This is a genomic window from Ralstonia sp. ASV6 (genome assembly GCF_016429285.1).
Classification (GTDB): Bacteria; Pseudomonadota; Gammaproteobacteria; order Burkholderiales; family Burkholderiaceae; genus Ralstonia; species Ralstonia flaminis.
In genome coordinates this window covers 1-56805 of record NZ_JAELUI010000011.1, presented here as the reverse complement: position 1 = coordinate 56805, position 56805 = coordinate 1, and the positions used below count along the sequence as shown (strand labels likewise).

Here is a 56805-nt window from a genome sequence, read left to right as displayed (position 1 = left end):
GCGCAGCGCCACTCCGGCCTTTGGAGGAAAGGGGGCGATTGTACCCCAGGGGATTAGATAAGTCCCTGATTTTCGACATCTTTCGGCTGTCAGTCAGAGGGTTGTCAGCCAGGTGCCTCCCCTGCGCATGGCTGCAAACCGCTGTCCGGCGCCTTGCGCAATGTGCGCAGAACGCACGCGGAATTGCCGTAAAATGCCGGATTGTCCTTTTCTGATTCACAACTGGCATGCCCCGTGCCCCAGGCGTTGCTTCGAGCGACGCGTCCGCCTCCCCATCCGCCGCGCCGGCTTCCTATGAAGCAGCCATGGCCGAACTCGAAACCCTCGTTGCCAGCATGGAATCGGGCGAACTGCCACTGGAGGCCTCGCTTGCGGCGTATCGCCGCGGGGCCGAACTGGTCAAGTATTGCCAGCAGGTGCTGGAGCGCGTTGAGCAGCAGGTCCGTGTGCTCGACGGCGACGCCCTGAAACCGCTGGCCGACGACAGCAACACGAACGAACAGGGCGGTGCATGAGCGCGCAGGTCCAATCCGAGTTCGTCCAATGGATGACGTCCGTGGTCGCACGGACGGAAACCGCACTGGAGCGCGCTTTGCCGGCCGAAACCGTGGTGCCGCAACGCCTGCATGCTGCCATGCGCTACGCCACGCTAGGTGCCGGCAAGCGCGTGCGCCCGCTGCTGGCGCATGCTGCCGGCGCATTGGGCGAGGCGTCGCCCGAAGCACTCGATGGCGTGAGCTGTGCGGTGGAGATGATCCACGCCTATTCGCTGGTCCATGATGACATGCCCTGCATGGACGACGACGACCTGCGCCGCGGCCGTCCGACCGTGCATCGCGCCTATGATGAAGCGACGGCGTTGCTGGTGGGGGATGCGCTGCAGACACAGGGCTTTATCGTGCTGGCTGAGCTGGGCGCAGTAAACCCCGCGACCCGTGCGGTGCTGGTGGGCGAATTGGCGCGTGCGTCGGGTTCGCTGGGTATGGCGGGTGGTCAGGCAATCGATCTGCAGAGCGTAGGCATTGCGCTGTCGCAAGAAGCACTGGAGGCAATGCACCGCATGAAGACCGGTGCACTGCTGCGTGCCAGTCTGCGCATGGGGGCGCTGTGTGCCGGCGCGAATGCCGCGGCGCTGGAGCAGGTGGATGCTTACGCGGGTGCCGTCGGCCTGGCGTTCCAAGTGGTCGACGATATCCTCGACGTGACGGCCGATACCGCGACGCTGGGCAAGACTGCCGGCAAGGACGAGGCCAACGACAAACCGACCTATGTGTCCATCCTCGGGTTGGACAAGGCCCGGGCACTGGCCGATGAGCTGCACGCTGCTGCGGGTGCGGCGGTTACACAGCTCGCCCGAGAATTGGGCGAGGCACGTACCGTTCGGTTGGCCGAGATGGCCGACTTGATCGTGCGGCGTGGCCACTGAACAACATTGCGTTGGGGGTAGAGCCCAACGCCAAAACGCCTGAGCGGCGGTCCCACATGACGTACGAACTTCTGAAAACCATCGACGATCCGGCCGACCTGCGCCGACTGGACCGCCGCCAGCTCGGCCCCCTGGCCGGCGAGCTGCGAGCCTTCGTGCTCGATTCCGTCTCGCAGACGGGCGGCCATTTGTCGTCGAACCTGGGCACGGTCGAGCTGACCATCGCGCTGCACTACGTCTTCAACACGCCGGAAGACCGCATCGTGTGGGATGTTGGCCACCAGAGCTATCCGCACAAGATCCTGACTGGTCGCCGCGAGCAGATGGGGTCGTTGCGTCAGCTCGATGGTATTTCCGGCTTCCCGCGCCGCAGCGAGAGTCCGTACGACACGTTCGGCACGGCGCACTCGTCTACGTCGATCTCCGCTGCGCTGGGCATGGCCCTGGGCGCCAAGACCAACGGCGAAGACCGCGTCGCCATTGCCGTGATTGGCGACGGCGCCATGACCGCCGGCATGGCCTTCGAGGCCATGAACAATGCGGGCATCTACAAGAACCTGCCGTTGGTTGTGGTGCTCAACGACAACGACATGTCGATCTCGCCGCCGGTGGGGGCGCTCAACCGTTACCTTGCGCGTCTCATGAGCGGCCAGTTCTACGCCGCCACCAAGAAGGGCGTGGAGAAGCTGCTGTCGGTGGCGCCGCCGGTGCTCGAATTTGCCAAGCGCTTCGAGGAACACACCAAGGGCATGTTTGTGCCGGCCACGATGTTCGAGGAGTTCGGCTTCAACTACATCGGCCCGATTGACGGACACGATCTCGAGTCACTCGTGCCGACGCTGCAGAATATCCGCAAGCGCGCGCTGGAAGGCGGCGGGCCGCAGTTCCTGCACGTGGTCACCAAGAAAGGCCAGGGCTACAAGCTGGCCGAGGCCGACCCGATCCTCTATCACGGCCCGGGCAAGTTCAATCCGCAAGAGGGCATCAAGCCGGCCACGCGCCCGGCCAAGGTGACGTACACGCAGGTGTTCGGCAACTGGCTGTGCGACATGGCTGCCGCTGACAAGCGCCTTGTCGGTATCACGCCCGCCATGCGCGAGGGCTCCGGCATGGTGGAGTTCGAGCGGCGTTTTCCGGATCGTTACTACGACGTTGGCATTGCCGAGCAGCACGCCGTGACGTTTGCCGGTGGCCTCGCGTGCGAAGGCCTAAAGCCTGTCGTTGCCATCTATTCGACGTTCCTGCAGCGCGGCTATGACCAGTTGATCCACGATGTGGCGCTGCAGAACCTGCCGGTGGTGTTTGCGCTGGATCGCGCCGGCCTGGTCGGTGCGGATGGCGCCACGCATGCCGGTGCCTATGACATCGCCTACCTGCGTTGCATCCCCAATATGATGGTGATGACGCCGGCGGACGAGAACGAATGTCGCCAACTGCTGAGCACAGCGTTTGCGCAGGACTGCCCGACGGCGGTGCGCTATCCGCGCGGTGCAGGCACGGGTGTCACGGTGCAGCCAACGCTCGAACCGCTGCCGCTGGGCAAGGCCGAGGTGCGCCGCGCATCAACGGCTCCGGCAGGGCAGCGCGTCGCGATCCTGGCATTCGGTTCGATGGTTGCGCCGGCTTCTGCTGCAGCGGAGCGTCTGGATGCGAGCGTCGTCAACATGCGCTTCGTCAAGCCGCTCGACGTGGCCTGCGTGCTGGAAATGGCGCGCACGCACGATTACATCGTCACGGTGGAAGAGGGCTGCGTGATGGGCGGCGCCGGCAGCGCCTGCGTGGAAGCACTGGCTGCCGCCGGTGTGGCAACGCCCGTGCTGCAACTGGGCCTGCCCGACCGCTTTGTCGACCACGGAGACCACGCGGCGCTGCTGGCGCAATGCGGGTTGGATGCCAACGGCATCCTTGCTTCCATTCGTGAGCGCTTTGATGTGCAGCCGCGGGCAGCGGCACCGCGTGTCGCCTGAGTCACCTTGCGTTTGCGTGATAGGCAGATTCAATCACCCGCATAGCGCTTGCGGGTTTGAGTAGTTGACTGCAGAGGTAGGAAATTTCCCTTACACTCCGCCAGTCCAATTTGTAAATTGTGTGCGCAGTCGCGGGATGGGTTGATCAGATCACTTGAGGAGTGGTCACCGTCAGCCAGATTCCGCGGTTTCACACTCGTTGCGTTCCGGCCGACTGCGATGGCCGGGCGACCGTAAAGGAAACCGATCATGAACGATATGAACCCGGCTTTTGCGATGCCGGATGTGCAGTCCAGCCACGACACCCGCCAGATCCCGATTCAACGCGTGGGCGTGCGTGGCGTGCGTTACCCGATGTCGCTGCAGACCCCGTCGGGCGTGCAGAACACCGTCGGCACGTACAACCTGGATGTGCATCTGCCTGCCGACCAGAAGGGCACGCACATGTCGCGCTTCGTCGCGCTGCTTGAAGAAGAGCGCGAGCCGCTGAATCTGGCCCAATTCCAGCTCCTGCTGGAAAAGATGCTGGAAAAGCTCGAAGCCGACGCCGGCCGCATCGAAGTCCATTTCCCGTATTTCGTCAGCAAGACAGCCCCGGTGTCGGGCGTGCAGTCGCTGATGGACTATGAAGTGACGATGATCGGCGAAGTGCGCGACGGTCACACCAAGGTCCGCGTCAAGGCGCTGGTGCCGGTGACGAGCCTGTGCCCGTGCTCGAAGAAGATCTCGCAGTACGGCGCGCACAACCAGCGCTCGCACATCACGATCGACGCCGAGCTGGCTGCCGATACGCCGGTTGAGTCGCTGATCCGCATGGCGGAAGAAGAAGCCTCGTGCGAACTGTGGGGCCTGCTCAAGCGTCCGGACGAGAAGTTCGTGACCGAGCGCGCGTATGAGAACCCGAAGTTCGTGGAAGACCTGGTGCGCGACATCGCCATGCGCTTGAACCAGGACGACCGCATCGTCGCGTACACGCTGGAAGCCGAGAACTTCGAGTCGATTCACAACCACAGCGCCTATGCGCTGATCGAGCGCGACAAGCGTCTCGACAAGTAATTGATGGCGCAGTAACGAAAAAAGCCGCTCAACCGAGCGGCTTTTTTCATGCGCGTGATGCGTGGGGGATGCGAATGTCTTCCAGATCCCAGCGCGGCGTGACGCCGTAGCCGTAGCCGTCCTGCACTTGCGAGGGATCGGCTTGGAGCCGCATCGCGCCGGCAAAGGCGATCATCGCGCCGTTGTCGGTGCAGAACTGCAGGTCGGGGTAGTAGACGCGCAGACCGCGCTTCTTGCCCTCGGCGTTCAGGCCTTCGCGCAACTGGCGGTTGGCGCCCACCCCACCGGCCACGACGATGCGCTTGAGCCCATGCTCGCGTGCGGCACGGAGTGTCTTCTTGACGAGCACTTCGACGATGGCGTCGACAAACGCGCGAGCCAGGTCGGCACGCGGCTGATGGCAGGCCTCGCTGTCGGTCAGGTTGAGCTTGCGCACCTGCGTGAGCACAGCGGTCTTCAGGCCTGCGAACGAGAAATCGAAATTGCCCGAATGCAGCATCGGCCGGGGCAGGTCGAACACGCCCGGATTGCCGAATTCAGCCAGGCGAGAGACAGCCGGACCACCGGGGTAACCAAGGCCGAGCAGCTTGGCGGTCTTGTCGAAGGCTTCACCAGCGGCATCGTCGAGCGTTTCGCCGAGCAGCGTGTACTGGCCAACAGCATCGACGCGCATCAGTTGCGTGTGCCCACCCGAGACGAGTAGCGCCAGGAACGGAAACTCGGGGCGCTCCGCCTCCAGCAGCGGCGAAAGCAAATGCCCCTCCAGGTGATGCACGCCCACCAGCGGCTTGCCCAGCGCAAACGCCAGCGCATTCGCCACCGAAGCGCCGACCAGCAGCGCACCGGCCAGCCCCGGGCCCTTCGTATAGGCGATGGCGTCGATGTCTGCGCGCGTGGCGCCGGCCTTGCCGAGCACTTCTTCCAGCAGCGGAATCACGCGACGGATGTGGTCGCGCGAAGCCAGCTCAGGCACGACGCCGCCGTATTCGCGGTGCATGGCGATCTGCGAATACAGCGCATGCGCGCGCAGGCCGTCGGCCGTGTCGTACAGGGCGACACCGGTTTCGTCACAGGAGGATTCGATGCCGAGGACCAGCATGGCAGGCGTGGGTGAGGAATGGGAAGGCCGCTGAAGATAGCACAAGTTAAAATGCGCGGTTTCCTCAAGAATAAGGCGGCGCGGCGATCATGATGCGGTGCGATGTAGCGGTGATCGGCGCGGGCGCGGCCGGGATGATGTGCGCGGCGGTGGCCGGGCAGCGCGGCGCGCGCGTAGTGCTGATCGACCACGCGACCAAGCTGGCCGAGAAGATTCGCATCTCCGGCGGCGGGCGCTGCAACTTCACCAACGTCAACGCGGGGCCAGCCAACTACCTGTCGAACAACCCGCATTTCTGCCGCTCGGCGCTGGCGCGGTACACGGCACAGGATTTCATCAGCCTCGTCTCCAGCTACCGCATCCCGTACCACGAGAAGCACAAAGGCCAGCTTTTCTGCGACGACAGCGCGGAAGACATCATCCGCATGCTCGAAGCCGAGTGCGAGAAGGGCAACGTCGTCTGGCGCACCGGCTGCTCGATCGCTGAAGTGAGCAAAGATGGCGATGCCTACCGCCTATCGACCAGCGCGGGCGAGATCATCGCCGACAAGCTGGTGATCGCCACGGGAGGCTTGTCCATCCCGAAGATTGGTGCGACAGATTTTGGCTATCGCATTGCGCGGCAGTTCGGGCTGAAGATTGTCGAGACGCACCCGGCGCTGGTGCCGCTCACGTTCAACGCCGAGCATTGGGCACCGTTTTCGGCGCTGTCTGGTGTGTCGATGGAGGTGGATGTGACGGTCGCGCAGCCCGCAGGCGCGGGCAAGGGGGGGAAGAAGGGCGCTGCCACGACGTTCCGCGAAGACTTGCTGCTCACGCATCGCGGCTTGTCTGGCCCGGCTGTGCTTCAAATCTCAAGCTTCTGGAATTCCGGCCAACCGCTGAACATTGACCTATTGCCGGACACCGACGCCGCGCAGTGGCTGTGCGATGAGAAATCCGGTTCGCGCAAGCAGCTCGGAACGGTGTTGGCGCAGCGCTTGCCAGAGCGCGTCGCGCAGGCATGGTGCGCCACGCATGGCGCGAATCCTCATGCGCAAATTGCCGACTTGCCTGACAAGCTGCTGCGTACGCTGGGCGGCGCGCTTAACCGCTGGCAGCTGACGCCTTCCGGCAGCGAGGGCTACCGCAAGGCTGAAGTTACACGCGGCGGCGTCGATACGCGTGCGCTGTCATCCGCCACCATGGAGGCACAATCTGCCCCCGGCCTGTACTTCATCGGCGAGGTGGTCGACGTGACGGGGTGGCTCGGCGGCTACAACTTCCAGTGGGCATGGGCATCGGCCGTGGCAGCTGGCGAGGCAGCGTCTGCGGGCTGATCCCCCTCCGATCGGTCCTAGAACTGTTTTGGTTCTGTGCTACGATCAATGATCCACTTTTCTCAGATTGCAACCCGCTGGGCCGCTGCCCAAGCGGGTTTTGCCGTTTATCGGAGTTTTTGAATGTCCTTGAAGGCACAGATCACGGAAGACATGAAGGCCGCCATGCGCGCCAAGGAAATGGATCGTCTGGGTACGATCCGCCTGCTGCAGGCCGCCATCAAGCAGCGCGAGGTGGACGAACGCATCGAACTGGATGATGCCGCCGTGCTGGCCGTGGTCGACAAGATGATCAAGCAGCGCAAGGACTCCATCACCGCGTTCCAGCAGGCCAACCGTGAGGATCTGGCTGCCAAGGAAGCTGCTGAGATTGCTGTGTTGCAGATCTACATGCCCGCGCAGCTGTCGGAAGACGAAGTTGACGCCGCTGTGCGTGACGCCGTGGCCAAGGCCGGTGCTGCCGGCCCGCAGGACATGGGCAAGGTCATGGGCATCCTCAAGCCGGCCCTGGCTGGCCGTGCCGATATGACGCAAGTCTCGGCCCGCGTGAAGGCCGCGCTGACCGGCGCTTGATTCCCCTCCACACCCGCAGCACCCCTGGGGCGCATCCCGCGTGATCCCGCAGCCGTTCATTGACGACCTGCTCAACCGCGTCGACATCGTCGACGTGGTGGGTCGCTACGTCCAATTGAAGAAGGGCGGCGCCAACTTCATGGGGCTGTGCCCGTTCCATAACGAGAAGTCGCCGTCGTTCTCGGTGTCGCCCACCAAGCAGTTCTATCACTGCTTTGGCTGCGGCGCGCACGGCTCGGCCATCGGCTTCCTGATGGAGTTTTCCGGATTGTCGTACGTCGAGGCCATCAAGGACCTCGCGCAGTCCGTGGGCATGGTGGTGCCCGAAGAGCGGGGCGGCTTGCCGCCCGCCGCCCGCGCCGAGCAGCAAGCCAAGACTGTCGCACTCGGTGATGTCATGGCCCGCGCCTGCGAGCACTATCGCAAGCAGCTGCGCAGCGCCCCTAACGCCATCCAGTACCTCAAGGGCCGCGGCCTGACCGGCGAGATCGCCGCGCACTTCGGCCTTGGCTACGCGCCCGACGACTGGCAGTCGCTCGAAAGCGTGTTCGGTCCGTACCGCGAAGACGCCACCGCCGCGCCGCTTATCGAAGCCGGCCTTGTCATCGAAAGCGAGAAGACCGCCGCCGACGGCTCGCACCGCCGCTACGACCGCTTCCGCGATCGCATCATGTTCCCCATCCGCAATACCAAGGGCGTGGTGATCGGCTTTGGCGGCCGGGTGCTGGGGCAGGGCGAACCGAAATACCTCAATTCCCCCGAGACGCCGCTGTTCAGCAAGGGTACCGAGCTGTATGGCCTGTTCGAGGCGCGTAACGCCATCCGCGAGTTCGACTACGTACTGGTCGTCGAAGGCTACATGGACGTCGTCGCACTGGCGCAGCTCGGGTTTGCCAATGCCGTGGCCACGCTGGGCACGGCCTGCACGCCGATCCACGTGCAGAAACTGCTGCGGCAGGTCGACACCGTCATCTTCTCGTTTGACGGCGATTCCGCCGGGCGCCGCGCCGCGCGTCGCGCGCTGGAAGCCTGCCTGCCGCACGCCACCGACAACAAGACGATCAAGTTCCTGTTCCTGCCATCCGAGCACGATCCGGACAGCTTCGTCCGCGAAGAAGGCACCGAAGCCTTCGCCCGCGAAGTGCACAACGCGATGCCGCTGTCGCGCTTCCTGCTGCAGGCCGTGACCGAAGACCTCGACCTGCGCCAGCCTGAAGGTCGTGCCCGCGCCCAGTACGAAGCCAAGCCGCTGCTCACGGCGATGCCGTCCGGCGGTCTGCGCTTGCAGATCGTGCGCGGCCTGGCCGATATGACCGGCACGACCCCTGCCGATATCGAAGCGCTGTGCGGCCTGCGCAGCGACCCCGCTCAGGTTGGCCGCATGACGCAAAAGCGCCCGCGTGTGGCGCGTACCGCACCAACTGCGCTGGAGCAAAAGCTGCTGCGCCTGCTGATGCGCTATCCGGCCCTGGCCGCTCGACTCGATGCCGATGCGCGTGCCCAGTTGACGGCGCCGGAATTGCCCCAAGGTGAGGTATTGGCGGGGTTGCTGGCCGAATGCGATGCCGCGAGCCCCGAGATGCACTTTGGTGCCTTTGTCGAGCGCCTGGGCCAGACGCCGTATGCCGAGGCTTTCGCCGGACTGCGCATGACCGTGCTCGAAGACGACATCGAACTGGAGCCGGCCACCATGGAGTTCGATAGCGCCGTGCAAAAGATGCTTCTTGCGTCGCACAAGCGCGAGCTTGAGATGTTGCTGCGCAAGGTGGAAAGCGGTCACGCCAGCGATGGCGATAAAGAGCGCATGCGCTGGCTGTTAAGCGAGACGAGCCGCCGGTAGCTTGTGTAGCGCACACGTCCCGGCATAAACCTAACTGGGGCGGGCAATTGCGGGTAGCCCCTTGATTTTTCAGGCGAAAACCCGATTTTCGTTTAGACCGGCTGGGTCTGGCGTGCTAGAATAGCCGGTTTGGATTGCAATACCTTTTTCCCATTTTTGGGGGAGTGAGCGTGCCCATGGTGAAGGTGAAGACCTCCGCGAAGGCCGGTTCCAAGGCCAGTCCTGCTTCTGTTTCTGCCACGCGATCCTCATCGGCGCACGGCGCCGGGGGAGGAAAGACCGCAGCGGGAACGGCGAAAGTCGCGAATGGTCGGAGCCATATGGGGCAGGCGGTAGTCAAGGCCACTGCGCCGGCAAAGACGGGGAAAGCCCAGCCGCGCCAGACCGCCGAGATTACTGTTGCCGCCAAGCCCGTCAAGGCAGCAGCGCGCGCAAAAGGCGCAATCCAGTCTTCAACTGCAGACAAGGTCTCGACGTCGATCAGCACGAGCGCCAGACCTGGCGGCAAAACAGCCGCTTCAGTCGCACTCAAGGGCAAGACAACCACCGTGGCGAAATCGAAAGCTACCGAAGTCGAGAGCAAGCAGACCCCTGCCAGCGCAAGCGCAACCAAAACGGGTACCGCTCGTACCAGCACCGCAGCCAAGCCAGCCAAGGCAACCGCGGAAGACACCAAGCGCACCGCCCAGGCAGAGGCCACCCCCACAACTCCTCCTGCGCCTCGCGCCGAAGCAGCAGCCGAGCCCAAAAAGCGCGGCCGCAAGCCCAAAGCAGAAACGCAGGCAGACGATGACAGCAGCACGGACGTGACTGAAGAATTTGACACCCCCGCCGCTCCGGCACCGAAAACCGACAAGCTGAAGGCCCGTGACCGCAAGGCCAAGGAAAAAGCCCTGCTCAAGGAATTTGCTGCTTCGCAGCAAGGTGGTTCGGAAGAAGAGCTCGAGGCTCGCCGCCAGAAGCTCAAGGCGCTGATCAAGCTGGGCAAATCGCGCGGCTACCTGACCTACGCCGAAATCAACGACCACCTCCCCGACGACATGGTCGACGTGGAGTCGCTGGAAACGTTGGTCGCCACGCTCAACGACATCGGCGTTGCCGTGTACGAGCAGGCGCCGGACGCTGAAACGCTGCTCCTGAACGACAACGCGCCTTCCGTCACCACGGAAGAAGAGGCTGAGGAAGAAGCCGAAGCCGCGCTGTCAACGGTTGACTCCGAATTCGGCCGCACGACCGACCCGGTGCGTATGTACATGCGCGAAATGGGCACGGTCGAGCTGCTGACGCGCGAAGGCGAAATTGTCATCGCCAAGCGCATCGAAGCCGGCCTGAAGGACATGGTCATGGCCATCTCGGCCTGCCCGGTCACCATCTCCGAGATCCTCGCCATGGGCGAGCGCGTCGCCAACGACGAAGCCAAGATCGACGAGTACATCGACGGTCTGATTGACCCGAACGCTGACGCCGAAGCTGCCGCCGCGGCCGCTGACGAAGAAGAAGACTTCGAGGACGAAGAGGCCGAAGAAGAGGGCGACGAAGAGGAAGACGAGGACGATGAAGGTGCTGGCGCTGCCGCAGCTTCGGCCCGTCAACTCGAAGAGCTCAAGCAGGCTGCGCTGGTCAAGTTTAGCGTGATCGCCGACCAGTTCGACAAGATGCGCCGCGCGTTCGAGAAGGAAGGCTACAAGTCCAAGCCGTACGTGAAGGCGCAGGAAGCCATCCAGGCTGAACTGATGAGCATCCGTTTCACCGCACGCAACGTTGAGCGTCTGTGCGACACGCTGCGTGGTCAGGTGGACGAAGTGCGCAAGCTGGAACGCGCCATCCTGAACATCGTGGTCGACAAGTGCGGCATGCCGCGTGGCGACTTCGTTTCGCGCTTCCCGGGCAACGAGACCAACCTGAAGTGGATCGAAACCGTGGTGGCCGATGGCAAGCCGTACAGCGCCATCGTCGAGCGTAACGTGCCGGCCGTGCATGAACTGCAGCAGAAGCTGATCGACCTGCAGGCACGCGTGGTGCTGCCGCTGACCGAGCTCAAGGACGTCAACCGCAAGATGTCGGAAGGCGAACGTCGCGCGCGTGAAGCCAAGCGCGAGATGACCGAGGCCAACCTGCGTCTGGTGATCTCGATTGCCAAGAAGTACACGAACCGCGGTCTGCAGTTCCTCGACCTGATCCAGGAAGGCAACATCGGCCTGATGAAGGCGGTGGACAAGTTCGAATACCGTCGCGGCTACAAGTTCTCGACGTACGCCACGTGGTGGATTCGTCAGGCCATCACGCGCTCGATCGCCGACCAGGCGCGCACCATCCGGATTCCGGTGCACATGATCGAGACGATCAACAAGATGAACCGCATCTCGCGTCAGATCCTGCAGGAAACCGGCAATGAGCCGGATCCGGCAACGCTGGCCGAGAAGATGGAGATGCCGGAAGACAAGATCCGCAAGATCATGAAGATCGCCAAGGAGCCGATCTCCATGGAAACGCCGATCGGTGACGACGACGACTCCCATCTGGGCGACTTTATCGAGGACACGAACACGTTGGCCCCGGCTGAAGCGGCGCTGCATGGCTCCATGCGCGGCGTGGTGAAGGACGTGCTCGACTCGCTGACGCCGCGCGAAGCCAAGGTGCTGCGCATGCGTTTCGGTATCGAGATGAGCACCGACCACACGCTGGAAGAAGTCGGCAAGCAGTTCGATGTGACACGTGAGCGTATTCGCCAGATCGAAGCCAAGGCGCTGCGCAAGCTGCGTCACCCGAGCCGCTCAGACAAGCTGAAGAGCTTCTTGGAAGGTAGCTGATCAATGCCGGAAGGTGGGCTGCGGCCCACTTTCAGGTAAAATTCACGATGTGGCCCGGCCTAATCCGCCGGGTCAATTTTTTGTCGGTTGTCCGTTCGGGCACCGCTCTTTGGGCCTCTAGCTCATGCTTGGTTAGAGCAGCGGACTCATAATCCGTTGGTGCCGGGTTCGACTCCCGGGGGGCCCACCATCCCTTTTTTTATTTGCGCAAATCTTTCTGTCGAACGGCTTTCTGCTATTTCATGCGGAACCGTATCGGGACTGATTTTTGCTGGCGCATATATCTCAAGAAATATATCCGTTTCGACATAATTCGGTTATGTCGCACTGCACGATATTCCCCCCTACGAGTGAGGGGGAGGGGTTTAAAACACTTCAAACGAAGCGAATTCATTCTCTCGTTTGAAATGCTGCCAAATGGCGCCGCGCCTGCTTGCGTGAGGCATTGCAGGCAATGTTTTGAATGAAATCTCTATTTACTTCACAGTCTGTGCAGACCATAGTGACACGCATAACGACAAGTAAATAGCCAGTAGCGTACCCTTCGGAGACACAGGATGTTACGCATTCAAAACGGGCCTTTCCAGCATTCCGCTTCTGCGCATGCCCACGCGCGTCACCGCCATCGTCATCATCGCAGCGAGCCGGGTTTCTCGGGTTAGCTGCAACACCCCGACTGGTTTTGGCATCGGCTCCCAACCGATTAGTGCGTTACACGCGTTAACGCGCGCGACAAAACACGTCCGTCGTTTTTGTTGATTTGCAGGATTGATCTGCCACCGGGGCAGGTCGTGCGCTGTCGGCTGTCGTACGCCGGCAGGCGGGGGTATTGGCTGGCATTTGCCGGCAAAAACACAACAAGTTTCAGAACGTGAGGAGACAACCATGGGTAGTCGACGTCATCTTTTTATTGTCATGGCAACCAGTTGCATAGTCGCGATGCCGTTCATCGGCGGGTGCGGTGGCGCGGACGATCCGGGCTCGTCGGCTGTCGCGCAGTGCTCGGGTAGCTCTTGCCCGCCCAGCGGGCCAAACACCACGCCAACCACGCCGACAAGCCTGTGCCCGGCCGCGCTGGACTACACGACCACCTACACCGGTGGTTCCGGCAGCGGTGAGTACATCAAGGTCAAGTTCGACACGAGCAAGAACACGTATCAGATGCAGTTCATCGAGTCATCGGTGCCGACCTCGGCCGGGCAGGTGAACAACACGCGCAAGGGCCTGACGATCAACGGCACGTTTGTTCATCCGACCAACCTGCCGACGCCTGAACAGAACCGCTGCGCCTTTGTACTGCAGTCGGGCAAGACGGCGGACAACAGCTACGCGATCACCGTCAACCCACAAGACCCGCCGACACTGTTTGTTGGTCAGGGCATCGTGGGCGGCGGCATTCCGGGTGCGACGATCCAGTTCGACGGCATTACGGTGGCCCCGGGTTTTCCTCCGCTCGCAGTGGTGCCGTCTCGCACGTTTGATTTCTACCCGTTCCTGGGCTTCTCACAAACGGTGACGGACTTCACGCAGGTGGCCGGGCACTACAACGAGGTGGGGGTGCATGTGACGCCCACGGGTTCGGCCAGCCAGACCACGGGGCCGGAAGGTTGGGCGCCTGACGCCGTCAACTGGACGCAAACGCTGAACGCGGACGGTACGTGTACGGCGGAGGGTATCGACTACTCGTGCCACACGACCGGCACACCGTGGAAGCTGCGCCAGAACGCTGATGGTTCTCAGGACAACGTGTTTGTCAGCAACCCTTTGGCGGCCAATTTATCGTATCCGTACGTCGGCCAGGTCTCGCCAATCATCTTGTTTACGCCGAGCCAAGCCAAGGGGATTCTGATTGCCGGCAAGCTCAACGGGCAGGTGATACCGGTCGTGATTCGCGTTGGCTTCTCGCATAGCGATCAGGTCAATCCGCTGGCTTCCGCAGGTGATGACCAGATCGGCATCTCGATCCTGACGCCTGTGGCGACTATCCCGACCAACGCGCTTGCGGGTGGCTATATCGGCGCGACCAGTGCATCCGCGTGTGGGGTGGTGACCAACAACGGCCCGAGCTCGTTACAGGCTGGCTTCAACGGCTTGAACGCCACGGTCAATCATCCTGAGCTGTCTGGCACGTATACGGGCGGCTTCTTCTATTCGAACGTCGGCAACTGCAGCGATGGCACCGCTGTCTCCACGCTGGCCGCCAACTACACATCAACGCTGTTCCAGAACGGCACAGCCGCTTTCATTAACCCGTTCAACTCGCGGGTGACGGCGCAGTTCTCGCTCGACTACACGCAAGCCTCGCCGGGCAAGTTGCTGGTCACCGCGCAGAACGACTTCAACGCGCAGGGCGCCAGCGGCAACGTCGCGTTGTTCAAGGCGGGCGACAAGGGCGTCGCAGTCAAGGTGGGCAACGTGTACGCAATGCTCATGAATAACAACAAGTACAACCCGTTCTTCACGGTCGGCGCGTTCGTCCAGTGAGGCACGCAGCACCGAAACCACATGCGGCGGCGCGTATGAAGTGCACGTGCCGCCGCAACTGAACAACAACATGGAGGAGACGCAAATGCAATGGCGTAAATGGCTGGTCGTATTGGCGTGTGCACCGATGGTGACCGCGTGCGGTGGCGGCGGGGATGATCCGCCGGCCCCGGTGATCCAGCGCCTGTGTCCGCAGGCCATCGACTACAGCACCGTTTTCACGGGCGGTTCCGGTTCTGGCGAGTTGGTAAAGGTACAGCTCGACACCACCAAGATGACGTACCAGATCACGTATCTGGCTTCGCCGATTCCGGTGACGACAGGCACGGTGGCGCCCACACGCGACACCGCACCCAACAACGTACAGACGGGCACGCTGACGCAGGAAACTGCACTGCCGACCGAGAAGCTCAATCAGTGCGCGTTCCGACTGAACAACGCAAGTCTTGATCCGAGCCGGCCGGCGCGTTTCTTCCTGGGTCAGGGCGTGCTGGGCGGCACGATTCCGGGCGCGACGATCCAGTTCAACGGCATCGTTGGCGTGGGCAAGATTGCGCAAACCACGTTCCCGTACTACCCGTTCATCAGCTTCTCGAACACCGAGACGGACCTGACCAAGATCGCGGGCAACTACAACCAGCTCGGCTACCACCAGGTGCCATCGCAGAGCTTCTCGCAGCAGGCGGTCGATGCGCGCTTCACTATCAACGCGGACGGCACCTACACCGAGTGCGACAACCTGGGCGTGAAGAACGGCGGCGCGTGCCTGACATCGAGCGCAACGGTCAACCAGAAGCTGACGCTGCGCGCGGACTCGTCTGCCTTCACCACGCTGAATTATCAGCCGCAGGTGCCGGCCACGCTGGCGTCGCTTGACCCAACCAAAGCTGGCAAGGGCGTACTGATCGTGGGCAAGCTGTACAACCAGCTCGTGCCGATCTTCATCCGCGTGGGGGCGGCCAACTCGGACCTGACTGCCGGCCCGCCGGTGGCTGATGACGAGTCCGGCATTTCGTTCCTGGCACCGACCACCAACATTGCGCAGGGTTCGCAAGACGGCGAGTACACGGGTGTGGACAGCACGTTCAACTACCGCGCGACCGCGCTGGTGGGCGCACAGGCCACGATGCTCGATCCGTTCAATGCGTCGCAGGTCGCGCTTACCCGTCCGCTGAATCTGGATTTCACGCAGACAGTACCCGGCGTGATCCGCACCACGCAGACGAGCGCTCCGGCCGGTTCGGCCCCGACCGGCAAGCTGATCTTCACCGGCAAGACCTTCGGCTTCCTGGATATGAGCGATACGAAGAACCCGTACTTCACCGTGGGCGCCTTCGTGCAGTGACGTTTCCGGAATAACACGCCACGGGGTGCGGCCAGCATGACCGAAAGTCGCGCCGCGCCCCGCTCAGAACAACAGGAGGAAGCATCATGAAGAAACTGACTGTCGCATTGGTGGCCGCCTGCGCATCCGCAGGTGCCATGGCGCAGCAGGCGGGTGACAACGTGGCAACGGTGGGCTGGTTCCACATCATGCCGCAGGATTCGAGCAACAACCTGACCACCAGCGTGATCAACGCGCCGATCAACGATCCGCTGCGCTTGCCAGGCAGCTTCACGTCGCCCAACAGCGGGCTGCGTGTGAGCAATGCCAACACGCTGGGCATCACGCTCACGCATTTCTTTACCGACAACATTGCATTGACCACGATTGCCGGTGTGCCACCCGAGTTCAAGCTCACCGGGCATGGGGTGATTCGTGCGCCCGGGCCAGCGGGAGCACTCGGCCACGTTGACCTGGATGACCCGTCCAACCAGCCCGCTGTGCGCAAGGCGCGCCAGTGGAGCCCCGGGATCATCCTGCAGTGGTACTTCGGGAACGCGCAGTCGAAGTTTCGGCCGTTTGTTGGCGCGGGGGTGGTCTACAGCTTCTTCACCAACATCGAGTTGAACCCGAACTTCTCGGCCGCGGTGAATCGTGAACTGGGCAGCGTGCTGGCGGCGGGGGCGGGCAAGCCGGGGCCGACGTATGTGGAGGGGAAATCGTCGGCATCCTGGTCGCCCATCTTCAACCTGGGCGCGAGCTACGCGATTAATGAGCGCTGGGCTCTGACGGCCACGGTGTCGTACCTGCCGCTCAAGACGGAGGCGGCCACCGTGATCAAGGCGGCGGACGGCACCACGCTGGCCACCACCAAGACCACGCTCAAGGCCAATCCGATCATCACGTTCATTGGGGTGTCGTACAAATTTTAGCCAGGCGTCGGCTGTCTGCGCCTGGCTAATTGGCGCGGCGTGAACCGAGCGGGAACCGGTTTGCGCCGCATTCTTAAGGCGGTTTCAACCGTCAGTTTTAGTGAGGCAATAAATGAGCACACGTAAAGTCGTATCTCTTGCAGTTGCACTCGCACTTGCCACCGTAGCAGCCACACCCGCATTTGCCGTGACCGTATCGCGCGCTGATGGTCAACCGATGAACCCGAGCGGCGAGCCGTTCTCGGTTACCGGTACGACCAATCTCTCAAAAGGATCGACCAACGCGCAATGCCAAGCCACGTTCAATGGCACCATCACGCCCGCCGGCATCGTCAACATCACGTCGACGACGTTCTCGGGCGGTACGCTATGCGGCTTTATCAGCGGCGTCACCCCTTGGACCGGGCAGGCCGATAGCACGACGCAGCTGACGATCAACAATGCCGCCGTCAATGTGTTCCTGTTGGGCAGTTGCGGGCCAAGCTCCGTTGCGACGACCTGGGACAATGTCGCGTCTTCGTTGACGTTCACCAACGCATCGATGAAACCGGACTGTACGGTGAGCGGTACCGTCTATTCATCACCGAAGTTTACGGTGGCGCCGTAAGCACGCCCCTGGTCGACCTGCGGATGCGCAGCCGCGGTTGATCGGTATGAGACAAAGGCCCGGCATGTCGGGCCTTTTTTCTTTTCGATAGCTCAACTCAACTGAGTATCAACAACATGGCGATGTCCGTCACGTTGTTGGGCTCGTGCGGCCCAAACAGGGTAGTCATGCAATGGAATAACGCCATGTCATCGATGACCGCTACGGATGCGACGCTTTTCCCAAATGGCACCATCTCTGGAGCGCTGCGAACGTCGCCGATGTTTGTCGTTCACTAGCGCCTTGCGTTTCGAAGTGAAGCAATACCCCCGTCGCCAATAGCGACAACGCATGTGCATCGGGAGTGTCATGATCCGGGCTCCCACCGCTGCAACGGGGCAGCGGCTTCTCCTTCGGAGCCAAGACATGCGTTTGCCTACCTCTGCCGCTGTGGCCATCACACTGGCCGCGTTCATCGGATTCGCCCACGCCCAGACTGCCGCCCCCGCGCCTGCCGCTACGCAGCAACGCACCCAGGTGCCCGGCTACTACCGCATGGCCCTGGGCGATGAGGTTGTTACCGCGCTCTATGACGGTTACATCGATCTGCCGGCCAAGACACTGGTGGGCATGAGCGCACAATCGGTGCAGAGCCTGCTGGCGCGGATGTTCGTGTCGAGTACGCCGGGCATGCAGACGGCCGTGAACGGTTACCTGATCGACACGGGCAGCCAGCGCATCCTGGTCGATACCGGCTCGGGCACGTGTTTTGGCCCGACTATGGGCAGCCTTGCCGGCAACGTGCGCGCGTCGGGCTATCAGCCAGAGCAGATCGACGTCGTGCTGCTGACCCATCTGCACCCGGATCACGCATGTGGCCTGCTGACACCGCAAGGGCAGCCGGCTTTCCCGAACGCGCAGGTCTACGTGGCGGCACCGGAAGCCGATTTCTGGCTGAGCGAGACGATTGCCGCTTCCAAGCCCAAGGACATGCAACCGTTCTTCAAGATGGCGCGCGATTCGGTGGCGCCGTATGCGGCAGCCGGCAAACTCAAGCAATTCAAGCCGGGCGATGCGGTGTTGCCGGGCGTGCGCTCGGTGGTCGCCAGCGGACATACGCCGGGCCATAGCGGCTACCTGTTTGCCTCCAAGGGGAAAAGCTTGCTGGTGTGGGGCGATATCGTGCACAGCCACGCCGTGCAGTTCCAGCACCCTGAGGTTGCGTTTGAATACGACGTTGACCAGAAGCAGGCCGTTGTCTCGCGCCGCAAACTGTTTGCCGAAGCGGCGCAAGACAAGCTCTGGGTGGCCGGCGCGCACCTGCCATTCCCGGGCCTGGGCCATGTGCGCCGTGACGGCAAGGCGTTTGTGTGGGTGCCGATCGAGTACGGTCCCTTGCGCACGGATCGCGCAGACTAAGCCGTCACACGCCTGCTGGCCGCTTCATCTTGCAAGTGGTTGGCAGGTCGAGGTCCTTGGCTGCGGTGGTGCTCTCCGTCTTGTGGCCCCACTGGGTGCCGTCGTAGCCAACTTTGACGGTCTTGCCATCCACCGGCGCGATGGTTGATACCACCTGCGGCAGCAGCAACTGGTGGTCGCTCTTGCGCATCGTGATGTCGCCCAGGAAGCTCTGCTTCTGCATGCCCTCCAGGGCCAGCGCAATCTTGAGCGGGTCGGTGGAGTTAGCCTTGCGGATGGCGTCGGTGACGAGTTCGACGGAAAGCACGGTGCGCGGCGCGAAGTGCTCGCCAGCGGGCGTCTGGCGCACGCGCGCATCCATCTGCATCAGTTGCGCGTTGCCGTTGCCCGGCGTCCACTCAGACACCCACGTCACCTTGCCAATCTTGGCTTGCGATACCGCCAGCACGGTGCCCGGCGCGCCCGCGCCGCTGTGGTTGAGATAACGCACGTCGTAGCCCATGTCGCCGTCGGCCTTGATGAGCAGGTTCAGGTCCTGCCCCCAGTTGCCCGTGAGGAGCGTATCCGCGCCGGTCGCCTTCGCCTTGGAGACGTAGGGCGCGAAATCCTTCACCTTGCCGATCGGGTGCAGTGTCTCTCCCGTGAACTGCACGTCTGGCCGCGCCGCTGAGATCATTTGCTTGCCCAGTGATGCCCACAGCCGCCCGTGCGCGTAATCCTGGTTCAGCGAGTAGACCTTGCGGATGTCGGGCTGTGTCTTCACGAAGTTGGCCAGCGCGCGCATCTTCATGGCCGTGTTGGCCTCGGTGGCGAAGTGCCAGAAGCTGCAGTGCGCGCCGGTCAGGTCGGGGTCGATCGAGGCGTAGTTGATGACCAGCACGCGCTTGTCTGGATTGCGTTCGTTGTGCTTGGTGGCCGCGTCCACCATGGCCGCCACCACGGACGAGCCCGACCCGCCGGTGAAGACGATCTTCGCGCCCGCATCGATAGCGCTCTGCAATGCCGACAGGCTGTCTTGCGCCGACAGCTTGTTGTCGTAGGTCGACAGTTCGTAGCGCGCGCCATTCAACACGCCTTGCGGTTGCGCGTTGGCATCGTCGATGCCGAGTTTCAGGTTGGCGAGGAATTGCTCACCCACATTCGACAGGGGCCCGCTCAACTGGTCGATGAACGCCACCTTGATCGGCGCAGGGTCTGCTGCATGTGCCAGCGGCGCACATAGCACCGCAGTCGCACAGGCCAACGCGGACAGCGGACGGGCAAAGCGGGTCGATGCAGACATGGCTCCTCCTTGTTATGTGGTGTGTGCTGTCTTCTCGTCTACCACGTATCGATGAAGCGGCGCGTGGCCGGGTCGCGTGTGTGGCGCGGTGGTGCGGGTGGCGCCGATTGCAGCCCGCGCAGTAGCCAGCGGCGCGTGTCGGCCGGGTCGATCACGGCGTCGATCTCCAGATAGCTGGCGATGTTGAGCGCCCGGCCTTCCTCATAAGCGGCATCGACCATCTTGCGGAACAGTGCTTCGCGCTCGGTGGGGTCTTCCACCGCTTCCAGCTCTTTGCGGTAGCCGAGGCGGATGGCGCCTTCGATGCCCATGCCGCCGAACTCACCGCTTGGCCACGACGCGGTAAAGAACGGCGCATGGAAGCCGCCGGCCGCCATGGCCATCGCCCCGAGGCCGTAGCCCTTGCGCAGCACGACGGTAAAAAAGGGCACCCGCAGATTGCCGGCCGTGACGAACATGCGGCTGACATGGCGCACGGTGGCCGTTTTCTCCGCTTCCGGGCCGACCATGAAGCCTGGCGTGTCGCACAGCGAGACGATGGGCAGGTCGAAGGCGTTGCACAACTGCATGAAACGCGACGCCTTGTCGGCCGCTGCCGAATCGATGGCGCCGCCTAAATGGCGCGGGTTGTTGGCGATGCAGCCGAACGCGCGGCCCTCAATGCGGATCAGCGCGGTGATGATGCCCACGCCAAAGGCCTGTCGCAGCTCCAGCACCGAGTCGGTATCGGCCAGCGCTTCGATCACGGCACGCATGTCGTAGCTGCGCATGCGGTTTTCGGGAATCACGTGGCGCAGGTGGCGTGCGTCGTCGGCATTCCAGTCTGCAAGCGGCCCCTGGAAGTAGCTCAGGTAGCGGCGCGCGGCGTCCACCGCTTCGGTTTCATCTTCGACCAGCACGTCGATCACCCCGTTGGGGGCCTGCATGCTGACCGGGCCGACTTCCTCGGGCGCGTACACGCCCAAGCCCCCGCCTTCAATCATGGCCGGACCGCCCATGCCGATGGTCGCGTCGCGCGTGGCGATGATCACGTCGGCGCAACCCAGCAGTGCGGCGTTGCCGGCAAAGCAGCGGCCGGACACGATGCCGACGGTCGGCACCAGTCCTGACAGACGTGCAAAGTGGATGAACGTCGGGCAGTCCAGGCCGCTCACGCCGCGCTTTTCGGTATCGCCCGGCCGGCCGCCGCCGCCTTCGGCAAACAGCACGACCGGCAGCTTCCATTGCTGCGCCAGTTCCAGCGCGCGGTCAGTCTTCTTGTGGTTGAAGGTGCCCTGTGTGCCGGCCAGCACGGTGTAGTCGTAGGCGAGCACCATGCAGCGTGCTTCCTGGTCGGGGAAGTGCGCGCCGTTGACGGTGCCGATGCCGGTGATGATGCCGTCGGCCGGCGTCGAGCGGATCAGGTCATCCAGCGCGCGCCGCTGGCGTTGTGCTGCGATGGCGAGCGCGCCATATTCGATGAACGAGTCGGCATCACACAGGTGCGCGATGTTCTCGCGTGCGGTGCGCTGGCCGGTCTTGCGGCGGCGGGCGACGGCATCCGGGCGGTTGGCGTCGAGGCCAAACGCATGGCGGTCGATGACGGTTTGCAGGTCGGGGCGGATGTGGTTCAGGTCGATCTCGGCGTCGACGGATTCGGTCTGGTGTTCTGCGTCGCTCAGGATCAGTGCGACCAGCGGCTGGCCTTCGCGCACCGTGGCGCCGGGCTGTGCGCACACCTGCAGCACCTGCCCGGAAGCGGGCGCGAGCACTACGTGCTCCATCTTCATCGCTTCGATCACAGCCAGTACTTGTCCGCGCGCTACGGTCTCGCCGGGTTGGGCGTTGAGCTGAATCAGTGCGCCGTCCATCGGCGCGGTCAGCAATTCGGCATCGTCTGGCAACGCATCCAGCAGCGATTCGCCAGAATCGGTCGGTCGATCGGCTGACACATCCGCTGATGCATAGAGCGCGGGATGCGCGCCGTCGCTGGCGGTCACCAGTTCGGCCAGGCGCGCGTCGAGAAATTGCGTGTGCACGGCGTTGGCTTGCACCTGTGCGTCGCTCAGCAGGTCCTGCAGCAGACGCTTGTTGGTCACTAACCCTTCGATGCGGAACTCGCACAGCGCGCGGTAGGTTTGCGCCAGGGTTTGCGCATAGGTGCCGCGTGGCGCGAGCACGATCAATTTGGCCAGCAGCGAATCGAAACGCGGGTTGGGGCGGTAGCCGGCGTAGCCGCAGGTATCGACGCGTACTCCCGGGCCATTGGGCGGTTCGAACGCGGTGAGTGTGCCGGTCGAAGGATGCGGCTGGCCAGACGCATCAAGTGTCTCGGCATTGATGCGCACCTGCACGGCATGGCCGCGTGGCGTGATCGGCTGGTCGAGCCCCAACTCCGCGAGCGATGCACCTTGCGCCAGCGCCAGTTGCGTCACCACCAGATCGACGCCGGTCACCATCTCCGTGACGGTGTGCTCGACCTGCACGCGCGGGTTGGCTTCCATGAAGTGGAACGTGGCATGCGGTGTGCCTGCGCCTTCCACGAGGAATTCGAACGTGCCAATGCCGCTGTAGCCTGCTGCTTTGGCAAGCGCCACAGCTGCATCGGCAATGCGCGCGCGCAGCGCATCGTCCAACGCGGGGCTGGGCGCAATCTCGATCAGCTTCTGGTGACGGCGCTGCAGGCTGCATTCGCGCTCGCCGAGGTGCGCGACATTGCCATGCGCATCGGCGACGATCTGGATCTCGATATGGCGCGGCGTGGGTACCAACGCTTCGACATACACATCGCCACTGCCGAAGGCGGCGGTGGCTTCCGATACGCAGCGCGCGTAGGCCTCGGGAATCGCCAGTGCATCGTGCACGGCACGCATGCCGCGCCCGCCGCCACCGGCCACGGCCTTGATCATCATGCCGTGCGAGGGCGGCAGCGCGGCGAAGAAGGCTTGCGCATCTTCGAGCGACGTCGCCCCGCGCGTGCCGTTGACAATGGGGATGCCTGCTTCATGCGCGAGCGCCCGTGCGCGCGCCTTGTCGCCAAAGAGGTCGAGCACCCGTGGCGCTGGCCCGATGAACTGCACACCCTCCTCAGCGCACCGGCGGGCAAAGGCGGCGTTCTCACTCAGGAAGCCGTAGCCTGGGTGGATGGCGGTGGCGCCCACGGCGCGTGCGGCGGCGAGGATGGCCTCTCCATCGAGATAGGCGCGTGGGCCGGTGCCGGGTAATGGGACGGCTTCATCTGCGCGCAGCGCGTGCAGTGCATTACCGTCGTCTTCGGAATAGATGGCGACGGAGGGCAGCCCGGCTGCAGCGGCTGCGCGGGCAATGCGAATGGCGATCTCGCCGCGATTGGCGATCAGCAGTTTGCGAAACGTCATGGAGCAAGCGTGGGTTGAAGCTGTTCTGCGATCGGTGCGAGATCCTGCTTGCGCACCTTGCCGGTGGCGGTGAGCGGTAGCGCGTCGACGATGCGCACGATGGGCACCTTGTAGACGGCCATGTTCTCGCGGCACCAATGGGTGAGTGTGGCGTCGTCCAGCGTGCCGATGGCCTCAGGGCGCAGCATCACGAAGGCGACCGGGAGTTGACCGCGCTGTTCATCGGCGCGACCCACCACGGCAGAACCGAGCACCGCAGGGTGTTTGCCGAGCATGGCTTCGATTTCGGCCGGGAACACGCTCATGCCGTTGACCTTGAGCATCTCCTTGCGGCGGCCGAGGTAGTGGATGTAGCCGTGTGCGTCGATGCAGCCGATGTCGCCGGTGTGGAACCAGCCGTTGCGCAAGGTCTGCGCGGTGGCCTCGGGCTTGTTCCAGTAACCCTTGAGCAGCGTGGGTGTACGTACGCACAGTTCGCCTTCTGCACCAATGGGCAACAGTTCGTGTGTGTCGAAATCGCAGATCTTGAAGTCGGTGCCCGGCACCGGCAGGCCCACGAAGATCGGTTGCGAGCGCAGATCGAAATCGTCTTCCTGCATGCCGACCGTGAAGCTGTTGCAGGTCTGCGTTTCGGTCATGCCCCAGGCGCTCTCGGCCATCATCGAGCCGGTGAGTGCGCGCCATGCGCTGCGGTACTCTGGGTTCAGCTTCTTCACGAAGGACGACACACCGGTATGCCGCAGTGAGCGCAGGTTGTATTCGTGCACACGCGGATGCGCCATGACTTCGGCCGCGCTGTCGACCAACATCGAGCCGCTGGTCACGCGGTAGCGCTGCACGCCGGCCATGAATGCCTCCGCATCCCAGCGCGCGAGCAGTACCAGCGGCACACCGAGGAACGCGGGGAAGATCAACCCGGTGTTCTCGCCAGCAATCCAGAACTGCGGGTAGAAGCTGAGCATGACCGTGTCGGCATCGGCGCGCAGTGACACGGCTGAGAATGCGGCCGCCATGTCCACCATGTCGCCCTGAGTGTGGATACAGCCCTTGGGCAGGCCGGTTGTGCCGCCGGTGTAGTTGAGTGCGGCGGCGGTATCGAGCGAGGCGGGCGGCAGGGTGATCGGCACGGTTTTCGTCAACGCCGGCAGCAAGTCGACCGCATCGTCGCAAGCCAGTGGCGGCTCCGTAAGCATTGCCGGGAGCGGCAGCGTCGGCTGGGCGGGGAGCACATCCGCATAGCGCGTGACGAAGATGTGTTCGAGCGATGTTTCGGCCCGCACATCACGCACCAGCGGCATCAGGCGGTCCAGCGCGACAATGGCACACGGTGTTGCATCGGTCAGTGCATGCATCAGTTCGGCGCGCTGAGAAAGCGGGCTGATCGGCACGTACACGGCGCCCCGTTTGAGGATGCCAAAGAACACCGCATTGAACTGCGGACAGTTCGACAGGAACACCGCTACCCGGTCGCCTGCCCCAATACCATGCTGCGCGAGCAGGGCGGCAAAGCGGTCGGAGAGATCATCCAACTGGGCGAACGTGGTGTCGTGTCCGTAGAAGTGGATGGCGGGCGTGTCTGGCGTGGTGCGCGCCCAGTGGCGCAGATATTCGGTGAGGGGAACGCGCCCGATCGGGTAGTGGGGCTCGCGGGGGGTATCGACCGGCCATGCGCGCGCCCAGAGCGCGCGAACGCGGCCGAGATACTCGGACTCGTCCATCGCCAAAGCTTGTCTCCGTTGGGTTGTGCAGTGCGTGCGCAAAGTGGCGCCGCGCTATCTATACTTTGTGGTAATTTTTTATACCATTGGGTAGAAATATAGAAAGCGCCGTTTGATGCGTCAAGCATTTCAGCGGCGTGATGCCACCCCGATGCGCACACGCGACGGCGCATCCAAAGGCGGCATGCGAGAATGCGTACCATGTCCATCGTCCGCAAATCTGCTGTTTCCGACGTGCAACCGTCCGCTGAAACCGAGGCTCCTGAGGCACCACCGGTCTCTGCGCCCGTCACGCGCCCGCATATCGCCGAGCGCCAGGAGGCGCGCCGCCGACAGATTCTTGATACTGCCGCCCAGCTCTTCTTCACCAAGGGCTATGCCGGTATGACGATGAGTGACTTGTGCGCCGCATTGGGCGTGACCAAGCCAGCGGTGTACTACTACTTCACCGACAAGTACGAGATCTTCGACATCCTCTGCCGCGAGGCCGCGCAAATCTGCCTGTCAGCCATCCGCGAGACGGCTGACCCGGCGCTGCCGGTGCGCGAGCGCCTACAGGCCTGCCTCCTGGAGATGGCACGCCGCTGCATCGACTGCCACTATGCGGCTGCGCTCACGTACCGTGACCGCCAATATTTGCGGCCCGAAACCGTGGAGTGGCTGCACGGCATGTCGCGCGGCTACTATCGCGATCTGTATGCGCTGCTGGACGAAGGCAAGCGCGCCGGCGTGTTTGAGTTTGGCGATGCGCGCGTCGCGGCGCACTCGATGGGGGGCGTGATGGGCTTCATGTACACGTGGCACGACCCCTCGCGTATCGACGCCAATGTGCTGGCGCACGAGCTGTCGAGCGCCATGATGAAGATCATCCTGCCGGCGGCCCCCAGCCCGGCAGTCAAACCCGCGTCTTGAGCGCCGCGCCCGCCGGTGTTTTCGGCATGGCGGGCAAGCGGAAGATCTCCGGCGTCATCAGGTCGATGCCGCAGTCGAGCGTTTCCACCCAATCGATGAAGCGGTTGACCATGGCTTTCCCACGGAAGGCCTGGCCGTGCTGCGGCACGATCCATTCGATATCCAGCCCACGCACCATCTGTGCCCACAAGCGGCAGACACGGTTGCCGCTCATGTAGCGGCGATGGAAGGGCGCCATCAGCGGCAGGTGCGCGTCGAAATCTTCCACGGGCTTGGCAGCCACGTTGGCGTGCACCATCGATGCGCCCAGGTCGCCCGAAAAGAGAATCCGCGATTCCGGATCGTAGAACTGGAAGTTGCCCTCCGAGTGCAGGAAATGCGCCGGCACTGCCAGCAGATGCGATTGTCCCAGCGGGATCGCCATGCCCGTATCCGGAATCGGTACGATCCGGCCCTCGGTCTTACCCACGTTGCAGAAGTGCGGCAGAAAGCGCTCCCACACGCGCGAGATCAAGATGTCGCAACTGGAACTTGTGAGCCAGCGCCCAGCCGAGGCGACGATATCCGGGTCCGCATGCGAGGCGAGCACATAGTCGAGTTGCTTGGGCGGAAAGTAGCTGTTCATCGCCAGATAGAGCGCGTTGTACGTCATCTGGCCGCCCGGGTCGATCAGCGCGCCGTGGCCGTGATCGACAATGAGGAACTGGTTGGTCTGCACCGGCAGGTCGTCGTGATCGTCCACCAAGTCGGAAAACATCAGGCAGACATGCTCGGGCGTTTCATAAAGCGTGGTCACCATGGAGGGAGGGGGCGCAGGTTGGGATGCCCGATGGTCGCGCAGCATGGGCCTGGGCCTATTGATCCGTGTCAAGGCAGATGTGGCGCCCGCGCGGGTGCTGGCATGTCGTTCATCCGTCCCGTGCTGACCCTCACGTGATAAACTTTTGATTTTTAACGCTTTGCGCGAGCCGCTCGCTGTCAATTCCGACTGAGCCTGTCGCGCCTGCCATGCCCCTCGGCATGCTGCATCTCCCCCTATGAACACTGCGACAACGTCTGAAGCGCCGGTCAACGAATCGGTGACATTCGACAGCTTCGGCCTGCACCCGGACATCCTCCGTGCGCTGACCGAGAGCGGCTACACCAAGCCCACACCTATCCAGGCCGCCGCCATTCCGGTCGTTACCGCCGGCCGCGACGTCATGGGCGCTGCACAAACGGGCACCGGGAAGACCGCCGGCTTCTCGCTGCCGATTCTTCACAACCTGCTGCCTGACGCCAACACCAGCGCGTCGCCGGCGCGCCACCCGGTGCGGGCGCTGATCCTCACGCCCACGCGCGAGTTGGCCGACCAGGTGTACGACAACGTTGCCAAGTACGCGAAGTACACGGCGCTGCGTAGCGCGGTCGTGTTTGGCGGCGTCGACATGAACCCGCAGACCGAGCAACTGCGTCGTGGCGTGGAAATCCTTGTCGCCACGCCGGGTCGCCTGCTTGACCACGTGCAGCAACGCAGCGTGAACCTGTCGCAAGTGCGCATGCTGGTGCTGGATGAAGCCGACCGCATGCTCGACATGGGTTTCTTGCCCGACCTGCAGCGCATCATCAACCTGCTGCCGGCGCATCGTCAGACGCTGCTGTTCTCGGCCACGTTCTCGCCCGAGATCAAGAAGCTGGCCTCCAGCTACCTGCGCCATCCGCAGACGATCGAAGTGGCACGCAGCAACGCTACGGCAGAGAACGTCCGCCAGGTCATCTACACGGTGCCGGACAATCACAAGCAGGCCGCGCTCGTGCACCTGCTGCGCCAGCGCGCTGACCAAGGCCTGCCGCGCCAGTGCATCGTGTTCTCCAACAGCAAGATCGGCTGCTCGCGTCTGGCGCGTGCGCTGGAGCGCGAAGGCATCAATGCCAACGCCATCCACGGCGACAAGACGCAGACCGAGCGCATGCAGACACTGGAAGCCTTCAAGCAGGGCACCGTTGATGTGCTGGTCGCCACCGACGTGGCAGCGCGTGGCCTCGACATCTCGCAGATGCCATGCGTGATCAACTTCGACCTGCCGTTCAACGCAGAAGACTACGTGCACCGCATCGGCCGCACGGGCCGTGCCGGTGCCTCGGGCGACGCGCTGTCGCTGTTTGCGCCGGGTGATGAGCGCTTCCTGGCCGACATCGAAAAGCTGATCAAGCGCAACCTGCCGCGCGAGCAACTGACTGACTTCGACCCGACCGGCGAACAGGCCCGTGACCGTGAACGCCGCGAGCGCGATGAAAAGCGTGCCCGCGGTGAAGTCCGTCGCGCCCGGGAGCGCGATGAGCGCAACGGCGCCCGTGTGCTCGATCACACGATCGTGCGCCCGGCATTCCGTCCGTCGGACGATCCGTTCTTCAATCGTCCTTACGAATCGACGGCGCCGGCCGAAACGGCAGAGACGGCCAAGCCAGCACAATCGGCTGGCCACCCGCGCAGCGCCAAGCGCCCGATCGCAGCACTCCTTGGTGGCGTGCCGCGCAAGCGTTAAGTTGTAGCGTTGAAAACGGCGACAGCTATGTCGCCGGGGACAATTGCGCGATGCGATTGGCCCAGGCCGGGACGGCGTCTCGGTAAAACCCCTCCAGATCTTCCGCCCGAATCTCCAGCCCCAGATGCCGCGCCGCTTCAGTCAGCGCGGCTAACGGCTGGCTGCGGTTGATGGCGCGTGCGCCGGTCTGTTTGCTGAGCTTCTCACCGTCGGCGTTGACCACCACCGGCACGTGCATGTAGCGCACGGGCGGTAGCCCAAGCAGTTGCTGCAGATAGATCTGGCGCGGCGTCGAGTCGAGCAGGTCGGCACCGCGCACCACATCGGTGATGCCTTGTGCGGCATCGTCTGCCACCACCGCAATCTGATACGCCCACATGCCATCGGCGCGCTTGAGTACGAAGTCGCCCACGGCTTCGGCGATGTTCTGGCACTGCGTGCCTTGCCAGCGGTCCTCAAAGCAGATTGTGGCGGTGTCGGCCTCCGGCACGCGCACACGCCATGCGCGCGGTGGGCGCCCATTCAAGCCGTTGCGACAGGTGCCAGGGTAGATGAGCGTCTGATGGCGCAGGCGGCCATTTGCGTCGATGGTGGTGACGGAGTCCGCAATCTCGCGACGCGTGCAGCCGCACGGATAGAGCTGGTCGATGGCCTGCAGTTGCGCCAGCGCTGTTTCGAAACGATGCAGGTGCGCGCTCTGCCATTGCGGCGCCTCGTCAGGCGCCAGGCCGAGCGCTTCGAGTGCGGCAAGGATGTCGCGATCGGCGCCGGGCACGTTGCGCTGGAAGTCGATGTCTTCAATGCGCACCAGCCACGTGCCACCATGCGCGCGGGCGTCAAGCCAGCTTGCCAGCGCGGTCACCAGTGAACCGATGTGTAGCGGCCCCGTGGGCGAGGGCGCGAAGCGGCCGCGGTACGTGCCGCGCGCCGGTGTGGCAGAAGGTTCGGGGAAATCGAGATTGGCTTGGGACAACGCAAAACTCCAGGCACGGATTCCACTATTTTGCGCGATTTTGCCGGCGTGCCCCCGCAATTGCCGCTACTGCATCAGCAGTGCCTGCGCCAAACGCGGGTCTTCCAGCTTGTCGACCCACCATTGCAATGCCTTGCCGCGCATGTTGTTGCGCCACGCCACCTGGAATGTGCCGAGACGGCGATCTTCGGTGGTTTCCTTGGCGATCAGCACACCGGAATCGAGATAGGGTTGCGCCAGTGGCACCGGCAGCCAACCGCAGCCCAGGCCGCGGATCTGCGCCTGGATCTTGTCGTCCATGGTCGGTACCACCAGCGTGTCTTGCCCGGCCATGACGCCGATGGTGCGCGCCGGCAGGTTGCGTGAGGTATCACCCACAGCAACGATGCGATGGCGCGCGATGGCCGCAGCAGGGACAGGCTCCTGTGCCTGCGCAAGCGGGTGGTGCGTCGCCACCGCAAATACGAATGGAATGGCGCCAAGCGTGCGCGTCTGCACACCCTGCACCGGCGCAGTGTGCGCGGGGCCAAGCATCAGATCGGCGCGGCCGGAGAGCAGCGCATCCCACGTGCCGCCCAGGACCTCACGGCTGAACCGCAGGCGCGTGGCGGTGTTCTCCGCGTAGAAATCCTGGATCACGGGCAGCAGCGCGCGGAAGTACACAAGGTTGTCCAGCACGATGGTCAACGTGGCTTCCCAGCCGGTGGCCAGGCGTTTGACGCGGCGGGCCAGATCGTCGGCGGCCTGTAGCAGGTGTCGGCCCTCGTCGAGCAGCGCACGGCCGGCGGGTGTCAGCTCTGCGCGGTGGCGGCGCCGGTCAAACAGCAACACATCCAGGTCATCCTCCAGCTTGCGCACCACATAAGTGAGCGCGGAGGGCACCTTGCCCAGCTCATGCGCGGCGGCGGCAAAGCTGCCCTTGCGTTCAATCGCATCCAGTACTTCCAAAGATTCCAGCGAGAGCGCCATATTCAGAATTTTTGATGAAATGAATCAAAGCCGTACGGCGCAACTATAGCCAATCTGCGTACCATTCACACATCAACGCAGTGATTTGGATAGGAGATTCATCAAAATGATTGAAATCCGCCCCTCTCAAGACCGAGGTTACGCAGACCATGGCTGGCTGAAGTCGTATCACAGCTTTTCGTTTGCCGATTACATGGACCCGGAACACGTTCAGTTCGGGCCGTTGCGCGTCATCAATGAAGACCGCGTCGCAGCCGGTATGGGCTTTGGCACGCATGGCCACCGCGACATGGAAATCATCAGCTACGTGCTCGATGGCGAACTGGCGCACAAGGACAGCATGGGCAACGGCAGCGTACTGCGCCCCGGTGACGTGCAACGCATGACGGCTGGGACAGGCGTGCGTCATTCCGAGTTCAACCATGCGCAGGACCAGACCACGCATTTCCTGCAGATCTGGGTGCTGCCCGCGCAACTGAACCTCACGCCCGGCTACGAAGAGCGCCGCTTTGACGATGCGGCCAAGCGCGGCAAGCTGGCCCTCATTGCCAGCAACGACGGACGCAATGATTCGGTGACGGTGCATCAGGACATGTCGCTTTATGCTGGCCGATTCGATGGTGCTGAAACGGCGACGCTGCCCATCGTCGACGGCCGTCGTGCCTATGTGCACGTGGTGCGTGGCAAGGTCAGCGTCAATGGCCGTACGCTCGTCGGCGGCGATGCGGCCAAGCTGACGCAGGAAAGTGCGGTGACGCTTTCCGGCGGCGAAGACAGCGAAGTGCTGGTGTTCGATCTGCCGTAATGTTCGCGGCGCATGCTCGGTGCGCCGTTTTTCCTATTCTTGTTGTTCCCCTGCCGTTACCCCAACCCCAAGAGGATTCTCATGGCACGCGTTGCAGTCGTTTATCACAGTGGTTATGGCCACACCAAGAAGCAAGCCGAGGCTGTGTTTGCGGGCGTGAAGAACGCCGGCGCCGAGGCGCACCTGATCTCGGTCACGGACGTCAACGACGACACCTGGGCGCTGCTGGCCGATGTCGACACGATCGTCTTCGGCGCGCCAACCTACATGGGCGGCGTCTCGGGCGACTTCAAGAAATTTGCTGATGCCTCGTCCAAGGCATGGTTCACGGGCGCGTGGAAGGACAAGATCGCCGCTGGCTTCACGAACTCCGCATCGATGAACGGCGACAAATTTTCGTCGATTCAGTACCTGTGGACGCTGTCGCAGCAGCACGGAATGATCTGGGTGGGCACGGGCATGATGCCGGCCAATAGCAAGGCGGCCACGCGCAACGACGTGAACTACCTGGGTGGGTTTGGTGGTGCGCTGTCGCAATCGCCGTCGGATGTGAGCCCCGAAGAAGGCCCGCTGCCCGGCGATCTGGAAACCGCCAAGCTGTTCGGTGAGCGCATTGTCGCCATCACCAATCAGTTTGTGCGCGGCCGCCAGTAAGTCGGCGGATCGCCCAAAGAAAAACGCCGGCATGTCCGGCGTTTTTTGTGGGCTGCGCTGGTGTCAGAACCGCGTGCCGGCTCCGCAGAACACCCCCCGGTTCGAACCGCCCGCGCAACTTGTCGAGCAACCGCTCAGCACCGCAAGGCCGAGCATGGCGACGAGGAGCGCGGTAGCGAGGCGTTTCATGCGGCGGCGCGGGTTTGGTGGTCAGCGCAGTGCGGGCAGCGCTTGCCGGGGATGTAGTCGGCCGATTGTTGCTCTTCCGGCGTGACGACGGCGCGGCACGCAAAGCACTGCTTCGGGCCAGCCGGCAGCAGCTCAGCGTTGAGCGCGGTGCGGTGGTCGAAGACAAAGCAATCACCGTCGTAGTGGGCGCCACCCACTTCCTCGAAATACTTGAGGATGCCGCCTTCGAGCTGGTACACGCGCTCGACGCCGATCTCCTGCATGTGGATCGCGGCTTTTTCACAGCGGATGCCGCCGGTGCAGAACGACACGACGGTCTTGCCGGCAAAGTCATCCTTGTGCGCGGCAATGGCGGGCGGGAATTCGGTGAACTTCTTGAGGTTGTACTCGACGACGTTCTTGAAGGTGCCGACCGCGACTTCATAGTCATTGCGCGTGTCGAGCATCACCACGGGGCGGCCTTCGTCGTCGTGGCCCTGGTCCAGCCAGCGCTTGAGCTCCGGCGGGGTGACCGACGGCGCACGTCCGCTTTCCGGACGAATCAGCGGATGGCGCATGGTGATGATTTCTTTCTTCAGGCGCACCAGCAGGCGGCGGAACGGCTGGTGGTCGGACAGGCTTTCCTTCGGTGCCAGATCGGCAAAGCGCGGGTCGGCTCGCAGCCAGCCGACGATGCCGTCGATCGCCTCGCGCGAGCCGGCCAGGAAGATGTTGATGCCCTCGGGGGCCAGCAGCACGGTGCCCTTCAGTTCGCGCGCTTGGCATTCGGCCAGCAGCGCTGGGCGCAGGGTGTCGCGGTCATCGAGGGTGACGAATTTGTAAGCGGAAATATTGACGATCTGCATGTGCTGCCGCGCCGGTTTTGGGGCGCCTGGGTAACCCGTTGATTCGTAAGCCGAAATTATAACGGTCCCAATGACTGGGTGGCGTTGTCGATGGTCAACTCCGTGTGCGCAAATGCTTGACGGAAGGTGATACCCGGACCCCAGCCGGTACAATACGCGGATGAATTCGCCGCGCTTCGTCCACCTCCGTCTCCATTCCGAATACTCCGTCGTCGATGGCAACGTCCGTCTGGACGATGCCGTCAAGGCCGCCGCCAAAGATGGCATGGGCGCCCTGGCGCTGACCGACCTCGCCAACGCCTTCGGGCTGGTGCGCTTCTACAAGGAAGCGCGCGGCAAGGGCGTCAAGCCCATCGTTGGTGCTGACGTGTGGATCACCAATCACGACGAGCGCGACAAGCCGACACGCCTTCTGTTGCTGGTGCGTAACAAGCAGGGCTACTTGAACCTCTGCCAGTTGCTCTCCCGTGCTTGGCTGAGCAATCAACATCGCGGTCGTGCAGAAATTGCCCCCGAATGGTTTGACGAGCCCGGCGTGGAAGACGCACCGCTCGCTACGGGTCTGCTGGCGCTGTCTGGCGGCATGGCTGGTGATATCGGCATGGCGCTGGCCAACGGCAACGATGCACTGGCGCGCAAGCTGGCAACGAACTGGTCGCGCGTGTTTCCGGACGCGTTCTACATCGAACTGCAGCGCGCCGGCCATGCCGGTACCGAGGCCTATGTTCAACAGGCCGTGAAGCTGGCCGCGGCGATGCATCTTCCGGTGGTCGCCACGCATCCGGTGCAGTTCATGACGCCGGATGACTTTACAGCGCACGAGGCGCGCACCTGCATTTCGGAGGGCGAACTGCTCGCCAATCCGCGTCGTACCAAACGCTTCACGACCGACCAATACTTCAAGACGCAGGACGAGATGTGCGCGCTGTTTGCCGACATCCCGTCCGCGTTGGCCAATGCGGTGCAGATCGCGCAGCGCTGCAACCTCACGCTGGAGCTGGGCAAGCCCAAGCTGCCGCTGTTCCCGACGCCTGACGGCATGTCGCTGGACGACTATCTCGTCCACCTCGCCAAGGAAGGGCTGGAAAAGCGCATGGAGGTGTTGTTCCCCGATGAGGTGGTGCGCGAATCCAAGCGCGCTGAGTACTACGCCCGCCTGGAATTCGAGACCGGCACCATCATCAAGATGGGCTTCCCGGGCTACTTCCTGATCGTGGCGGACTTCATCAACTGGGCCAAGAACAACGGCGTGCCGGTGGGGCCAGGCCGGGGCTCGGGTGCGGGTTCGCTGGTGGCGTATGCGCTGGGCATTACCGATCTGGACCCGCTCAAGTACAACCTGCTGTTTGAGCGCTTCCTGAACCCGGAACGTGTGTCGATGCCCGACTTCGACATCGACTTCTGCCAGCACGGCCGCGATCGCGTCATCCAGTACGTAAAGGAAAAGTACGGCAAGGACGCCGTCTCGCAGATCGCCACCTTTGGCACCATGGCCGCCAAGGCAGCCGTGCGCGATGTGGGTCGCGTGCTCGACCTCGGCTACAACTTTGTCGACGGTGTGGCCAAGCTGATCCCGTTCAAGCCGGGCAAGCTCGTCACGCTGGAAGAAGCCAAGAAGGAAGAGCCGCTCCTGGCCGAGCGTGAAGCCAACGAAGAAGAGGTCAAGCAGCTCCTGGAGCTCGCCCAGCGCGTGGAAGGCATGACGCGTAACGTCGGCATGCACGCGGGCGGTGTGCTGATCGCCCCGGGCAAGCTGACCGACTTCTGCCCGCTCTACACGCAAGGTGGCGAAGACGCCGGCGTCGTCAGCCAGTACGACAAGGACGACGTGGAAGCCGTCGGCCTGGTCAAGTTCGACTTTTTGGGCTTGACCACGCTCACGATCCTCGACTGGGCCGAGCGCTACATCCGCATGCTCGATCCGTCCAAGGCGGATTGGAACTGCAGCCATATCCCGCTGAACGACAAGCCGGCGTTCGACATCCTCAAGGCGGCCAACACGGTGGCGGTGTTCCAGCTGGAAAGCCGCGGCATGCAGGGCATGCTGAAGGACGCCAAGCCTGACCGCTTCGAGGACATCATCGCCCTGGTGGCGTTGTATCGCCCAGGCCCAATGGACCTGATCCCCAGTTTCTGCGCCCGTAAGCACGGCCGCGAGAAGGTGGAGTATCCCGACCCGCGCGTCGAGCCAGTGCTCAAGGAGACCTACGGCATCATGGTCTACCAGGAGCAGGTGATGCAGATGGCGCAGATCGTGGGCGGTTACTCGCTCGGCGGCGCTGATTTGCTGCGTCGCGCGATGGGTAAGAAGAAGCCGGAAGAGATGGCCCAGCACCGCGAGCTGTTCCGCGCGGGCGCGGCCAAGGATGGTCTGACGACAGAGAAGGCCGACGAAATCTTCGACCTGATGGAGAAGTTCGCGGGCTACGGCTTCAATAAGTCGCACGCGGCAGCGTATGCGCTGCTGGCGTACTACACCGCGTGGCTCAAGGCGCATCACCCGGCCGAATTCATGGCAGCCAACATGTCGCTCGCCATGGACGACACCGATAAGGTGAAGATCCTCCACGACGACGCCATCGGCAAGAACGGCCTGAAGGTGCTGCCGCCGGATATCAACGCAAGTCTGTACCGCTTTACGCCGACGGACGCCAAGACCATCCGTTATGGCCTGGGCGGCGTGAAGGGCAGCGGGCAGGGCGCCATTGAAGACATTCTGCGTGCGCGCGAAGACGGTCCGTTCAAAGACTTGTTCGATTTCTGCGAGCGCGTTGACCGTCGCCAGGTCAATCGCCGCACGATCGAAGCGCTGGTGCGTGCCGGCGCCTTCGACAGCCTCAACCCGAATCGCGCGCAGTTGCTCGCCTCGATCGGGCTGGCGATGGAAGCCGCAGAACAGAAAGCAGCCGCTGCCAACCAGGTCTCGCTCTTCGACCTGATGAGCGGTGACGATGCCGAGCAGCACGCTCCGGAGCTCGTCGATGAACCGGCCTGGACTACCAAGCGCAAGCTGCAGGAAGAAAAGCAGGCGCTGGGTTTCTACCTGTCAGGGCACCTTTTTGACGAGTGCCGAGACGAGGTACGCCGGTTTGCCCGCACGACGCTGGCTGACCTCGCCCGTGAGGTGACTGACAAGGGCAACGGTGGAGGTGGTTACGGCAACCGCGACGCGCGCAACAAGACGGTGGCGGGCGTGATCGTTGGCCAGCGTACGCAGATGACGCAGCGCGGCAAGATGCTGATTGTCATGCTTGACGACGGCTCCGCCAGCGAGGCGACCGAGGTGACAGTCTTCAACGAAGTCTTCGAAGCCAACCGCGCGCTGTTCAAGGAAGACGAAGTGCTGATCGTGCAGGGCAGCGCCCGCCACGACATGTTCACCGGTGGCGTGCGCGTGACGGCCGAATCGGTGATGGATCTGACGCAGGCGCGTGCCAAGTTTGCCCGCGCCATCCGGTTGTCGATGAACGGCAACTCAACGTCCGCCAAGTTGCGCGACCTGTTGACGCCGCTCGTGGCAGTGGATGGTAACGGCGTGTCCGTGCGCATCAGCTACAGCTGCGAACAGGCTCGCTGCGAGGCCGTGCTGGGTGATGCCTGGCGCATCGTGCCGAGCGAAGAAGCGATCGCGGCGCTGCGTCAGGCGCTGAACGCCGAGAACGTGCTTACGATGTACGACTGAGAGGTACTGCGCTCCTGTGCTGTCGGTCAGCCAGCCGCCCGCAGTTCTGCCAGCCCAATCTCCGCCCGAGTGATGTCGGTATTGCGTCGTGCCAGCATACGCTGATAGTTCGGGCTTTCCTGTGCGCGTGATTGTTCGCGGTGCCACAGATGGAAGACCTCGGTGGCACAGAATCCGCGCTTGCGACGCACCCCGGCGTTATAGAGCCGCACGGCCAAGTCGGCATCTTCGTGGCCCCAGCCGACAAAGCTCTGGTCAAAGCCATTGACGTGTTCAAAATCGTCGCGCCACACGCCGAGGTTGCAGCCCTTGATGCCCCGCAAGCTTGCGCTGCGAAAGGCGCGCGGAGCGGGGAGGCCGGGGATCAACAACGGTAGAAATTTGTTGATATGTCCCGCGCGCCAAGCCCGGAACCAGAACCTCTTGCTCGCCGAGTGGAGATCCACATTTCGTGTGACCAAGTCCCGAGTCAGCGTTTCATCGATCAGGATGCGGCTGCCTGACAGCCAGAACCCTCGTTGCGCCAGGGCACGGTGCCGTGCTACGAAATCGTTGCGTGGCACGCAGTCGCCATCCAGGAAAACAACGTAATCGGCTTCCGATGCAGCAAGCACCCCCCGATTACGGATTTCACTCAACCGAAAGCCATTGTCGGGGTGCCACACATGGCGTAAGGATATCGATGTTGAGCGTGCGATGCGATCAATGGTTTCCCGTGTGTCGTTGCGGGAGCCGTCATCGGCAACAATGATTTCAAACGCCAAATCCGTTTGTGAGAGACAGCCCGCCAGCACGCGCTCCAAAGCATCTGGCCGATTGTAGGTTGCAATGATGATCGCTATATGGCTCGGGTGATTAATGGCCATGGCGCTCAAGCATCATGAGTTTGATATAGCGGTAATAGGTACCCTCCGCATTGCATACGGCCAGTATGAACCCTTCGGTGCCGTCTAAGAATCCGCGTTGTATGAAATAGGTTCGTATGAATGCCCAAATGCCGTGCCCAATGGCGCTGCGCAGTGAACCTCGCTTGCCTTGTGCGAAGCTCGCACGTGCTCCATCCGTTGAGTACCGGTTAGCCTTCGCCAGTGCTGTGTACACGTCCGGAATCGAGTAATGGATGATCGGGGCCTTAAAGTTGCCGACGCTTCCCTTGAACACTAAGTGAGAGTGGACTGGTGCATCGTAGAACGTGACATGTTCGCGCTTGAAAAAGCGCCGGATTCGGTCAGGCCACCAGCCAGAATGCTTCATGAACCGGCCGCAAAAACTCGAACTGCGCGGCATGGAGAAGACGGTATGCGGGCTGCCGTTCTGCAGCACATTTAGCATTTCATCGCGCAATTCCGGGCTTACGCGCTCGTCCGCATCCAGTGAGAGCACCCAGTCGGTATGGGTTGCGCGCAGGGCTCGATTGGACTGCTCACCATAGCCCGGCCAGTCGGTCTCAAACAGACGAACGCCAAGCTCTCGGCAAATAGCTTGTGTCCCATCGGTGCTACCGGAATCAAAGACGACAACGTCATCGGCCCAGTCTCGCACCGAGCGAATGCAGTCGCCAATGTCGTTTGCCTCATTCATGGCGACGATGATGACGCTGAGTGTGGCGCGAGCGGAAGTTGTTGTTGGCATAAACAGTGATCGATACGGTTGCAGGTGCTTGAGGCCTGTTGGTCAGGGCTGCGAAGCAACCCCGGCCTTGTGCGGTGTATGTCGGTTGGCAAAGAGACCGCTTAGCAGTATGCCGACGAGGAAGACGAACATATGACCCTCCGGAAAATCGAGGAGCAGCGAGTTGGCGGCGCAGCCGATGGTAAATGCAGCGACATAGCCGGCGCAGAAGACACCCTCGAAACCCGGTGCCCTTAAGCTGCCAAGCCAGGCTTGGCCAATCAACCACACGAGCGCAAGTATGCCGAGAGCGCCTGCCTGGACGCCCATCATCAAGTATTCATTGTGCGGATTCGTTGATCCGATGCCATAGGCGCCAATTTGACCGGCAGTCATGTTCCGGAACTGGGGCTCGATGCTACCCACCCCATATCCGACGACGGGGCGTTGGCTGATCAGAATCAAGGCGCGTCGATAAAACTCAAGGCGTAGCCCCGTCGATGTGACATCGCCATGTCGTTCGTAGTTCTGAATCTCAGAGGAGACCTCGGACATGCGCGATTGCTTGTGATGGGCAACGTAAGCCACTGCTGAGGCTCCGACCACAATGGCCATGCCGATGACGGTGATGATGCGGCTAGCTGTCAGTGCTCTGCCGCGCAGGAAGGTTTGCCACCCCCAAAGCATCAGGAGCGGCACAATGAGAACCTGCCCGGTCCGACCCTGTTGTACCAAGAACAGGTTAACCATTGCCAACGCAAAGACGCCGCCACATGCGGCCCGCATGGCGACTGGGGTTCGTTCCGCGTTCAGAACACGGTTCCAGTGTGCCGTGGCGACGATCAGCGCGAAATACGCAAGCAATGCGGTAAAGATGCCCTGGGTAATGTGATGTTTGAATACCCAACTGGCACGTACCGGATCGGGGCCATATGACTGCCCCACATGCGTCCAGCCCAGCCAGTTCGTGCAAGACAGGATCAATATCACTGTCAGCGATGCGAACAAGGCTTGCATCGCCAGCCGGCGCCAAGCTCCATCTTGAAAGAGCATCAACAAGAACGGAATGAATAGCAGCTTACGATATTTGGATAGTGTGGCGAGCGCCTCGCCGCTTGGTGCGGTACCCCACAGCAAGCTCAACGCCAACAGGAGGAAAAGCGCGACTGCCGCTATCGCCGTGCGGTTATGTTGCAACCGGCGCGCTTCTTGCCAGAATTCACGACAGGTCAGCATGACAACCAAGGCCAGCGGTCCAAGGATGTTGACGGCAGCAGTGGAAATCGGGATGAGGGCTAGGGTGCACACGGCGCACAGCCGCGCAAAGTTCCAGCGGTTCAGTGCGAAAGCGGGGAGAGCAGTGATCATGAAGCGAGAGGTGATATGGGCGAGGGCATGGATAAATGCCCGCCGTGACGACGCTGGCGCGGTTGTACAATACTCGGCCATTTGGGCAATACCGTCCACTGTCGGTCCAAGTCGCAGTTTGGCCCGAAATCGACAGCCGCGAGTATACCGTTAGGGATACGGCGTGCCGCTCCACAGTGTGCACTGCCAACTTGTACGGCTGTGTTATCACCACATCCTGCCCGGCATGTATGCCAGGGGCACCACTCGAACTTTATGGCAGTCAATGCATCCGCAGGCGATCAGCCGCGTAATCTGAACAAGGATAACCACCTCAAACGGTTATGGGGCTACCTGCGCCCCGAGATGACCGCGTTCATCCTCTCTATGGTTGCCATGGGCGTGGTGGCGGCCACGGAAGGGATCATCCCCAAGGTCGTGAAGGACCTGCTGGACCAAGGCTTTGGCGGTGAATACGCCGGCAAGCTGTGGCAGGTGCCGGCCATGCTGGTCGGCATTGCCGTGGTGCGCGGGGTGGCGCAGTTTGCGTCGACCTACCTGCTGAGCCTGGTGTCGAACAAGGTGCTGTTGAACCTGCGTGTGAAGATGTTCGAGCGGCTGCTGCAGGCGCCGGCGTCGTACTACCAGCAGAACACGGCGGCGTCGATCATCAACGCCGTGATCTTCGAGGTCAACCAGGTGCTGCAGGTGCTGACCGGCGTGTTCATCACGATGGTGCGCGATTCGATGACGGTGCTCGCACTGCTGGTCTTCCTCTTCTATACCAACTGGCGCCTGACACTGGTGGTGGCGGTGATCCTGCCGGTCATCGGCCTGCTGATGTCGCGCATTAATCGCCGCCTGCGCTCGCTCAACCGTGAAAGCCAGAACCTGACCAACCAGGCTGCCTACGTGGTGGAGGAGGCCGTCGGTGGCTACAAGGTCGTCAAGCTGCACGGCGGCGAGGCCTACGAAACGCTGCGCTTCAACGCCATGACCAACCGCCTGCGCAGCTACGCCATGCGCGTAGCCGTGGCCGGTGGCCTGAACCAACCGGTGACGCAGTTCCTGGCGGCGCTGGCGCTGTCCATCATCCTGGCGATCGCCATGATGCAGGCGCAGGCCAACCAGACCACGGTCGGCGGCTTTACCGGTTTTGTGATGGCGATGCTGCTGCTGATCTCGCCGCTCAAGCACCTGACGGATGTGAACCAGCCGCTGCAACGCGGCCTGACTGCCGCCGAGTTCATCTTCGGCCTGATCGATACGCAGATCGAACCGCAGGAAGGTGGCAAGCACATTGACCGCGCCCGCGGTGATATCCGTTTCGATCGCGTAACCTTCCGCTACGGCGCGGATGGCAGGGCTGCGCTCGACAATGTCGACCTGCATGTGAAACCGGGTGAGATCGTCGCCCTTGTCGGGCCATCTGGCAGCGGCAAGACCACGCTGGTGAACCTGATGCCGCGCTTCTTCGATCCGACCTCGGGCACCATCTCGCTCGATGGCGATGCGCTGGCCGACTTGTCGCTGCAGGATCTGCGCCGCCAGATTGCCTTCGTGAGCCAGGACGTGGTGCTGTTCAACGACACCATTGCCGCCAACGTGGCGTACGGCGCGCGGGACGCATCCGAGATCGACATGGCGCGTGTACGCCGTGCACTGGAAGCCGCGTACTTGACGGATATGGTGGATAACCTGCCGGAAGGCATTGACACCAACATCGGCGACAACGGTTCGAAGCTCTCTGGTGGCCAGCGCCAGCGCTTGGCGATTGCCCGTGCCATCTACAAGGACGCGCCGATTCTGATCCTGGACGAGGCAACGTCCGCGCTTGACTCGGAATCCGAACGCCAGGTGCAGGCTGCGCTCGAACGTCTGATGGAAGGCCGCACGACGCTGGTGATCGCGCACCGCCTGTCGACCATCGAAAACGCCGACCGTATCGTCGTGCTCGAACACGGCAAGATTGCCGAGGCCGGCACGCACCGCGAACTCATCGACCGCGATGGGTTGTATGCTGGACTGCATCGCATCCAGTTCGCCACTCAGTAAGCAGTTCACTTCCGGGCGGCGTGCTCGTGATGCTCACACCAAAGGAGACATCATGACGACCACCACGCCGCCCATCAGTCGGTTCCCCGTTCCTGAGCTGGCTGACATTCCCGAAGACATTCGCGCGCGCATCCTCGAGGTGCAGGAGAAGACCGGCTTTGTGCCGAACGTATTCCTCGCGCTGTCGCACCGGCCCGATGAGTGCCGCGCCTTCTTTGCCTACCACGATGCGTTGATGCTGCGCGAGGGCAGCAGCCTGACCAAGGGCGAGCGCGAGATGATTGTGGTGGCTACGTCGGGCGCCAACCAGTGCCTGTATTGCGTGGTTGCGCACGGCGCCATCCTGCGTATTTACGAGAAGAATCCGCTGGTGGCCGATCAGGTTGCGGTCAACCATCGCAAGGCAGATATCACGCCGCGCCAACGGGCCATGCTCGACTTTGCGATGAAGGTTTGCACGGCTTCACACACCGTCAACGAGGCCGACTACGACGCGTTGCGCGTGCATGGCTTCGACGATGAAGACATCTGGGACATCGCTGGCATCACGGCCTTCTTCGGCTTGTCGAACCGTATGGCGAACGTGATCTCGATGCGGCCGAACGATGAGTTCTTCCTGATGGGGCGTCTGCCACGCGAGAAGAAGTAGACAGCGCTACGCCGTCAGTTCGCGCAATGCCTCAAGCAGCTTGATGGCCGGACTGGGCAGGATGCCGTGGCGGCGCCGGAACGCGGTAAGCGTGCGGCGCGCCACCAGCCCGGGAATCGGCAGTGGTTCAATCACGCCCGCACGGCGCTCGGCATCAATCATCGGCTCGGCCATCCAGCTCAGGAAGCCCGAGCGCGCCACCAGGCTCTTGAGCGCCGTGACTGAGCGCGTTTCCACCACGATATTGGGTAGCTCAAGGCCTGCAGCCTCGAACACCTGCCGCATGTGCTCGTATGGGCCGGTACCGCGCGGCGGGATGGCCCATGGCGCTGACATCGTGTCGGCAAGCGACAGAGCGGGGCGCTTGCGCAACGGGTGCTCGGGCGATGCCACCACGAAACTCGCGTCTTCCCAACGGCAGTCGGCAATCGCGATGATCGCATCCGTATCCGGCATCGCCATGGACAGCGCAAGGTCGATCTCGTGCTTGACCAGTCCCTCGGCTAGCCGGTCCCACACCCCTTCCAGTATTTCCACACGCAGATTCGGCCAGCGGGCCACCACTGTGCCGACGGCCAGCGGCAGGACGTAGCTGGCAATGCTGCCGACCGCACCCACGCGGATGGTGCCCTTGGCAAGCCCGCGCATCGCGTCGATCTCTTCGCGCGCGTAGTCGGCCTCGTGCTGCAGGAGTGTGGCGTGCGGCAGCAGCGCCTGCCCAATGACGGTGAGTTGCATGCCCTTGGAGTGCCGCTCGAACAGCGGCGCGCCCACTTCGTCCTCCAGACGCTTGATGATGCGGCTCAACGCCGACTGGGTGACGTGCAAGACCTCTGCCGCACGCCCGAGGCTGCCGGCCGAGACAATGGTGGTGAAGGCGCGCAATTGGCGCAGGTCGAAAGGCATGCCAAAAGGTAATGACTTTCTGCGGAAAATTCAATATCGCGCAAGTCGAACGACTCCCATACTGGGCGGCCAATGCACGGAGCAACACAAGGAGACACTGCATGACCCGCACTTCGCTCGCGCTCGTCACGGTGCGCGACGCCACGATCGAACTGCTTCGCCGGCTCGGCATGACCCACGTGTTCGGCAATCCGGGGTCCACCGAGCTGCCGATGTTCCGGGATTTTCCGGAGGACTTTCGCTACATCCTCGGCCTGCAGGAGGCTGTGGTGGTTGGCATGGCCGACGGCTATGCGCAGGCAACCGGCAACGCCGCGCTAGTCAATTTGCACTCGGCGGCGGGTGTCGGCAACGCGATGGGCAACATCTTTACGGCGTTCAAGAACCGCACGCCGCTGGTGATCACGGCGGGGCAGCAGGCCCGGTCCATCTTGCCGTTCGATCCATTCCTTGCCTCCAACCAGGCCACCGAGCTGCCCAAGCCGTACGTCAAATGGAGCATCGAGCCTGCGCGCGCGCAGGACGTGCCGCTGGCGCTGGCTCGTGCATATCACATCGCCATGCAGGAGCCGCGTGGCCCTGTGCTGGTGTCTATCCCTGTCGATGACTGGGATCAGCTGACCGAGCCTGTTGCTGCGCATGACGTGGCGTACGAGGTGCGGCCCGATCCCGCCACGCTCGCGCGCATTGGCGACACGCTGGATGCGGCGCAGCGGCCGGCGTTTGTTGTAGGTGCAGCTGTGGATCGCGCGGGTGCCTGGGATGCCGTTGTGCAGCTTGCCGAAGCGCACAGCGCACGTGTGTTTACCGCACCAATGGCTGGGCGTGGCGCCTTTCCGGAAGACCACCGCCTGTTCGCCGGTTTCCTGCCGGCGATGCGCGAGAAGATCGTCGGCCTGCTGCAGGGGCACGACGTGGTGTTTGCGCTTGGCGCACCGGCGTTCACGTATCACGTGGAAGGACATGGGCCGCACGTGCCGGTGGGAGCCAAGCTCGTACAGTTGGTCGATGATCCGGCCACCGCATCGTGGACGCCCGAGGGCGTCTCGGCCGTCGGCAACATCCGTCTCGGCGTGCAGGACTTGCTCTCAAGGCCCGCGCCGCCCGCGCGGCCGCTGCCTGTGGTCCGCGTCAAATCGCCGCGAGCCGAACCGGCATCGCCCATGTCCACCGCCTTCGTTTTGCAAACGCTCGATGCGCTGCGAGGCCCCGCAGACATCGTCGTTGAAGAGGCCCCCAGCGCGCGCTCGGTGATGCAGGCCTACCTGCCGATGCGTCGCTCGGGCGCTTTCTACACCATGGATAGCGGGGGATTGGGCTACGGCATGCCTGCCGCTGTAGGTGTGGCACTCGCCAAGCCGGGCACGCGCGTGATCGGCCTGATTGGCGATGGATCGAGCATGTACTCCATCCAGGCGCTGTGGAGCGCATCGCTGCTCAAGTTGCCCATGACGTTCGTGATCCTGAACAACCGCCGCTATGCTGCCCTGCAGGATTTCGCGCCGGTGTTCGGCTTTGCACCCAATGACCCGGTGCAAGGCACTGACCTGCACGGCATCGACTTCGTCGGATTGGCTCGCGCCATGGGCTGCACCGGCGAGCGCGTGACTGACCCACACGCGTTGGAGGCCATGCTGCGCGCCGCGCTGCAATCCACCGGACCAACCTTGATTGAAGTGGAGATTGCCTGATGACGAATACGACTGTCGCCCCGCTGGAGGGTGCGCAAACCATCTCGATGCTGATCAACGGCGAGCGCGTGCAAGCCAGCAATGGCGCAGTCTTCGAGCGCCGCAACCCGCTGGATGGTTCTGTCGCGACGCGAGCACCCGCAGCAACGGTGGAGGATGCGAAGAATGCCGTCGACGCCGCCGCGGCTGCGTTCCCCGGCTGGGCCGCCATGGGACCGACCGAGCGCCGTGCGTTGCTGATGCGTGCCGCCCAGGCACTTGAAGCCAAGGGCGCAGCCTTCGCCGCTGCAATGGCAGCGGAGACCGGCGCCTCAGCATTGTGGGCGGGCTTCAACGTGCATCTGGCCGCCAGCGGTTTGCTGGAGGCTGCCGCCATGGTCACGCAGATTGCCGGCGAGATCATCCCATCGGACATACCAGGCAGCCTCGCCATGGGCGTGCGTCAGCCTGCAGGCGTCGTGCTTGGTATCGCACCGTGGAACGCACCGGTCATCCTGGCGGCGCGTGCGATTGCGTTGCCGCTGGCGTGCGGCAACACTGTGGTGCTCAAGGGCTCGGAGATATCGCCTGCCACGCATGGACTCATCATCGAAGCGCTGCAGGAAGCAGGGCTGCCCAAGGGCGTCGTCAACTTTGTGACGAACGCGCCGGCCGATGCCGGTGCAATCGTGGAGGCGATGATTGCTCACCCCGCAGTGCGTCGCGTCAACTTCACGGGCTCGACGCGGGTGGGGCGCATCATCGCGCAGACCTGTGCCACGCATCTGAAGCCCGCCGTGCTGGAGCTGGGCGGCAAGGCACCGCTGCTGGTGTTGGCCGATGCGGACATCGACGCCGCGGTGGACGGTGCGGCGTTCGGCGCGTTCGCCAACTCGGGCCAGATCTGCATGTCTACCGAACGCATCATCGTCGATGAAGCCATCGCCGATTCATTCGTTGCGAAGCTGGCCGCCAAGGCCGCTTCGCTGCCGCTGGGCGATCCGCGCAAGGGGCCAGCGGTGCTCGGCTCGGTGGTCGATATGAGCACGGTCGAGCGTTGCAACCACATGATCGACGATGCGCTTGCCAAGGGTGCGAAGCTGCTGTGCGGCGGCAAGGCCACCAGCACGTTGATGCCCGCCACGCTGCTCGATCACGTCACGGCGGACATGCTGATCTATTCGGAAGAGTCCTTCGGCCCGGTCAAGGGCATCGTGCGTGTGAGCGGCGACGATGCTGCTATCGCCTGCGCCAATGACAACGCATATGGGCTGTCGTCTGCCGTGTTCAGCCGAGACGTGGCGCGCGCCATGAACGTGGCCCGTCGTATCGAATCGGGCATCTGCCATATCAACGGCCCGACCGTGCATGACGAAGCACAGATGCCGTTTGGCGGCGTCAAGGCGAGCGGCTTTGGACGCTTTGGCGGCCGCGCGGGTGTGGCCGAATTTACCGAGCTGCGCTGGATGACGGTGCAGACCACGCCGCGCCACTATCCGTTCTGAGATGCGTATGAAGATCGCCATTCTTGGTGCGGGCGCCATGGGCTCGCTGTTCGGTGGGTTGCTGGCGGAAACGGGCGAGCAGGTCACGCTGCTCGACATCAACGATGCACACCTTGCTGTGATTGCCGCCCACGGCTTGCGGCTGGAAACCGATACCGGTGACCGCCACGTGCGCAACCTGCAGGCGTTGCGCCCGAGCCAGGCAACCCAGGTGCCGGATCTGCTCATCGTCTTCACGAAGTCGATGCACACGCGCGCTGCGCTGGCGAGCGTGCGTCAGCTGATCGGGCCGTCCACGTATGTGCTGACGTTACAGAACGGCCTGGGCAATGTAGAGGCGCTGGCTTCGGTGGTGCCGCAGGAACGCATCCTCGTTGGTGTAACGACATGGCCTGCGGATCTGGCGGGGCCCGGTCACGTGCGCTCGCATGGCGCTGGCGTGATCCGCATGATGACGGCCGATGGTGTTGATCGGCCGATGCTGGAGCGCGTCGTATGTGTCTTGTCCGACGCGGGTCTACGCAGCCAAGCCGATGCCAACGTATGGGGCGCCGTGTGGGAAAAGGTCGCCTTCAATGCCGCGCTCAATCCACTGTGTACGGTGTTGAACCGCCCCGTCGACGCGCTGGGCGCGGTGGAGGATGGGCCGGCACTCGCGCTGACCATTGTCGAAGAAGTGCTTGCGGTGGCAAGGGCGAGCGGTGTCAACGTCGACGCAATCAAAGTGAGCGAGAACGTGCGCCACGCCATCGTCGCGCATCGCGGGCACAAGCCGTCGATGCTGCAGGATGTGCTGGCCGGGCGTCCGACCGAGATCGAGTCGATCAACGGTGCCGTGGTCGTAGCGGCACGTCGGCATGGTGTGCGTGTGCCGCATACCGAGACACTGATGCAGTTGGTGCGCCTGGTGCAGGCGCAATCCACACGTCCGCAAACACCCTAGTTGAACAGGAAGCTAGTCCGTCTATATTGTTAACATGTTAAATAAGTGGCGCGTAGACGCCAGCCCAATGGAGACAACCCCATGCTGTGCTGCTTCAGACTGGCAGGTGTGTTTAGTGCGCCTGGTTTGCCATCCGGCCGTTCTGCCTCTCAGCGGAGGCCGGTATGAGCCAGGATCGTGCTCCCATCGACATCGGCCGCGTCCTGGATGACGGGCCGTTCTCGTTTGCCCAAAAGGCGGCGGTGTTGCTTGCCGCGTTCGCCATCGTCATGGACGGTTTTGATGGCCAGTTGATCGGCTTCGCCATTCCTGTGCTCATCAAGGAATGGGGCATTACGCGCAACGCATTCGCGCCGGCGGTGGCGGCTGGTTTGATCGGCATGGGCATCGGTAGCGCGCTGGCTGGCTTGTTCGCTGATCAGTTTGGGCGGCGCTGGGCGCTCATTGGCAGCGTGTTCGTGTTTGGTGCGGCCACCTGCATGATCGGTTTTGCACCCAATGTGGCGACGATCGCCGCGTTACGCTTTATCGCGGGCCTGGGTATTGGTGGAGCACTGCCAAGCTCAACCACGATGACGGCCGAGTTCACACCGGCGCGGCGCCGCACGCTGGCTGTGACCGCTACCATCGTGTGCGTACCCCTGGGAGGCATGCTGGCGGGGATGTTTGCCGGCCACGTGCTGCCGATTTACGGATGGCGCGGGCTGTTCTGGATTGGCGGCGCGCTGCCGCTGGTGCTTGGCTTCGTGTTGGTCGCGGCGCTGCCGGAGTCGCCTCGGTTCCTGGCGCGCCGCCAATCACACTGGCCACAATTGGCACGGTTGCTGACGCGCATGGAGCGCCCTACGCCGGCTGACTCCACCTTTACCGATCTGGCCGGCCAGAAGGTCATCCAGCACGCTGGATTCCGTTCGCTCTTTGCGCCGGGCCAAGCGCACGACACGGTGGCGCTGTGGGCGGCGTTTTTTATGTGCCTGCTGGCGGTGTACGCAGCATTCAGTTGGCTGCCGACCATGCTGGCCTCGGAGGGGTTGAGTGTCGCGGTGGCGGGTCAGGGGTTGACGGCCTACAACCTGGGTGGCGTGATCGGCGCGCTGGTATGCGCCATAGCAATTGCGCGCTGGGGTTCGCGCTGGCCGATGGCGCTCTGCTGTATCGGCGCAGCGCTGAGTGCGTTTGCTATGCAAGGTGTGGATGCCCGCCAGAGCACGCAGTTGCTGCTCATCGGGCTGGGCTTGCACGGGCTGTTCGTCAACGCGGTGCAGTCGACAATGTATGCGCTGTGTGCGTTTGTCTATCCGACGGCGGTGCGCGCCACGGGTACTGCATCCGCCGTCGCATTCGGGCGCTTGGGCGCGATCTTGAGCGCGTTTGCCGGCGCCATGGTCATCACTGCGGGTGGTTCGAGTGCGTATCTGGCAATGCTGGGGATTGCCATGCTGGTGGTGTTGGGCGCGCTGCTTGTGATGCGGGAGCAGATTCCGAGGTTGACTGCACGCGCCGCCAATGAGGTGGCCGCCGCGCCGGTGCCGCACAGCAGCCCGGTCAAACCGTAGCGGCCGTGCACGCTTGGAGCAGTGTTACATCAGGATGATGTCGTACTGCTCCTGGCTGGCCGCCGCCGATTCCACCTGTAACGAAATCGGCTTGCCGATAAAGTCGCCCAGCATTGCGAGATGCTGGCTCTCTTCTTCCAGGAACAGATCGATCACCGATTGCGAGGCGAGGATACGGAACTCGCGCGGATTGAATTGCCGAGACTCGCGCATGATCTCGCGCAGGATGTCGTAGCAGACCGTACGCGGCGTCTTGACCTGGCCCTTGCCCTGGCAGACCGGGCACTGCTCGCACAGCACGTGCGCGAGCGATTCTCGCGTACGTTTGCGCGTCATCTCCACCAGCCCCAACTGCGAGAAGCTGTTGACCGTGATGCGCGTGCGGTCGCGTGCGAGCGCCTTGCGCAGTTCCGTCAGCACCGCATCGCGATGCTCGGCGGACTCCATGTCGATGAAGTCAATGATGATGATGCCGCCCAGGTTGCGCAGTCGCAGTTGCCGCGCGATGGTGTGTGCGGCTTCCAGGTTGGTCTTGAAGATCGTGTCGTCAAAGTTGCGCGCACCCACGTAACCGCCGGTGTTGACGTCGATCGTCGTCATCGCCTCAGTCTGGTCGATCATCAGGTAGCCACCCGATTTCAGATCGACCCGGCGCGACAGCGCGCGTTCGACTTCTGCCTCGATGTTGTACAGGTCGAAGATCGGTCGCTCGCCGGTGTAGTGCGTCAAGCGCTCGACCACAGCCGGCGTGTATTCCTGCGCAAACTCGACCAGCTTCTGATGGTTCTCGCGCGAATCGATCTGGATGCTGCGTGTCTCGTCCGTCACGAAATCGCGCAGCACACGCTGGGCGAGGTTCAGATCTTGATACAGGATCGACGGCGCGGGCAGGGTCGTGGCGCTATGGCGGATGGTCGCCCAGATCTTGCGCAGGTAGGCAACGTCGTTGGCGAGTTCTTCGTCGGTCGCTTCTTCGGCGATGGTGCGCACGATGAAACCACCACGCTCATCCGTCGGCACCATAGCGGTCACGCGCGCGCGCAGTGCTTCGCGTTCGGCTTCATTGCCGATCTTTTGTGAGATGCCGATGTGCGGGTCTTGCGGCAGATACACCAGCGTGCGGCCGGCAATGCTGACTTGCGTGGACAGGCGCGCGCCCTTGGTGCCGATCGGATCCTTGATGACCTGCACCATCAGGGCCTGGCCTTCAAAGAGCGTCTTCTCGATGGCGACCTGCGGAGTGGGCGGCACGTCCTTGGCGTCGCGCGGGTGCCAGATGTCGGCCACGTGCAGGAACGCCGCGCGTTCCAGGCCGATATCGATGAAGGCGGACTGCATGCCCGGCAGCACGCGCACGACCTTGCCGAGATAGATGTTGCCAACCAGGCCGCGTGTGAGCGTGCGCTCGATATGGAGTTCCTGAACGGCGGCTTGCTGGACGATGGCCACGCGCGTTTCTTGCGGCGTGATATTGACGAGGATGTCTTCGGACATGTGCCAGATAAGAGAGCGGGTTTCAGGACGCGCCTGCTGCGCTGCAATGTACGACGGAGCATGAAGCAAGCGCGTTCTGGAACCAGCCCTCGCACATCTGGCCAGCGTGCGAGAACGCCGATCAGGGTGCGGGTTACAGCGTGATGCCCGCTTGGGCGAGCAGTGCGGCGGTCTCGAACAAGGGTAGGCCCATGATACCCGAATAGCTTCCCGAAATATGGGCGACGAAGGCGGCCGCACGGCCTTGGATGCCGTACGCGCCGGCCTTGCCGAAGGGCTCGCCGCTGGCGATGTAGCGGGCAATGTCGGTGTCTGTCAGTACAGCAAAGCGCACGTCGGAAACGGACAGCGCATGCATTGGCGTACCACTGGCGGTAACGACCGTCACGGCGGTTAGCACGCGGTGCTCGCGACCGGACATGCCGCGTAGCATGCGGTGGGCGTCAGCGGCGTCGGACGGTTTGCCAAGAATTTCGCCATCCAGGCACACCGTGGTATCGGAGGTGAGGATCGGTAGCGCGGGGAGGTTGCGTGCGATCCGGCGGCGCACTGCAGCTTGCGCCTTCAACGTGCAGACGCGCTGGACGTAGTCGTCGGGCGTCTCACCGGGGAGCACGGCCTCCAGCGCTTCGGCATCTTCCTCGTCGCTGGCCAGCAGCAGCTCGAAGCGCGCGCCGATCTGGCGCAGCAGCTCCTGTCGGCGCGGGCTTTGCGAAGCGAGGTAGAGGTGTGGCGCGCCCGGGGCGTCGATGGTCATACGCGGTGATACGGGTGGTTTTGCGTGATGCTCCACGCGCGATAGAGCTGCTCGGCCAGCAGCACGCGCACCATGCCGTGCGGCAGCGTCAGGCTCGACAGGCGAATCAGCGTGCGCGCTTTGGCTTTGAGCGCCGGGTCGAGCCCATCCGCTCCACCGATTACGAAAGCGATGTCCCCACCTTCCTGTTGCCAGCCGGTGAGGGATTCGGCCAGGGCCACGGTGGTGAGGTCCTTGCCCCGCTCATCCAGCGCGATCATGCGGCAGCCCTTGGGCAGCGCGGCTTCGATGCGCGCGGCTTCGAGCTGCATGACGGTAGCGGCGGTGCGGCTGCCCGAGCGCTGCTCGGGCTTGATCTCGCGCAGTTCGATGCGCAGTTCGGGCGGCATGCGCTTGGCATATTCAGAGAAGCCATCCTCAATCCAGGACGGCATCTTGTGCCCAACGGCGACGATCAACAACTGCATGGCGAGGCTGCCTGCGCGAATTACGCTGCCCGCTTCTTGGCCGGAGCGCGCTTGGCAGCCGTCTTGGCTGCGGTCTTCGTGGCAGGCTTGGCCGTGCCGCCTGTGCCGGTCGCGCGCTTGGTGGCCGGGCGGCTGGTGGTGGTCTTCTTCGCTGCGGTCTTGGTTGCAGGCTTTTTCGGGGCCGCAGCCTTGGTCGGGCGCTCACCGGCCAGCGCGGGCTTGGTGGTACGGCGCTTGGCTGGCGTGACCTCTTCGGCCTCGTCTTCCTCGTCGTCGTAACCTTCGCTGGCCTTGGGCAGGCCGCGTCCACTGTTGCCGCCAAGCTGGATACGCACCGGCTTGTCGCCCCAGATCTCTTCCAGGTTGTAGTACTGGCGCAGTTGCGGCTGCATGATGTGGACCACGGCGTCGCCACAGTCGACCAGCACCCATTCGCCCACGTCTTCGCCTTCCACGGCGATGATGTGGCCGCCGGCTTCCTTGACGGCGTCACGCACGGATGCAGCCAGTGCCTTGGTCTGACGGTTGGACGTACCGCTGGCGATGACCGTGCGGTCGAAGAGTTCGGTCAGGTGCGTCGTATTGAAGACCTTGATGTCTTGCGCCTTGACGTCTTCGAGCGCGTCGACGATCACGCGTTGTAGTTTGCGAATATCCATACTGAGTGAGAAGAACGTTTAGGGGCGAGAAAAAGGTCAAAAAAGCGCGTGAATGGGATCAAACACGCGGTCAAACACTGACCGTGCCATCGGCACGGCGGTACAGCGAATGCGATTGGATCAGGTCGGCCACCCCGGCGGGCAGGTCGGCGTCGCAGCGCTCGCCAGTGGCAAGCTGCTGGCGCAGGCGGGTGGACGACAGGTCGACGGACAGGGTCTGGTCGATCCACATATGGCCGGCGGGTGCGCATTGTATCAATGCTGTATCACCTCGGCGCACATCGAGCTCATGCTGCACAGGCACATGCAGGGCGTTCAGGTCGAAACCGGGGCGCGTGGCGACACACAGGTGCACATATTCGAACAGGTCTTGCCAGCCGTGCCAGGTGTCGAGGCCGACGAGCTGATCGGCGCCCATCAGCCAGGCCATGGAGGTATCCGGGCCGTAGACGCCGCGCAGTTCGCGCACGGTGTCGATGGTGTAGCTTGGGCCGTGGCGGTCGACTTCCATCGAGCTCACGTGCACTCGAGCGCGGCCTGAGCGTACGGCTTTCGCGGCCAGTTCGGTCATGGCAAAACGCAGCGGCGCGGGCGTGATATCGGCGGCTTTCTGCCACGACACGCCGGTCGGGATCCACAGCAACTCATCAAGGTCGAGCCGAGCAATGCACAACTCGGCCAGGGCGATATGGCCGACGTGCGGCGGATCAAAGGTGCCGCCCAGCAAGCCGAGGCGGTAGGGGCGACCGAGATCGGGGCGAACGAACGAGGGAAGCGTCATACCCAGTCGCGCGCCGGCAGGAAATCGGTGTACAGCGCGGCTTCCGGCGACCCTGGTTCGGGCTGCCAGTCGTAGCGCCAGTTGGCCACGGGCGGCATCGACATCAGGATCGATTCCGCGCGGCCGCCGCTTTGCAGGCCGAACAGCGTGCCACGGTCAAACACGAGATTGAATTCGACATAGCGGCCACGGCGGTAGGCCTGGAAGGCGCGCTCGCGCTCACCGTAGGGGGTGGCGTGGCGTTGCTCGGCGATGGGCTGCCAGGCGGGCAGGAATGCATCGCCCACGGAGCGCATCATCTCGAAGCTGCGCTCGAAGCCGAGTTCGGCAAAATCGTCGAAGAAGATGCCGCCGATGCCTCGCGCTTCCTTGCGGTGCTTCAGGTAGAAGTAGTCGTCGCACCACTGCTTGAAGCGCGGGTACAGCTCGTCGCCGTAGGGGGCCAGGGCGCCCTGGCAGGTGCGGTGGAAGTGCGAGGCGTCTTCAGCGAAGCCGTAATAGGGCGTCAGGTCCATGCCGCCACCGAACCACCAGACGGGGTCGGCATCGGGCCGCTTGGCGACGAAGCAGCGCACGTTCATGTGCACCGTCGGCACGTAAGGGTTGCGCGGGTGGAAGACCAGCGACACGCCCATCGCCTCGAAGCCGCGTCCGGCCAGTTCTGGCCGGTTGGCGGTGGCCGACGGGGGCAGAGTGTCGCCCATCACGTGCGAGAAGCCGACGCCGCCGCGCTCCAGCAGCGCGCCACCTTCCAGGATGCGGGTGCGGCCACTGCCGCGCAGGCGTTCGGTGGGCGGCTTTTCCCACGCATCGGTGGCAAAGGTGCCACCGTCGAGCGCGCCGACGGCGGTGGTGATGCGGTCCTGCAGGTCCAGCAGGTAGGCGCGGACGGCTTGGGTATCCATCAGATTCGGGCGGGGCCGCGTGTGCGGCCGATTCATGCGGTTGTCACCATTGTAGCGGGCAGGCCGCCAGGGGCTTGGTGGGGATCACCCTGGGTGACGGATGCCGCGCTTGGCCCTCTGGGGCATCAGCGCGGCGGGGAATCGCTCAATGGCGGATGGCGCGGTGGCCAATGTCCTTGCGGTACTGGGCGCCGTCAAACTGGATCTGTTCGATCGCGTTGTACGCGGCGCGCTGAGCGGCCTTGACGGTATCGGCCAGGCCGACCACGCACAGCACACGGCCGCCGCTGGTGGTCAGCACGCCATCTTTTAGCGTCGTGCCGGCGTGGAAGGTGACGCTGTCTTCCGTCTCCTTCGGGATGCCGGTGATGACGTCACCCTTGCGTGGGGTGTCCGGATAGTTGTGGGCTGCCATCACCACGCCCAGCGCGGTGCGGCGGTCCCAGTCCAGTTCCATGCCGTCGAGCTTGCCGTCGATCGCGCGGTCGAGCACGTCGTACAGGTCGGTCTTCATGCGCGCCATGATGGGCTGCGTTTCCGGGTCGCCCATGCGGCAGTTGAATTCGAGCGTTTTGAGGTTGCCGTCGGCGTCGATCATCAGGCCGGCGTACAGGAAGCCGGTGTACGGGATGCCGTCCTTCTCCATGCCGCGGATGGTCGGCATGATGATCTCGCGCAGCGCGCGGGCGTGCAGCGTGGGCGTGACCACCGGCGCGGGCGAGTACGCGCCCATGCCGCCCGTGTTGGGGCCGGCGTCGCCGTCGAGCAGGCGCTTGTGGTCTTGGCTGGTGGCCAGCGCCACGACGTTCTTGCCATCGCACACGACGATGAAGCTGGCTTCTTCGCCGGCCAGGAATTCTTCAATGACGACGCGCGCACCGGCGTCGCCCAGGCGGTTGTCGGCCAGCATCATATCGACGGCGCTGTGTGCTTCCTCGGCCGTCATCGCCACGACCACGCCCTTACCAGCGGCCAGGCCATCGGCCTTGATGACGATCGGGGCGCCTTCCTGGTCAATGTAGGCATGTGCCTGTGCCGCGTCGCTGAAGGTCTGGTACTTAGCGGTCGGAATGCCGTGGCGATGCATGAACGCCTTGGCGAAATCCTTTGACGATTCGAGCTGCGCCGCAGCCTTGGTCGGCCCGAAGATGCGCAGGCCCTTGGCGCGGAACAGGTCGACGATGCCTGCAGCCAGCGGTGCTTCCGGGCCCACCACCGTGAAGTGGATGCCTTCGCGCTCGGCAAAGGCGGCCAGTACTTCCGGATCCGTGATCGGCAGGTTCTGCAGGCGCTTGTCGAGCGCCGTGCCGCCATTGCCCGGCGCCACGTAGACCACCTGCACCTTGGGCGAGCGTGCCAGCTTCCATGCCAGGGCGTGCTCTCGACCGCCCGAACCGACCACCATCACTTTCATGCTGTACCTGCCTAGAAATTCAAAATCCGATTCGAAATCTGGAAAATAAAAACGGCGATCGTGAGGTCGATCGCCGTTATGCGCGCCCCGGGGCTTACTCCCCAATGACCGCGTTGGTGAAGACTTCCTGCACGTCGTCCAGGTTTTCCAGGACGTCGAGCAGCTTCTGCATCTTGACCGCATCCTCGCCGGTGAACACGACTTCGGTCTGCGGCTTCATGATGACTTCGGCCAGTTCGGCCTTGAAGCCGGCGGCTTCCAGCGCGGTCTTGACTTTGGAGAAATCGTGCGGCGGGCAGATGACTTCGAGCGCACCGTCTTCATGGGTGACGACGTCGTCGGCACCGGCTTCGAGCGCGGCGTCCATCAGCTTGTCCTCAGGCGTGCCCGGGGCAAAGATGAACTGGCCGATGTGGTCGAACAGGAACGCCACCGAGCCCGATGTGCCCATGTTGCCGCCGTACTTGTCGAACCCGTGGCGGACTTCGGCCACGGTGCGCGTGCGGTTGTCGGTCAGGCAGTCAACGATGATGGCGGCGCCGTTGATGCCATAGCCTTCGTAGCGGATTTCTTCGTAGTTCGCGCCTTCCAGGCCACCCACGCCGCGCTGGATGGCGCGCTGGATGTTGTCCTTGGGCATGTTGGCGTCGGTGGCCTTGTCCATGGCCAGGCGCAGGCGGGGGTTCGAATCCGCATCACCGCCGCCCAGGCGGGCCGCCACGGTGATTTCCTTGATCAGGCGCGTCCAAATCTTGCCGCGCTTGGCGTCGGCAGCGGCTTTCTTATGCTTGATATTGGCCCATTTGGAATGACCGGCCATGAAACTCTCCGAGCGGATACGGTGGAAAATCGTGCGATGCGTGGCGCCCAGATGGCGGTCTGACGCCACCTGCACGCTCTATAATCGGTCGCAGATTTTAGCATGCTGCACACGTCCATCGCCCTGTCCATCCGGTCGACTTCTGAGTGTGCTATCCCCCGAATGATCCTCGCCCAAACGCCATGACCGATCCCATCCTGATTGCCAAGAACGCCAAGACCGAGCTGGTGCTGCTGCCTCAGCTCGCCAACCGGCATGGCCTGATCACCGGTGCCACCGGCACCGGCAAGACCGTCACGCTGCAGACGATCGCGCAGGGCCTGTCGAAGATCGGCGTGCCGGTCTTTCTGGCGGACGTCAAAGGTGACCTTACCGGCATCTCGCAGCCCGGCCAGTCTAACGACAAGCTCAAGGCCCGCCTGCAGGAGCGCGGCCTGGAAGAACCGCAATGGGCCGGCTGCCCCGTCACGCTGTGGGATGTCTATGGCGAAAAGGGCCACCCGGTGCGCGCCACCGTGTCA

General features: G+C 63.2%; 46 protein-coding genes and 1 tRNA gene. 26 read left to right on the top strand and 21 right to left on the bottom strand.

Annotated features, from left to right (window positions below; translation table 11 throughout):
* Positions 1 to 227 precede the first annotated feature (227 nt).
* The 4 genes from JHD73_RS03490 (at position 228) to folE2 (ending at position 4449) form a co-directional block, all read left to right on the top strand.
* The gene (locus JHD73_RS03490) at positions 228 to 515 is read left to right on the top strand and encodes an exodeoxyribonuclease VII small subunit (RefSeq protein ID WP_199027793.1); all 288 of its coding nucleotides are present in this window, start codon (positions 228 to 230) and stop codon (positions 513 to 515) included.
* A complete protein-coding gene (locus tag JHD73_RS03485) occupies positions 512 to 1426 on the top strand; it encodes a polyprenyl synthetase family protein (RefSeq protein ID WP_199027791.1) in 915 nt (304 codons plus the stop codon). Before JHD73_RS03490 ends, JHD73_RS03485 begins: the two co-directional genes overlap by 4 nt.
* Positions 1427 to 1482: 56 nt before the next feature.
* Entirely contained in the window at positions 1483 to 3393 is a 1911-nt protein-coding gene (dxs, locus tag JHD73_RS03480; protein ID WP_199027790.1) for a 1-deoxy-D-xylulose-5-phosphate synthase, read from the top strand.
* Positions 3394 to 3642: 249 nt separating this feature from the next.
* A complete protein-coding gene (gene folE2 / locus JHD73_RS03475) occupies positions 3643 to 4449 on the top strand; it encodes a GTP cyclohydrolase FolE2 (RefSeq protein ID WP_048931898.1) in 807 nt (268 codons plus the stop codon).
* A gap of 46 nt (positions 4450 to 4495) precedes the next feature.
* On the opposite strand, the gene tsaD is transcribed toward folE2, so the two are convergent.
* Complete coding sequence (tsaD, locus tag JHD73_RS03470) at positions 4496 to 5548, bottom strand: tRNA (adenosine(37)-N6)-threonylcarbamoyltransferase complex transferase subunit TsaD (RefSeq protein ID WP_199027788.1); 1053 nt, start codon at positions 5546 to 5548, stop codon at positions 4496 to 4498.
* Positions 5549 to 5637: 89 nt separating this feature from the next.
* Here tsaD and JHD73_RS03465 point away from each other — a divergent pair, with 89 nt between their 5' ends.
* The 10 genes from JHD73_RS03465 to JHD73_RS03420 all read left to right on the top strand — a co-directional run bounded on the left by JHD73_RS03465 (position 5638) and on the right by JHD73_RS03420 (position 18835).
* A complete protein-coding gene (locus tag JHD73_RS03465) occupies positions 5638 to 6867 on the top strand; it encodes an NAD(P)/FAD-dependent oxidoreductase (RefSeq protein WP_199027786.1) in 1230 nt (409 codons plus the stop codon).
* A gap of 123 nt (positions 6868 to 6990) precedes the next feature.
* Positions 6991 to 7440 carry a GatB/YqeY domain-containing protein gene (locus JHD73_RS03460; RefSeq protein WP_199027784.1) on the top strand — a complete coding sequence of 150 codons (450 nt, stop codon included), beginning with the start codon at positions 6991 to 6993 and terminating at the stop codon, positions 7438 to 7440.
* A 40-nt stretch (positions 7441 to 7480) separates the two neighbouring features.
* Complete coding sequence (gene dnaG, locus JHD73_RS03455; protein WP_199027782.1) at positions 7481 to 9280, top strand: DNA primase; 1800 nt, start codon at positions 7481 to 7483, stop codon at positions 9278 to 9280.
* Between the two features lie 320 nt (positions 9281 to 9600).
* Positions 9601 to 12090: an RNA polymerase sigma factor RpoD gene (gene rpoD / locus JHD73_RS03450; RefSeq protein ID WP_199027780.1), complete on the top strand. Its 2490-nt coding sequence runs from the start codon at positions 9601 to 9603 to the stop codon at positions 12088 to 12090.
* Between the two features lie 111 nt (positions 12091 to 12201).
* Positions 12202 to 12280, top strand: a tRNA-Ile gene (locus tag JHD73_RS03445).
* Positions 12281 to 12975: 695 nt separating this feature from the next.
* A complete protein-coding gene (locus tag JHD73_RS03440; protein WP_199027778.1) occupies positions 12976 to 14574 on the top strand; it encodes a DUF2957 domain-containing protein in 1599 nt (532 codons plus the stop codon).
* Positions 14575 to 14659: 85 nt separating this feature from the next.
* Positions 14660 to 15919 carry a DUF2957 domain-containing protein gene (locus JHD73_RS03435; RefSeq protein WP_199027776.1) on the top strand — a complete coding sequence of 420 codons (1260 nt, stop codon included), beginning with the start codon at positions 14660 to 14662 and terminating at the stop codon, positions 15917 to 15919.
* Positions 15920 to 16005: 86 nt separating this feature from the next.
* Complete coding sequence (locus JHD73_RS03430) at positions 16006 to 16830, top strand: OmpW family protein (RefSeq protein ID WP_199027774.1); 825 nt, start codon at positions 16006 to 16008, stop codon at positions 16828 to 16830.
* Between the two features lie 112 nt (positions 16831 to 16942).
* The gene (locus JHD73_RS03425) at positions 16943 to 17437 is read left to right on the top strand and encodes a hypothetical protein (protein WP_199027772.1); all 495 of its coding nucleotides are present in this window, start codon (positions 16943 to 16945) and stop codon (positions 17435 to 17437) included.
* A gap of 405 nt (positions 17438 to 17842) precedes the next feature.
* The gene (locus JHD73_RS03420; protein ID WP_199027770.1) at positions 17843 to 18835 is read left to right on the top strand and encodes an MBL fold metallo-hydrolase; all 993 of its coding nucleotides are present in this window, start codon (positions 17843 to 17845) and stop codon (positions 18833 to 18835) included.
* Positions 18836 to 18839: 4 nt separating this feature from the next.
* On the opposite strand, the gene JHD73_RS03415 is transcribed toward JHD73_RS03420, so the two are convergent.
* From JHD73_RS03415 to JHD73_RS03405, 3 genes are read right to left on the bottom strand one after another with little or no spacing between them, the layout of a single operon-like run.
* Positions 18840 to 20117, bottom strand: a complete 1278-nt coding sequence (locus JHD73_RS03415; RefSeq protein WP_199027768.1) for a branched-chain amino acid ABC transporter substrate-binding protein — start codon at positions 20115 to 20117, stop codon at positions 18840 to 18842.
* A gap of 38 nt (positions 20118 to 20155) precedes the next feature.
* Positions 20156 to 23473 (bottom strand): carboxyl transferase domain-containing protein, encoded by a 3318-nt coding sequence (locus JHD73_RS03410; RefSeq protein WP_199027766.1) that lies wholly within the window; start codon positions 23471 to 23473, stop codon positions 20156 to 20158.
* Positions 23470 to 25191: an AMP-binding protein gene (locus JHD73_RS03405; protein WP_199027764.1), complete on the bottom strand. Its 1722-nt coding sequence runs from the start codon at positions 25189 to 25191 to the stop codon at positions 23470 to 23472. The genes JHD73_RS03410 and JHD73_RS03405 overlap by 4 nt, the downstream gene beginning before the upstream one ends.
* A 201-nt stretch (positions 25192 to 25392) precedes the next feature.
* Here JHD73_RS03405 and JHD73_RS03400 point away from each other — a divergent pair, with 201 nt between their 5' ends.
* On the top strand, positions 25393 to 26103 hold the full coding sequence (locus JHD73_RS03400) for a TetR/AcrR family transcriptional regulator (RefSeq protein ID WP_199027762.1): 711 nt from the start codon (positions 25393 to 25395) through the stop codon (positions 26101 to 26103).
* On the opposite strand, the gene JHD73_RS03395 is transcribed toward JHD73_RS03400, so the two are convergent.
* Positions 26087 to 26902: an MBL fold metallo-hydrolase gene (locus JHD73_RS03395; protein ID WP_199027760.1), complete on the bottom strand. Its 816-nt coding sequence runs from the start codon at positions 26900 to 26902 to the stop codon at positions 26087 to 26089. The two genes, JHD73_RS03400 and JHD73_RS03395, sit on opposite strands and share 17 nt — an antisense overlap.
* A 238-nt stretch (positions 26903 to 27140) precedes the next feature.
* Between JHD73_RS03395 and JHD73_RS03390 the strand changes: the two genes are divergently transcribed.
* Entirely contained in the window at positions 27141 to 28628 is a 1488-nt protein-coding gene (locus tag JHD73_RS03390; RefSeq protein WP_199027758.1) for a DEAD/DEAH box helicase, read from the top strand.
* Between the two features lie 25 nt (positions 28629 to 28653).
* Here JHD73_RS03390 and gluQRS read toward each other — a convergent pair whose 3' ends face one another.
* Both gluQRS and JHD73_RS03380 read right to left on the bottom strand, forming a co-directional pair.
* Positions 28654 to 29601 carry a tRNA glutamyl-Q(34) synthetase GluQRS gene (gene gluQRS, locus JHD73_RS03385; RefSeq protein WP_199027756.1) on the bottom strand — a complete coding sequence of 316 codons (948 nt, stop codon included), beginning with the start codon at positions 29599 to 29601 and terminating at the stop codon, positions 28654 to 28656.
* A 66-nt stretch (positions 29602 to 29667) separates the two neighbouring features.
* Positions 29668 to 30570 carry a LysR family transcriptional regulator gene (locus tag JHD73_RS03380; protein ID WP_199027754.1) on the bottom strand — a complete coding sequence of 301 codons (903 nt, stop codon included), beginning with the start codon at positions 30568 to 30570 and terminating at the stop codon, positions 29668 to 29670.
* A 106-nt stretch (positions 30571 to 30676) separates the two neighbouring features.
* Between JHD73_RS03380 and JHD73_RS03375 the strand changes: the two genes are divergently transcribed.
* Together JHD73_RS03375 and JHD73_RS03370 are read left to right on the top strand one after the other, a co-directional pair.
* Entirely contained in the window at positions 30677 to 31375 is a 699-nt protein-coding gene (locus JHD73_RS03375; RefSeq protein ID WP_199027752.1) for a pirin family protein, read from the top strand.
* A gap of 81 nt (positions 31376 to 31456) precedes the next feature.
* Positions 31457 to 32029, top strand: a complete 573-nt coding sequence (locus JHD73_RS03370; RefSeq protein WP_199027750.1) for a flavodoxin family protein — start codon at positions 31457 to 31459, stop codon at positions 32027 to 32029.
* A gap of 63 nt (positions 32030 to 32092) precedes the next feature.
* On the opposite strand, the gene JHD73_RS29040 is transcribed toward JHD73_RS03370, so the two are convergent.
* Together JHD73_RS29040 and JHD73_RS03365 are read right to left on the bottom strand one after the other, a co-directional pair.
* A complete protein-coding gene (locus JHD73_RS29040) occupies positions 32093 to 32218 on the bottom strand; it encodes a YgdI/YgdR family lipoprotein (protein ID WP_233176765.1) in 126 nt (41 codons plus the stop codon).
* Complete coding sequence (locus JHD73_RS03365) at positions 32215 to 33063, bottom strand: sulfurtransferase (RefSeq protein WP_199027748.1); 849 nt, start codon at positions 33061 to 33063, stop codon at positions 32215 to 32217. The genes JHD73_RS29040 and JHD73_RS03365 overlap by 4 nt, the downstream gene beginning before the upstream one ends.
* 160 nt (positions 33064 to 33223) lie before the next feature.
* Here JHD73_RS03365 and dnaE point away from each other — a divergent pair, with 160 nt between their 5' ends.
* Positions 33224 to 36745, top strand: coding sequence for a DNA polymerase III subunit alpha (gene dnaE, locus JHD73_RS03360; protein WP_199027746.1), 3522 nt, complete (start codon positions 33224 to 33226; stop codon positions 36743 to 36745).
* A gap of 26 nt (positions 36746 to 36771) precedes the next feature.
* Here dnaE and JHD73_RS03355 read toward each other — a convergent pair whose 3' ends face one another.
* Genes JHD73_RS03355 through JHD73_RS03345 form a run of 3 tightly spaced genes read right to left on the bottom strand, consistent with a single transcriptional unit; the run spans position 36772 to position 39823 of the window.
* Positions 36772 to 37611: a glycosyltransferase family 2 protein gene (locus JHD73_RS03355; protein ID WP_199027744.1), complete on the bottom strand. Its 840-nt coding sequence runs from the start codon at positions 37609 to 37611 to the stop codon at positions 36772 to 36774.
* On the bottom strand, positions 37601 to 38377 hold the full coding sequence (locus tag JHD73_RS03350; RefSeq protein ID WP_199027742.1) for a glycosyltransferase family 2 protein: 777 nt from the start codon (positions 38375 to 38377) through the stop codon (positions 37601 to 37603). Before JHD73_RS03350 ends, JHD73_RS03355 begins: the two co-directional genes overlap by 11 nt.
* A gap of 42 nt (positions 38378 to 38419) precedes the next feature.
* The gene (locus JHD73_RS03345; RefSeq protein WP_368735491.1) at positions 38420 to 39823 is read right to left on the bottom strand and encodes an O-antigen ligase family protein; all 1404 of its coding nucleotides are present in this window, start codon (positions 39821 to 39823) and stop codon (positions 38420 to 38422) included.
* A gap of 156 nt (positions 39824 to 39979) precedes the next feature.
* Here JHD73_RS03345 and msbA point away from each other — a divergent pair, with 156 nt between their 5' ends.
* Both msbA and JHD73_RS03335 read left to right on the top strand, forming a co-directional pair.
* Positions 39980 to 41758 (top strand): lipid A export permease/ATP-binding protein MsbA, encoded by a 1779-nt coding sequence (gene msbA / locus JHD73_RS03340; protein ID WP_199027740.1) that lies wholly within the window; start codon positions 39980 to 39982, stop codon positions 41756 to 41758.
* Positions 41759 to 41810: 52 nt separating this feature from the next.
* Positions 41811 to 42407, top strand: a complete 597-nt coding sequence (locus JHD73_RS03335; protein WP_199027738.1) for a peroxidase-related enzyme — start codon at positions 41811 to 41813, stop codon at positions 42405 to 42407.
* A 6-nt stretch (positions 42408 to 42413) separates the two neighbouring features.
* Here the strand turns inward: JHD73_RS03335 and JHD73_RS03330 are convergent, their stop codons facing one another.
* Entirely contained in the window at positions 42414 to 43313 is a 900-nt protein-coding gene (locus JHD73_RS03330; RefSeq protein WP_199027736.1) for a LysR family transcriptional regulator, read from the bottom strand.
* Between the two features lie 101 nt (positions 43314 to 43414).
* On the opposite strand from JHD73_RS03330, the gene mdlC reads away from it, so the two are divergent.
* From mdlC to JHD73_RS03310, 4 genes are all read left to right on the top strand, one after another.
* Positions 43415 to 45004 (top strand): benzoylformate decarboxylase, encoded by a 1590-nt coding sequence (gene mdlC, locus JHD73_RS03325; RefSeq protein WP_199027734.1) that lies wholly within the window; start codon positions 43415 to 43417, stop codon positions 45002 to 45004.
* Positions 45004 to 46488, top strand: coding sequence for an aldehyde dehydrogenase (locus JHD73_RS03320; RefSeq protein ID WP_199027732.1), 1485 nt, complete (start codon positions 45004 to 45006; stop codon positions 46486 to 46488). Before mdlC ends, JHD73_RS03320 begins: the two co-directional genes overlap by 1 nt.
* Positions 46489 to 46495: 7 nt before the next feature.
* A complete protein-coding gene (locus JHD73_RS03315) occupies positions 46496 to 47431 on the top strand; it encodes a ketopantoate reductase family protein (protein ID WP_199027730.1) in 936 nt (311 codons plus the stop codon).
* A 164-nt stretch (positions 47432 to 47595) separates the two neighbouring features.
* A complete protein-coding gene (locus JHD73_RS03310; RefSeq protein WP_199027729.1) occupies positions 47596 to 48987 on the top strand; it encodes an MFS transporter in 1392 nt (463 codons plus the stop codon).
* A gap of 24 nt (positions 48988 to 49011) precedes the next feature.
* On the opposite strand, the gene rng is transcribed toward JHD73_RS03310, so the two are convergent.
* The 8 genes from rng to JHD73_RS03270 form a co-directional block, all read right to left on the bottom strand.
* Positions 49012 to 50481, bottom strand: a complete 1470-nt coding sequence (gene rng / locus JHD73_RS03305; RefSeq protein WP_199027797.1) for a ribonuclease G — start codon at positions 50479 to 50481, stop codon at positions 49012 to 49014.
* Positions 50482 to 50614: 133 nt separating this feature from the next.
* Complete coding sequence (locus tag JHD73_RS03300) at positions 50615 to 51238, bottom strand: nucleoside triphosphate pyrophosphatase (protein ID WP_199027727.1); 624 nt, start codon at positions 51236 to 51238, stop codon at positions 50615 to 50617.
* Positions 51235 to 51705, bottom strand: coding sequence for a 23S rRNA (pseudouridine(1915)-N(3))-methyltransferase RlmH (rlmH, locus tag JHD73_RS03295; protein WP_027680941.1), 471 nt, complete (start codon positions 51703 to 51705; stop codon positions 51235 to 51237). Before rlmH ends, JHD73_RS03300 begins: the two co-directional genes overlap by 4 nt.
* Positions 51706 to 51725: 20 nt before the next feature.
* On the bottom strand, positions 51726 to 52364 hold the full coding sequence (gene rsfS, locus JHD73_RS03290; RefSeq protein WP_199027725.1) for a ribosome silencing factor: 639 nt from the start codon (positions 52362 to 52364) through the stop codon (positions 51726 to 51728).
* Between the two features lie 70 nt (positions 52365 to 52434).
* A complete protein-coding gene (locus tag JHD73_RS03285) occupies positions 52435 to 53145 on the bottom strand; it encodes a nicotinate-nucleotide adenylyltransferase (protein WP_199027723.1) in 711 nt (236 codons plus the stop codon).
* The gene (gene hemF / locus JHD73_RS03280; protein ID WP_199027795.1) at positions 53142 to 54050 is read right to left on the bottom strand and encodes an oxygen-dependent coproporphyrinogen oxidase; all 909 of its coding nucleotides are present in this window, start codon (positions 54048 to 54050) and stop codon (positions 53142 to 53144) included. Before hemF ends, JHD73_RS03285 begins: the two co-directional genes overlap by 4 nt.
* A 145-nt stretch (positions 54051 to 54195) precedes the next feature.
* Positions 54196 to 55464 carry a phosphoribosylamine--glycine ligase gene (gene purD, locus JHD73_RS03275; RefSeq protein WP_199027721.1) on the bottom strand — a complete coding sequence of 423 codons (1269 nt, stop codon included), beginning with the start codon at positions 55462 to 55464 and terminating at the stop codon, positions 54196 to 54198.
* 94 nt (positions 55465 to 55558) lie between these two features.
* Positions 55559 to 56284, bottom strand: coding sequence for a YebC/PmpR family DNA-binding transcriptional regulator (locus tag JHD73_RS03270; RefSeq protein ID WP_199027719.1), 726 nt, complete (start codon positions 56282 to 56284; stop codon positions 55559 to 55561).
* Positions 56285 to 56466: 182 nt separating this feature from the next.
* Between JHD73_RS03270 and JHD73_RS03265 the strand changes: the two genes are divergently transcribed.
* The coding region (locus JHD73_RS03265; RefSeq protein ID WP_199027717.1) for a helicase HerA-like domain-containing protein at positions 56467 to 56805 on the top strand (339 nt) is incomplete at its 3' end.

Coding starts and splice junctions, on each gene's coding strand:
- JHD73_RS03490 (WP_199027793.1), top strand. CDS start 228: ATGCCCCGTGCCCCAGGCGTTGCTTCGAGCGACGCGTCCGCCTCCCCA.
- JHD73_RS03485 (WP_199027791.1), top strand. CDS start 512: ATGAGCGCGCAGGTCCAATCCGAGTTCGTCCAATGGATGACGTCCGTG.
- dxs (WP_199027790.1), top strand. CDS start 1,483: ATGACGTACGAACTTCTGAAAACCATCGACGATCCGGCCGACCTGCGC.
- folE2 (WP_048931898.1), top strand. CDS start 3,643: ATGAACGATATGAACCCGGCTTTTGCGATGCCGGATGTGCAGTCCAGC.
- tsaD (WP_199027788.1), bottom strand. CDS start 5,548: ATGCTGGTCCTCGGCATCGAATCCTCCTGTGACGAAACCGGTGTCGCC.
- JHD73_RS03465 (WP_199027786.1), top strand. CDS start 5,638: ATGATGCGGTGCGATGTAGCGGTGATCGGCGCGGGCGCGGCCGGGATG.
- JHD73_RS03460 (WP_199027784.1), top strand. CDS start 6,991: ATGTCCTTGAAGGCACAGATCACGGAAGACATGAAGGCCGCCATGCGC.
- rpoD (WP_199027780.1), top strand. CDS start 9,601: ATGGGGCAGGCGGTAGTCAAGGCCACTGCGCCGGCAAAGACGGGGAAA.
- JHD73_RS03440 (WP_199027778.1), top strand. CDS start 12,976: ATGGGTAGTCGACGTCATCTTTTTATTGTCATGGCAACCAGTTGCATA.
- JHD73_RS03435 (WP_199027776.1), top strand. CDS start 14,660: ATGCAATGGCGTAAATGGCTGGTCGTATTGGCGTGTGCACCGATGGTG.
- JHD73_RS03430 (WP_199027774.1), top strand. CDS start 16,006: ATGAAGAAACTGACTGTCGCATTGGTGGCCGCCTGCGCATCCGCAGGT.
- JHD73_RS03425 (WP_199027772.1), top strand. CDS start 16,943: ATGAGCACACGTAAAGTCGTATCTCTTGCAGTTGCACTCGCACTTGCC.
- JHD73_RS03420 (WP_199027770.1), top strand. CDS start 17,843: ATGCGTTTGCCTACCTCTGCCGCTGTGGCCATCACACTGGCCGCGTTC.
- JHD73_RS03415 (WP_199027768.1), bottom strand. CDS start 20,117: ATGTCTGCATCGACCCGCTTTGCCCGTCCGCTGTCCGCGTTGGCCTGT.
- JHD73_RS03410 (WP_199027766.1), bottom strand. CDS start 23,473: ATGACGTTTCGCAAACTGCTGATCGCCAATCGCGGCGAGATCGCCATT.
- JHD73_RS03405 (WP_199027764.1), bottom strand. CDS start 25,191: ATGGACGAGTCCGAGTATCTCGGCCGCGTTCGCGCGCTCTGGGCGCGC.
- JHD73_RS03400 (WP_199027762.1), top strand. CDS start 25,393: ATGTCCATCGTCCGCAAATCTGCTGTTTCCGACGTGCAACCGTCCGCT.
- JHD73_RS03395 (WP_199027760.1), bottom strand. CDS start 26,902: ATGGTGACCACGCTTTATGAAACGCCCGAGCATGTCTGCCTGATGTTT.
- JHD73_RS03390 (WP_199027758.1), top strand. CDS start 27,141: ATGAACACTGCGACAACGTCTGAAGCGCCGGTCAACGAATCGGTGACA.
- JHD73_RS03380 (WP_199027754.1), bottom strand. CDS start 30,570: ATGGCGCTCTCGCTGGAATCTTTGGAAGTACTGGATGCGATTGAACGC.
- JHD73_RS03375 (WP_199027752.1), top strand. CDS start 30,677: ATGATTGAAATCCGCCCCTCTCAAGACCGAGGTTACGCAGACCATGGC.
- JHD73_RS03370 (WP_199027750.1), top strand. CDS start 31,457: ATGGCACGCGTTGCAGTCGTTTATCACAGTGGTTATGGCCACACCAAG.
- JHD73_RS29040 (WP_233176765.1), bottom strand. CDS start 32,218: ATGAAACGCCTCGCTACCGCGCTCCTCGTCGCCATGCTCGGCCTTGCG.
- JHD73_RS03365 (WP_199027748.1), bottom strand. CDS start 33,063: ATGCAGATCGTCAATATTTCCGCTTACAAATTCGTCACCCTCGATGAC.
- dnaE (WP_199027746.1), top strand. CDS start 33,224: ATGAATTCGCCGCGCTTCGTCCACCTCCGTCTCCATTCCGAATACTCC.
- JHD73_RS03355 (WP_199027744.1), bottom strand. CDS start 37,611: ATGGCCATTAATCACCCGAGCCATATAGCGATCATCATTGCAACCTAC.
- JHD73_RS03350 (WP_199027742.1), bottom strand. CDS start 38,377: ATGCCAACAACAACTTCCGCTCGCGCCACACTCAGCGTCATCATCGTC.
- msbA (WP_199027740.1), top strand. CDS start 39,980: ATGGCAGTCAATGCATCCGCAGGCGATCAGCCGCGTAATCTGAACAAG.
- JHD73_RS03335 (WP_199027738.1), top strand. CDS start 41,811: ATGACGACCACCACGCCGCCCATCAGTCGGTTCCCCGTTCCTGAGCTG.
- JHD73_RS03330 (WP_199027736.1), bottom strand. CDS start 43,313: ATGCCTTTCGACCTGCGCCAATTGCGCGCCTTCACCACCATTGTCTCG.
- mdlC (WP_199027734.1), top strand. CDS start 43,415: ATGACCCGCACTTCGCTCGCGCTCGTCACGGTGCGCGACGCCACGATC.
- JHD73_RS03320 (WP_199027732.1), top strand. CDS start 45,004: ATGACGAATACGACTGTCGCCCCGCTGGAGGGTGCGCAAACCATCTCG.
- JHD73_RS03315 (WP_199027730.1), top strand. CDS start 46,496: ATGAAGATCGCCATTCTTGGTGCGGGCGCCATGGGCTCGCTGTTCGGT.
- JHD73_RS03310 (WP_199027729.1), top strand. CDS start 47,596: ATGAGCCAGGATCGTGCTCCCATCGACATCGGCCGCGTCCTGGATGAC.
- rng (WP_199027797.1), bottom strand. CDS start 50,481: ATGTCCGAAGACATCCTCGTCAATATCACGCCGCAAGAAACGCGCGTG.
- JHD73_RS03300 (WP_199027727.1), bottom strand. CDS start 51,238: ATGACCATCGACGCCCCGGGCGCGCCACACCTCTACCTCGCTTCGCAA.
- rlmH (WP_027680941.1), bottom strand. CDS start 51,705: ATGCAGTTGTTGATCGTCGCCGTTGGGCACAAGATGCCGTCCTGGATT.
- rsfS (WP_199027725.1), bottom strand. CDS start 52,364: ATGGATATTCGCAAACTACAACGCGTGATCGTCGACGCGCTCGAAGAC.
- JHD73_RS03285 (WP_199027723.1), bottom strand. CDS start 53,145: ATGACGCTTCCCTCGTTCGTTCGCCCCGATCTCGGTCGCCCCTACCGC.
- hemF (WP_199027795.1), bottom strand. CDS start 54,050: ATGGATACCCAAGCCGTCCGCGCCTACCTGCTGGACCTGCAGGACCGC.
- purD (WP_199027721.1), bottom strand. CDS start 55,464: ATGAAAGTGATGGTGGTCGGTTCGGGCGGTCGAGAGCACGCCCTGGCA.
- JHD73_RS03270 (WP_199027719.1), bottom strand. CDS start 56,284: ATGGCCGGTCATTCCAAATGGGCCAATATCAAGCATAAGAAAGCCGCT.